The sequence below is a fragment of the Gilliamella sp. HK2 genome, assembly GCF_001690265.1.
GTDB lineage: Bacteria > Pseudomonadota > Gammaproteobacteria > Enterobacterales > Orbaceae > Gilliamella > Gilliamella apicola_C.
This window is the reverse complement of the sequence record NZ_LZGV01000114.1, coordinates 57672-112924: the sequence shown is the minus strand read 5'-3', so window position 1 is coordinate 112924 and position 55253 is coordinate 57672. Positions and strand designations below refer to the sequence as shown.

Here is a 55253-nt window from a genome sequence, read left to right as displayed (position 1 = left end):
AGGTAGGAAATAACCATTTCCGTACTCTTTAATAAGTTTATGGATTAATTTTTTTTCATTGGCAGCAAGCTTTACATCTTTAATAAAGCACCATCTTCTTTCATAAATTTTGAAAGCTTCGTCTTCTGGAATTGTCTTTCCTTGATAGTCCCACAAAATTTTATTTAATGCAGGATATCTATTTACTTGGATATTTTGCATTCATTATCTCGTTAAAATAAAAATCACATTTAAATAAATTGACGGCAACCATTTAATAGATATACAGGTTCTAATAATTCCCTGTGTTTAAAAGTATATAACTGAATATATATGAACACAACTTAATTATGTTAGAATTACAGAATTAAAATAACACTTGAAGATAAAGAAATGAGAGCATTTGCAAAAAATAGCAATAAATATTTAAGCCGTCGCGCTGCTTCAAAACATAAAGCACGTTTATCAGCAAAATAATAAGCCTTTATCGGGCTTTTTAAATTCAACCCCATATAAGATACTACAATTATAGTTATCTTCATAATACAGATAGCTGCCTCCACTTTTTTATGGAAGCGAGCTGTGGTAATTATTTCGGCATGATCTTCTATATAGTTGCTATTTGTTAAATATATTTTTGGTGCGTACCTTTGTGCGTACCAGTTCATCAGATTTCACATTAGTTAAACCAAAGATATATAACTATGGTTAGTACGTATCTATTAAGTACGCTCTTGGAATGCGCTAACTTGTTAACTGGCTTGTATGATGAAATTGGTATCCACTTATTAGGCGCCTTTTCGCTGGATACTTGCTTGGATACCTTTTTATAAGTACTAGTGATTATCTATTAGATTATGGTGCTACTAGCTCAATACGCATTGGTTTGGATTTGGCTGTAATGCCACTACCCATAGATTGATGATCTAATATCTGTTTTTCAGAATAACCATGATTAGCAAGCATCAATTTGGCAATACTCGCGTTAAATTCGCCTTTTAAGCCTTTATTAATTAATTCCACTTCTTGGCGTGCCTTGATAAGTTCTAACATGTCCTTAAATTCTTCGCTTGAACTTGCATAATTATATAAACTTGACCTTGAACAGTTAGCATATAAAGCCAGTCCAGCCACAGAGGGGATCACTTCGCCATTATTGATATAGCCTTGCTTATGCAAATACTCTTTCCCTAGCTCTAACATGTCCTTTAATTTTGATTTTCTTCCTGCCATATTGCTATCTAACTTACTAATAATAAGGCTATTATAACCTAATAAGGCAAATTATTAGATTGCTTTTTAACGTGTCCAAAATTAGCCCAGCCAATAGGAGGGGGTAGCAAATTTCTATAACTCTACACGCCTAAAACCGCTCACCCTACTTTTTATGCAAAACCGCGAATTGAAATAATTTTTTTGACTGCTATTACTAAATGGGTAACCATGAATAGCTCGAGCCAATGTAATAAACCTGCTGGCTTTTTAGCTGATTGCAAATTTAATACCTGCATGGTGGAAATCACCATAAAGCATTTAGGCTTTTAATTCCGCCCTGGATCAACCTAAAAATCACCATAAATTAACCAAATGATTAATAATGATTTTATTTTCATGGATAAATGGGTTTATATAAATATATTTATATTTCAATTGGTTAATTACAGGATCAGAATTGTTTTAATAATGTGTATAGTAGTGAACACTAGTGAATACTAGTGAACACCAAAAAATATATATAATAAGTATATAATGTATTGATATATATAAATTAATATTAGATTGGTGAATAGTGGTGAACACTTTATATTAAAAGTTTTAAATTATGGGGGGTAGATATAAAAACAGCCTAATGACTAATATAAGTAAAGGGTGACATTTGAAAAAGACTCCTCAATTTTGAGGAGAGGGTATTATTGAAGTAACTCAGATTTGAGTGACGGTTTTATCGTAACCCAAATATGGGGCACGGTATGAATAGCGCGATATGGTTAATGATTTACTAACTTTAAATTACGAGTACCAGATAATGAGACATTTCCTTGGCTGGCTTGTTCGACAAAGTCACCCCACCAATCAAGCATGATTCTACGTTGTTCTAAGTAAGTAGCTCGGTTATAAGCTCGCCTTACGCTATTGGTATCGACGTGTGCAAGTGCCGCCTCAATAATATTAGGGTCAAATCCCTGCTCGTTTAATACTGTACTAGCTAAGGCTCGTAATCCATGTGCGACTAGTTTGTTTTTATACCCCATTCGTTTTATTGCCATGTTAGCAGTACTACTATTCATCGGGGTTGTATAAGGCGGTTTCATGCTTGGGAAAATATGCTCTCTATGTCCACTAATAGGCTTCATAATTGATAATACTGTCATAGCCTGCTTATTGAGCGTAATAATGTGTTCTCGCCTCATTTTCATTTTTTCGGCAGGGATAACCCATAAACTATTATCAAAATCTATCTCCTGCCATTTTGCCCCTACGGCTTCATTTGGGCGTGTCATCGTTAATAGCTGCCACTCAATCAAACAGCGCGTTTGCAATTCGATTCTAGCCATAGCAAGGGCTTGCATAAATTGGGGGAGCTCTTGCGCATTTATTGTTGGCATTTGTCCTTTTACAGGGCTTTCGAAAGCGTCCTTTATCTTGGCTGCTGGGTTAGCATCAATCAAGCCAATATTAACCGCATAGAACATGATTTCATTTATTCGTTGGCAAAGTCTTTTAATGGTTTCTAGCTTTCCATTCGCTCTTAACGGTTCCATTGCTTGAATAAAATCTTTAGCTTTAAGTTTAAAAATAGATTTATCACCAATGTAAGAGAATAGGTGTAATTCTAAAGATTCCCATGTTCTTTTTAGCGTACTCTCAGCTAACCCTTTACCGCTTTTGACCTTAAACCAATCAGTAGCTACCTTTTTAAAGGTACTAGTAATTTCGTCATGCTTGCGTTGTTCTTGTTCTGCTTTATGCTCTTGAGGATCTACACCTTGCTTAATTAATTCACGAGCTTCGTCTCTTTGTTTTCTAGCTTGCTGTAGTGAAACCTCAGGGTAACTACCGAAACTAATTAATGCGCCTTTTTTGGTATACGGACGCGTATACTTAAAACGCCAGATTTTAGAATTATTCGATTTAACCAAGAGATACATACCACCACCATCAAATAACGAATAATCTTTATCTCTTGGCTTGGCGGCCTTTATTTGGGTGTCTGTTAATGGATGTATTTTTCTAGCCATAATTATTTTAGGTATACGATATATAGGTATATTGTGTTCGTATACCTAAGCATATACCTAAAAAATTTGGTTGTAAATGTACCTTAATGATACTTACTGGATAATAAAATCGCTTTTAAGGCTTGTTGTTATTGGGTTTAGTGTGCTTTAATGGGTTTTAAAGAATGTTGCTGTTTATTGATTTGGTGGAGCCAAGGGGGATCGAACCCCTGACCTCAACGCTGCCAGCGTTGCGCTCTCCCAACTGAGCTATGGCCCCAAAAGAAAGGGATAAAACTGTGGTTAATAATATGCAACTAAAGGGTAGGTGTCAATCAATTTGGTATCATTTGTTTTAAAAATAGTCTAATGAAACTCTGCCAATTAATGGCAGAGTTTAAACAATTAGCGTAATATTGAAGGTTGATCAGCTCCTTCTGCTTCAATTTTTGGTGGCATAAAGTGTTCTCTTTTTACGCCTAATTTAAGTGACATATAAGCCGCCACATAAATTGATGAGATGGTACCAAGCACAATACCCACCCCTAATGTTTCAGAAAATCCTTTTAACATTGAACCACCAAAGATATATAGAATAATCACCACAACAAGTGTTGTCCCTGATGTCATTAAAGTACGATGCAACGTTTGCGTTAATGAGATATTAATTACATCATAAGGTTCTGCACGGCGTATCTTTCTAAAATTTTCACGAATTCTATCAAAGACAACAATAGTATCGTTGAGTGAATAACCAATAATGGATAACATTGCAGCAATAATCGTTAAATCTAATTCTCGTTCAAATAGTGATAGATAACCTGCAGTAATGACGACATCATGCGCTAAAGCAACAACCGCTCCAGTACCAAATCGCCACTCAAAACGGAATGCAATATAGATTAAAATACAAACTAATGCGGCACAGATTGCCAAAATACCATCTTGAGCAAGTTCAGCGCCAACAGTTGGACCTACAAATTCAATACGTTTGATTTGAGCATCTGCATCAATATCTTTATGTATTAAATTGGAAATTTTTGTACCTAGCGCATTATCAATAGCCGATGAGGTATTGTCTTCTTGCTTAGCCGAAGGTAACCGAATGATGATATCTTTACTACTACCGTAATATTGTACTATCGGCTCATGATAGCCTGCATCGCGTAAACTATTACGAATATCATCAAGATTAACATTTTTTGTTACGGTAAGCTCGACTGTTGTTCCGCCAGTGAAGTCTTGTCCTAGATTGAATCCTTTAACAAAAATAACGACAAAAGACGCTACAACTAAGAGCATAGAAATAACAAAAGCAACGAAGCCAAATTTTAAAAAGTCGAGGACTCTGCGACCATGATTTAATTCTCTAACATCATGATTTTCTTTTTTATTAATAATCACAATAAACCTCTAAATTGATAACTTATTAACGCGACGACCGCCATAAATAAGATTGGCTAATGCGCGAGTACCAACAATCGATGTAAACATTGATGTAACGATACCGATACCTAACGTAATAGCAAAGCCTTTAATTGAACCAGTACCAACTGCATAAAGAATAACCGCAGTAATTAAAGTAGTAAGATTGGCATCAAAAATACTGCTCCAAGCTCCTGCATATCCTTCATTAATTGCATGTTGCACACTTCGACCATTACTCAGCTCTTCTTTTATTCTTTCGTTAATCAGTACATTAGCATCAACAGCCATACCTACGGTCAATACAATACCAGCAATACCTGGCATGCTTAGCGTTGCCCCAGGAAGTAAAGACATTGCACCAACAATTAAAATTAAGTTTGCAACTAATGCAAGGCTAGCAAACACACCAAATAGGCGATACATTACTAACATAAAAATAACTGAAACCGCCAAACCCCATACACAAGATTCTAAGCCTTGGGTGATATTTTCTTGCCCCATGGATGGCCCAACAGTTCGTTCCTCAATAATTTGGATCGGTGCAATTAATGCCCCTGCACGTAATAATAGTGATAAATTTTTAGCTTCATCAATACTACCTATACCCGTTACTTGGAAACGATCACTAAAAATACCTTGAATAGTCGCGACGTTAATAACTCGTTCTTGTTTTTCAAGAATCGGCTTGTCGTTTTCATCGCGTTTTCCTGTATCTTTGTATTCAACAAATAAGGTTGCCATCGACTTATGAAGATTTTTTTGAGTAAAATCAAACATTTTTTTACCGCCTGTGCCATCAAGCGTAATAGCAACTTCAGGTAATCCATATGGATTAACACGATATGAAGAATCAGTAATATGATTTCCTGTTAATACAATACGTTTATAAAGTAATACAGGACGTCCATTTTCCATATACTGAATTTCTGAACCATAAGGAACGCGCATATCACCATTGATAATGGCCGGTAAATTTGGTGTGCTTTCTTCGTTAACTTGTCTAAACTCAAGCGTCGCTGTTGCCCCTAAAATACGCTTAGCTAACGCGGTGTCTTGAATACCTGGTAATTCAACTACAATACGATCAGCACCTTGGCGTTGAACAATAGGTTCGGCAACGCCTAGTTGATTAACACGATTACGTAAAATAGTGGTATTTTGTTGCACAGCATCATTTTTAGTTTGTTGTAAACGTTGTTCACTGATATCGACAACAATACTGCTGTCTGTTTGAGAAGCTACTTTGTAATCTCGCAATCCATTAATTTTAGTAATACCTTTATTGCGATCATCCGTATTATCAAATTGTAATACAATTTGTTGATTACTATTTTTGCTGATTTTTTTATAATTTAATTTGCTATTTGTGAATTCAGTTTTTATGTTTTCAATAGATTGTTCAGTGAGTTTACTTAATGCGGTTGTCATATCGACTTCCATTAAAAAGTGAACGCCACCACGTAAATCAAGACCGAGTTTCATAGGCTCAGCACCTAATGCTGTCAGCCACGTTGGTGTTGCGGGTGCTAAGTTCAATGCAACGATATATTCTTCACCTAATGCTTCTGATATGAGCTCTTTTGCTTTAAGCTGTGTATCATTATCACCAACGCGAATTAAAATTGACTTATTTTCATAAATTAATGATTTAGTCTCGATGTGATTATCAGCTAAAAGTTTTCTGATTTTATCTTGCGTAGCAACATTAATTTCAGCAGTATTTGAGCCTGAAATCTGTATAGCAGGATCTTCACCATAAATATTTGGAAGTGCATAAAGAAGGCCGAGGCAAATTACAACGACCAACATAATGTACTTCCACAAAGGATAGCGGTTTAACACGACATATTCTCTTGTGGAATTAGATAATCAATACAATGAACAATAATAGATGATCCCTATTATAGCGATTTCATTGTCCCTTTTGGTAAAACTGATGTGATAAAGTCACGCTTGATCACAACTTCAGTAGTATCATTTAATTCTAGCGCTATGTAGCCATTTTCGTTGACTTTTGATACACGACCAATAAGTCCGCCATTGGTTAATACTTCATCGCCTTTGGAGATAGAAGCCATAAGATCGCGATGTGCCTTTGCGCGTTTTTGTTGTGGACGCATGATCATAAAATAGAAAAATAAACCAAACACAACTAACATAATTGGCATGAAAAAATCGCCACCGGGTTGGCTACCATCTGCGGCATAAGCATTAGAGATTAAAAAGTCCATACTGGTCCTCTTGATTAAAATAAATTTTTAAAGGTCAGAATTATAACATAATAAATAAATCTGTTATTAACTATTTCTTGTCAAAAAGCCTTAGGAAAACATATGCTTTAGGATAAAATGCTGGTTTTATTTATTTTAGTTAATATGACTCCACTATTGAATTAAAGGAAGCTGATACAGGCTCATTATGTGGTTAAATATTGAGCCATGCTAACTAAGTTAAATAACCATTTAGGGTAAATTCCGCAAAGCATCGTCAATAAGGCACATAATACGATGATTAATTCGCTTATTCTAATATTAGTCCATTTTAACTTAATCGAGGCTCCACTTAACATTTTTCCATCACAGTTAATTGGTTTTATATAAAGATTGATAATTAAGCGAGCATAAAAATAAAGTCCTAATGCACTACCAATCACTACAGCAGCAACTAACCACCATAATTCTGCTGTAACACCTAATAGCACCAGTAAAAATCGACCGACAAAACCTGCGGTTAATGGTGTACCAGCTAAAGATAAAAAACCAATCCCCATAGCTAGCGCAAGAATTGGTCTTCGCCAAAATAGACCTGAAAGATCGATCTCATTTTCATGATCTTGTAGTTCATCTGAATGGGAATCTAAGCTGATTGTGCCTAAAATACAGATATTAGCTAAAATATAGCCAATGAGATAAACGCCAATAGTTTCTAACGCAAGTACTTGATATTGCACAGCAATTAACGCTGTAAATAAATAGCCAAAATGTGCAATTGAGGAGTAAGCAAGTACTCGCTTTAAGCTACTTTGCATCAATGCCAATAGATTGCCCCATAAAATAGAACAAAAAGCCATAATAACTAAAATAATACGGATTGTTTCATTGTTCACAATCGGTGCCAATAAAAACAGCCTAGCAATGGCACAAAAAACTGCTACCTTTCCAACTGTTGATAATAATAAAGCAACAACCGTTGGTGCGCCTTGATAAACATCGGGTAGCCAAAGTTGGAATGGAACGAGAGATAATTTAAAACCAATACCAACTAACATCAAACAAACACCCATCAGTAATAATGTACTTGGGTAAGTCATCGTTGAGAGTTGATAACTTAGCCCACTGAATGTTAGCTCACCAGTAGTTGCATAATAAAATGCAATCCCTATCAATAAAAATACACTGGCAATAGCAGATAAAATCATGTATTTAACTGCTGCTTCTAATGAATGAGTCTGTGTATATTGATAGCCAATTAACCCTACAAATGGAATAGATAACAGTTCAATCCCAATAAAAAATGCAATGAGATGGCTTGCGTATAAGAGTGTTACTCCACCTAATGTCATGAAAAGTAGGATTAAATAAAATAGTCCGTGATGAATCTTTTCTTGCCGGAACCAACGATAAGCAAAACAGGCTACAGCAATAGATATCATTAAAATCAAACTGGTATAAAGCAACCCATAACCATCACAAGTAAAAAGTGCAGTGATATGGTGCGCTTTCCACTCATCTATTGAACTATTATCAGTGTTTGAATTAGCATCAATATTTGTCTTATCAATCTTACTGTTGTTGACGTTGTCATCAATGTTTTCATTTTGTTTGTCCACATCATCAGTAGACACAGTATCAATTGCTATCGTTTCTTCAGTTGATGGAGTTAGTTCTTTATTGGCGTCTGAAACTGATACCGATAATTGCATATTATCACTACTGATATCTGCAATAGCTTGTGCATTAAATGAAATTTTATAGCCAACTACCGCGGAACAAGCTAACGCACATGTTAATCCACAAATAGTTAAAATAGTACATCCTTTAGTGCTTATTTTAAAAACAAATAATGAAAATAACACAACAATGATGGCAATGCTTAGTACAAAAATAGGCGATAAAGCTATCATAGATTATTACTCTCCCACTCGTTCTGTGGTTATGTATTGTTGTGTTTGATTCATGATAGAATAAGACATATCTAAAATCAGTTGTGGATACAAACCAATAAAAATAAGGACAATTAAGATGCTTGATAATAACAAAATATCTTTTTTACTAAGTAGATGTTTTGTGGAAGCCTCTTTATCTGCGGCGCCATAGAATATTGGCTGCATACGCACGATAAATGAAATAGACAATAATAATAAGCCAATTACTAGCAAAATGGTATAAAAAGAAAATGTGTTATAACTACCAAGTAACATCATATAATTACCAACAAAATTAGCTGTACCTGGAATACCTAACACAGCTAATATAAAATATAAAGTTAACGAAGATAGATAAGGCACTCGTCCTTTTAACCCAGTGAACTGGTTTATATTCCGAGTGGAATAACATTCAACCAATAACCCACTAATTATAAACATACCAACGATTGCTAAATTGATGGCTATCATCTGGATAACTACACCTTGATAAGCAATAATAGAACCGCTATAGATTATTGCAGTAACAAATCCCATTAAAGCGATATGAATATAAGCAACAAGTTTTTTAATATCGGTTTGATTGAATGCAAGCAATGCTGCATAAACAACAGTAGCCAGTGCACAAGCTAACATCAATGGCATAATCATGATTGAAGCATTAGGAAATAGTGGTATAACAAAACGTAATAAACCAAATGCTGCTGTATTGAGTAATAATCCACTAATCATCATTGAGCCAGTTGTTGAAGATTCAATATGGGCTTCAACAAGCCAACCATGAAAGGGAACAAAAGGAATGCGTACTATCAAAGCAGCTAAAAAGCCTAACATCAGTAAAAATTCAGTATGGCTTGATATTGGTGTTTTTATTAATTCCTGAGAATCAAATGTCCAATGACCTGTTAAGTTCCAGTTAATTAGTGCCAATGAAACGATTGAAATTAGCATCAGCAAACTGCTTAATTGGGTATAAATCAAAAATTTGCTTGCCCCATTAAAGCGCAATTGCGAGCTCGAATCTCGGCGCCCCCATAAGGAGATCAAAAAATAGACCGGTATTGCCACAGCTTCCCACAGAAAGAACATTAAAAATAAGTCAGTGGCGACAAACAACATCATAATGGTTGATGTCATAAATAATAGGCATAGGTAAAATAAACCAAGATTGTTTAAATTTTCTTTACTAGAATAAACAATAGTCAATAATACAATAAATAGTGTTGCGGTAATAACAACCATTGATAAGCCATCTAAAACAAGGTGAAAACGGATGCCTAGTAATGGGATCCACTCCAGATTAATTTCCTTTCCCCAGTTTGCGCCTTGCTTTAGTGTTTCAGCGGCATCTATCCATAATACGATCGCTATCGATAATGTAATACAAATTGTGGTAAATGCGACAATTATGGGTAATTTTGACCAACGCTTTTGTACGTTGATGGAAACTACCCCTCTTTGTAAACATGCATGGCATAACCAACCAACAAATCCGCCTATTACAGGTAAAAAAACAAGCCATAACAACATGAATGATTACACCTTTATTAAATGAAAATCAGTAACATTAATATAATAATACTGCCTATAACCATCGAAACCATATACCATCTAATTTGCCCATTTTCTAGGTCAACGATAAATGCGTTTATTTTTTTTATGCCCAACATTATCCAATTATCCCATAAAGCAATAGGATCTTTTTTTAATAATTTAGCTAGATAGATATAAGGTTTAACAAATAAGCAATTTAATAAATAATCATAACGCCAATCACTATTACACAAACGTAAAAATAATTTAATCATTGGTGTATTAAGTACTTCTCGCACTTCGCTATTAGGGCGCACATATAAAATGTAGGCAATAAGAAAGCTCAAACCTGTCACTGCGGCTAATAGTAGTTGAAAAGGCAATTGCCCATTAGTATCTAACTTGCCTAATGGAATAATGCCATGAATCGGTAACGGAAAATGAATAAATAAAGCGGTAGTAAATACCAATAAGATAAAAATTGGGCTATAGCTTATCCATTTAATTTTTGTAAAATCATACCATTTTTGTTTATGATAAAATACCATTGAAATTAAACGCCAAATGCCTAAGCTAGAAAATAAAATACCTATCAGACCAATCGTTCCAGATATTAATCTACCCTGCGCCATTACTCCCCAAATGATATCTCCTTTGATATAAAATGATGCCGAAATCCAAGGAATAGCACTGAGTGAAAGCATAATTAACAAAAATACAATATACAGCGTTGGAAAAGATTTAATTAAACCGCCTAATTTGTTTATATCACGCTCACCTTGGCATTTTTTAATTACAATAGATGAGGCTAAAATTAACAATGTGCTTGTTACGGAGTAATTAATTAAGCAATTCAAAGACAAATTCCAACTTTGTGTTGAAAAAGCATAAAAAAGGTAACTAATTTGCGCTAAATTGATATACGTGATAATTCGTTTAATATCGTACTGCACTAATGCAATAGTACTAGCAAATAATATCGTTAATGATGAAATCATCGATATAATAGCTAAAACATCGCTCGACATCATAAACAAATTACTTAATCTTAAAACTAAATATACCCCAGCTAAAATAACTGTTGATGATTGTAACAAAGCTACCGCGGGCATTGGCGCTAATGTTGTTTCGGCAAACCATGAATGCATGGGAAACAGTGCAGATTTACTCATTGCTCCAAGGAATAACATTAAAGTTATCCAGAATATAATGTCTGAATCAACCGCTAAATTATCATGTGCTTGCACCAAAACATCATGAATATTTAATGTGTTTAAAGTCTGATAAAGTAAAAATATACCAATGATTAAAAATATATCCGTTAAATGCATAACGATAAATGCTTTCACTGCAGCATAGCCATTACGCGCTTGTTGATAGTAAATACCAATAAGTAAGTAAGTACTTATGCTCACACCTTCCCAACCAATTAGCATAACAAATAAATTATCAACTAATATAATAGTTAACATGCTAGCAATTAATAAGTTACTGTAAGCATAAAAAGTATAAATATCCTTTCTTAACGTCAAATAACAAGCTGCAAAAAAATAGATCAAGAAACCAAAAAATGAGATTAGCACTAAAAAAGTTAGTGATAAACCATCTAGTGTCAAAGATAAAGGTATAACGAAATCACCAACAGAAATCCAATTCCATAATAGCCTAGTATAGATTAGCGTCATGTCGGGCACTGTATTTGAATAAAAATCAATACATGAAAATACCGTAATTAATGCAATGATGAGCATAGTACTGATACCTATAATTATTACATTAATTGAGCGTATATGCCTCCCTAGGCAAATCAATCCAAAAAAAGAAAGCAAGGGAACAATGATAGTTAAATAAAGTAGATTCATCCTTTCATCTCACTCAGTGAGTCAATATTTAAGGTTTTTCGGCGGTAGAATAGTTTCATCATTAATGCTAGCCCAACACAAATCTCTGCTAGGGCTGTTATTACCGCGAGTATTGCAAGTACTTGTCCATCAGATTGTTGCCAATAACTACTTGCCGAAAACAACGCAACGATTGCACCATCATTCATAATCATCAGGCTAAGCAACAGAAAATAGAGATTGCGTCGAATCATTACCCCTAATAAGCCGATCACAAATAAAATAGAAGCAAAGATAAGACAATGCATAAGTGGGATCATATTATTTCTCCGACAACAGCCGATGCATAAAATGATAAGCAATCACAGCTGCACCTAATAATAAAAATATAGCTAATTCAGCCATTAAAATGTATGCATATACAGACATTTCATGCATTAATTCATGAGACTCTTTCAGCTCCGAATAGTTGGCCGTTACTACACCATAAATAAGCGCGACTAACAAAATAAAAGCTAAAATTAATGGCCCTAACCAAATTTTTGGGCTAATGCCTTGTTTTTTTGTTTCTATATTATCAACACGAATTGCCAAAATTGAAGCGACAACATAAAAAAGAGCCGTTGTTCCACCAATAAACAATAATATATATATAACAGCAGAAAAATAGGTATTAAGTAGAATAAATATCGACGCTGAAGCAAACAGCGAAATAATAAGGTACAAAATTGCCTTATCAACTCGCAAGCTACTAATCACTTTTATACTAGCAATAACAGCAATAATCGACGCGATATAAAAAACAGCGATCATCTAATTATCCAATACATATTCATAATACTGTTAGTATATACCCAAATGATATTAATATACAGTTTGCAACACTGTGTTCACTGAAAAATAAACCAGCTAAATACTATTTAGACGAACATTTCAAAATTAAAGAAGTATTTTTACTTATTAATATTTTGAAGTAAATATAATTAAAACAATTAAAAACAATAAAAACCATAAAATTTTATTATTTAAATTCAAAGCAACATTGTTATAAAGTATATATCTTAAGCAAGTTAACCAACAATTATACCGATGTCATTAAACTGCCATTTTTTTCATGCATTTTAAAGGATCTTAGGCATAATAAAATCAAAAACGAGAAAATCATGAATAACCAATACTCCTCAATGCGAAGTAATGTCAATATGCTGGGTACTTTACTAGGCAATGCGATTAAACGTGCCACAGGCAATGAAACATTCGATTTAGTCGAAAAAATAAGACAATTATCAAAATCAGCTCAACAAGGAAACGTTCAAGCACATAATGAGCTACTCAAATTAATTGAAAATCTGAATGATGATGATCTATTGCATGTTGCACGCGCATTTAACCAATTTTTGAACTTAGTTAACACTGCTGCTGAGTATTATGGTATTTCACCGCATGGGGAAGCTTCTAGTAGCCCTAAAAAAATGACTGAATTATTTAGTACTCTAAAAAAACTTAATTTTTCAAATGAAACCATTACCAAAGCAATTAATGATTTATCAATTGAATTAGTATTAACCGCTCATCCAACTGAAATCAATCGTAGAACCATGATAAACACCTATACCGCAATTAATAGCTGTTTATCTCAGCTTGATCATGATGATTTAGCTGATTATGAGATAGAACGGATTATGCGACGCTTGAAACAGTTAGTTTGCCAAGCTTGGTATACCGATGAAATCCGAAAAAAACGCCCAAGCCCAATCGATGAAGCTAAATGGGGATTTTCTGTCATTGAAGATAGTTTATGGCAAGGCGTGCCTTTATTCTTACGTGAACTTAATGACCAGTTGGTTGATACTTTTGATGAACAACTCTCCGTTGAACATGTTCCCATAAAATTTACTTCATGGATGGGCGGTGATCGTGACGGAAATCCAAATGTGACAGCAAAAGTGACAGAAAAAGTAATGTTACAAGCTAGATTAAAGTCAATTGAATTATTTTTATCTGATATTCAAATACTTGTCCGTGAACTTTCAATGACAGAATGTAGCCAATCTGTTATCGATCTATTAGATGAAAAGAACAAAACCGTTTCCGAGCCCTATCGAGCCGTAATGAAACAGTTACGCACTCGTTTAATAAAAACTCACAATTATATTGAAGCTTTACTGAATAATGAACAAGTACTACCACCTAGAGATATTTTAATTAAAAACGAACAGTTATGGGCGCCACTTTATACCTGTTATGAATCATTAATTGATAATGGCATGTCAACAATTGCCCATGGTCCATTACTTGATACTTTACGGCGGATAAAAAGCTTTGGTTTACAGTTAGTTAGATTAGATATTCGCCAAGATAGTTCCGTACATATTCAGGCACTTGATGCGTTGACCCAAGAACTGAATTTAGGTAGCTATGCAAAATGGTCAGAGGAAGAAAAACAAGTATTTTTATTAACTGAGTTGCAATCTAACCGACCATTACTACCTTATAACTGGCAACCAGATGAAACAGTTCAAGAAGTATTAGATACTTGTCGAGTTATCAAAAAAGCAGGCGAAGAATCAATTGCTTCTTACGTAATATCAATGGCTAAGGCGCCTTCAGATATTTTAGCTGTTTACTTATTATTGAAAATCGTTGATTGTCAAAAGTATATCCCTGTTGCGCCATTATTTGAAACATTAGAAGACTTAAATAACGCTAAATCGGTTATGCAAAAGCTGCTGGATATACCTTGGTATCGTGACAAAATCCAAGGTAAGCAAATGGTGATGATAGGTTATTCTGATTCGGCTAAAGATGCAGGTACACTTGCCGCATCTTGGGCACAGTATCGATCGCAAGAAGAATTAGTTAGCTTATTTGAAAAATATAATATTAATTTAGTATTATTCCATGGTCGAGGTGGCTCAATTGGTCGTGGTGGTGCGCCTGCTCATGCAGCTCTACTTTCTCAACCACCTGGATCGTTAAAAAGTGGGCTTAGAGTTACCGAACAAGGTGAAATGATTCGTTTTAAACTTGGTTTACCAGAAGTTGCTCTCAGTAGCCTAATGCTTTATACCTCAGCGATTTTACAAGCCAATTTATTGCCCCCACCAGCACCAAAACAAGCATGGCGCCATATTATGGATGAAATGTCGGAACTTTCCTGCAATTGCTATCGCAGTTATGTACGCGAACGAGCTGATTTTGTTGATTATTTTAGAGCGGTAACGCCAGAGGTTGAATTAGGCAGATTACCACTAGGCTCCAGACCACAAAAACGTCGAACGGGAGGGGGGATTGAAAGCTTACGTGCTATTCCATGGATTTTTGCCTGGACACAAAACCGATTAATGCTACCATCTTGGCTTGGAGCCGGTAACGCACTGAGATCTGTCATCGAGGAGGGAAAAAAAGAGCTTCTTAAAGAAATGTATCACAAGTGGCCTTTTTTTAATGCTCGATTAGGCATGCTTGAAATGGTTTACGCCAAATCGGCGCCTGATATCCACGAATATTATGAGCAACGTTTGGTCGATCCTGCTTTATGGCCACTAGGCGAAGAATTAAGAAATTTGTTAACCCAAGATATCAATACTGTGCTAACGATCACCGATGATGTTAGTTTAATGGCTGATTTGCCTTGGATCGCACAATCTGTAGCCTTGCGTAATACCTATATTGAGCCATTAAACTTATTACAAGTAGAGTTATTAAGCCGTTCACGGAAACACTGCGGCGATGACAATATTATAGTAGAGCAAGGACTCATGATCACCATTTCTGGCATTGCAGCTGGTATGCGAAATTCTGGATAAAGCAAAAATACAGCACTTTTATTTTTTAGGTAATAAGTGTTCTAAATAGGTTTTAGCGTCTTGGTCTCCTTGTTCGCTAGCTTTAGTAAACCAATAAATGGCACGATCGTTATCTTGATCTGTGCCTTTACCTTCTAGATATTTAATGCCTAAATTATATTGTGCATCAACACTGCCTTGCTCTGCCGCTTTTAGATACCACTCAACGGCTTTCTTATCGTCTTTAGAAACACCACCACCTACATCATACATTACACCAATATTATATTGAGCATCAGCATTGCCAGCTTCGGCAGCTTTAGTAAACCAATATGCTGCTTGCGTATTATCAGGTTTAGCTCCGGTACCTGTGGCGTACATAATAGCTAAATTATACATAGCAAGTACGTGCCCCCGTTCTGCTGCTTGTGTATAAAAATAACTAGCAGCCATATAATCTTGGGTTAAACCATCTCCTTTTTCTGACATTAGTCCTAAATAATATTGCGCTTCTGGCATATTTTCTTTAGCTGCTTTACTAAACCAATCAGCCGCAATCATACGATCTTCTTTTATGCCATCACCAAAAAAATACATAATTCCAAGATTTAAATAAGCGTCATAAATCCCGCTATCACCTGCTTGTGTAAAATAATCAATTGCGGTCAATGTGTTTTTTTCAACACCTTCACCTTGTTGATACATTAAAGCTAAATTGTATTTAGCCAATGCATAATTTTGATCTGCCGCTAATTTGAAATATTTAACGGCTTCGTTGAAATCGCGATTGGTACCCAAGCCACTTTGATACATTAATGCTAGATTATTTTGTGCTTTAGCCAGCCCCTGTTCTGCTGCTTTTTTATACCAGAAAAAAGCACGAACATCACTAACTTCAACGCCCAAGCCTTGTTTATAAACACTTCCTAACGAATATTGTGCTTCTGCATTACCTTTTTCTGCAGATAAACGCAAAGCGGGAAGCAATAAATCTGATTCTTTAAGCTTTAATTGAGTATCATCTGGCTGTGCCTTATAACTGGTGGCCTGTACACAATAAGAAATGGATAATAACAATACAAATAATAGCTTGATTTTTTTCATTTTTTCTAATTTTTATGAGATTACCTATAATTATACATAAATGCATCTAAAAGGAATAGTTTTTGTTTAAGACTTATTTGGGTTATTTTATTTATACTATTTTTAAAATAAAACATTATTAATCAATAAAGTTGAATCATCATGCCACATAAGGTCGATAACAAAAAATTTGATTAAGATTGAACAACGATATCAATATTATTGCCATCTTTAAAAAGAAAATTATTTAGCGCATTATTTTTATCTTCAATATACTGTTTATTCATTTATAGGAATAAATTCTTTAATGCGCATTTTGTCTTTTGCAATTCTATTCTTCTGTATCACACCTAATGAGTTTTTTAACTTTACCATAATAAAAAATGCGATAACGATAATACTATAAACCAAGTTCATTCCAGATTTCGTCAATTCGAGCAATAACTTTAGGATCTTTTTTAATGATTTTGCCCCACTCTCGATTTGTTTCACCAGACCATTTATTCGTGGCATCCAATCCCATTTTAGAGCCTAATCCAGAAACTGGTGAAGCAAAGTCTAAGTAATCGATCGGTGTATTATCGATAAAAGTCGTATCACGCTGTGGATCCATGCGAGTAGAAATCGCCCACATCACATCTTTCCAGTCTCGGGCATTAATGTCATCATCACAGACAATAACAAATTTAGTGTACATAAATTGTCGCAGATAAGACCACATTCCCATCATGATTCTTTTAGCATGGCCAGGATATTGTTTTTTAATTGTCACAATCGCAATACGATATGAACATCCTTCAGGCGGTAGATAAAAATCAACAATTTCAGGAAACTGTTTTTGTAAAATTGGAATAAAGACTTCATTTAACGCCAGTCCCATTATCGCCGGCTCATCTGGTGGCCTGCCTGTATAAGTTGAATGATAAATGGCGTCTTTACGGTGAGTTAAATGCGTCACCGTAAAGACAGCAAATTGTTCTACCTCATTATAATAACCCGTGTGATCGCCATAGGGTCCTTCTGATGCTAGCTCATTAGGATCAATATAACCTTCAAGAATTATCTCGGCACTGGCAGGAACGTCTAAATCACTTGATAACGATTTGACGACCTCTGTTCGACTACCGCGCAATAATCCTGAAAAAGCATATTCGGGTAACGTGTCTGGCACTGGTGTCACTGCACCTAAAATAGTTGCGGGATCAGCACCAATAGCGACACTAACAGGAAATCTCTCGTTAGGATGCGCTTGTTGCCACTCAGCAAAATCAAGTGCTCCGCCACGATGTGAAAGCCAGCGCATAATTAGTTTATTTTTACCTAATAATTGCAAACGGTAAATTCCCACATTTTGCCGTTCTTTATAAGGACCTTTGGTAATAGTTAATCCCCAAGACAGCAATGGTGCCACATCATCAGGCCAACAATGCATAATAGGTAAACGGGTCAAATCCACATCATCATCTTTAAAAACCATCTCTTGGCATGGCGCCGATGAACGACGTTTAACAGGCATATTTAGTACTTGTTTATATTTAGGCAAGACATTAAAAAATTGCCGTATCCCTTTTGGTGGATCGGGCTCACGCAAAAATGCCAATAGCTCACCAATTTCACGCAAAGCTGAAGTATCTTTGCGCCCCATTCCCATCGCAACACGTTTAGCTGTGCCAAACAAATTACATAAAACAGGCATATCATAACCAATTGGGTTTTCGAATAATAAAGCTGGGCCTTCACTACGTAAAACGCGATCAGCAATTTCGGTCATTTCAAGATAAGGGTTAACAGGGAACGAAATCCGCTTTAACTCACCGTGTTGCTCAAGATAATCTAAAAAATCCCGAAAATTTGAAAAATTCATTTATTATGACTCTCTATTACTAACTAACCTTGAGTTAACTAAACCCAGAATATTTTTAATCCTTAATACTCACTTATTTATCAGTCTAACTACATAACCTAACTATATAGCCTAACTACGGCAAAACCTTCCTATATATAGGCGTTTGTTTATCTTGATTACATTCAATAATTTTAGATGATAAAGCGTCAAATTGTTTTTCATCGATATCAATAAATTGATTCTGATCAACTTGGTAAAGGAGATATTGTTCAAATTTATCATCAAATAAAAAAGAAGCGATCCAATCATTGCGATCATCGTGATTTTCATTAGCAAATATCTTAATAATAATATATTCGTGTTTTTCTGATTGATCATGTAATTTATAATCAATGATTTTTTTAGCGATTTTATCATCATCATCATTAAAAATAACATGATCATTTTGATTAGGTTGACATTTTTTTATGTCTATATCTGCATGGCTAGTTGATACAAAAAAGTATAAAAAGGATAACACAATAGCATATAGATTCGATTTCATTTCCTACCTCTTAACTCGATTCAATCAAACGATGAATGTTACCGATAGCTTCACTGTTATTGGGAGATAAAGTAAGATTGGCAGCATCATCAATCTTAAGCCATTGATAAGCTAAATGTTCGGTAAGTATTGGCGTTATCTCGTCAATAAGAGGAAGATAAAACCAATGTTCTTTATTTACCGTAACATCTGGCGCATATCGATGCCTGAATTGTGGAAAAATTTCAAATTCAACGATATGCTCTACATCAATTAATTCAAGATTTTGACCAAGAATATCAATACCTGTTTCTTCTAAAACTTCACGAATTGCTGTTTCTTGTGGCGATTCATGAGCCTCCATACTACCTGTTACTGATTGCCAAAAATGGGGATCATCTTGGCGTTGTAACATAAGGCAACGTTTTGTTGTCTGGCAGAAAATGACTACCAGAACAGATTCAGGATTTTTAAATTTTTGCATCAAATATAACTATTTTTTACTTACTTCAATACCCAGTTCAGTCAAAGCTGCTGCATTTGCCGGGCTTGGCGCATCGGTAAGTAAACAAGTTGCCGCAGTTGTTTTAGGAAATGCTATCACATCGCGAATATTATCCGTTCCGGCTAATAACATACTTAACCTATCTAAACCGAAGGCTAATCCTGCATGTGGTGGCGTACCGTATCTCAATGCATCAAGTAAAAAGCCAAATTTCTCACGTTGATCATGTTCGTTAATACCTAAAATTGAAAAAACGGCTTGTTGCATTTCACTACGGTGAATACGGACAGATCCCCCTCCAACTTCATAACCATTAATGACCATATCATAGGCATTAGCAACCGCATTCTCAGGATTTTTAATAAGATCTTCTGGTGAATAATCTTTTGGTGACGTAAATGGATGATGCATCGCACTTAACCCTTCATCGGTTTCTTCAAACATCGGGAAATCAACCACCCAAAGTACAGCCCATTTACTTTCATCGGTTAACGCTAAATCTTTACCGACTTTCAAACGTAATGCCCCTAGTGCATCGCTCACCACTTTATAGCTATCAGCACCAAATAATAAAATATCACCATCTTTAGCATTGGCACGATTAAGTAATGCTTCCATTTGCGATTCATTAAAGAATTTTGCCACAGGGCTTTGTACACCATCTAACCCCTTACTACGTTCATTAATCTTAATCCATGCCATACCTTTAGCACCATAAACCGAAATGAATTGTGTATATTCATCAAGTTGTTTACGTGTTAATTGCGCACCATTTGGTACACAAAGTAAAGCTACACGCCCTTTAGGATCATTAGCTGGTGTTGAAAACACTTTAAAATCGACATCTTTAACCAAATCAGCCACATCAATAATTTCAAGGGGATTACGTAAATCGGGTTTATCACTACCATAACGACGCATTGCTTCAGCAAAAGTCATAATAGGGAACTTTCCTAAATCCACATTTTTTACATGCAACCAAAGTTCACGGATCATCTGTTCCATAACATCACGCACTTGTTCGGCTGTCATAAACGATGTTTCAACGTCAATTTGGGTAAATTCAGGTTGACGATCGGCACGTAAGTCTTCATCACGAAAACATTTTACAATTTGATAATATCGATCAAATCCTGACATCATTAATAATTGCTTAAATAGTTGTGGTGATTGCGGTAGTGCGTAAAACTCACCTTTATGAATTCTGCTTGGCACCAAATAATCACGAGCGCCTTCAGGTGTTGCTTTAGTCAACATCGGTGTTTCGATATCTAAAAAGCCATGTTCATTCATAAATGAGCGAACAAAAGCGGTAATTTTTGCCCGAGTTTTAAAAATCGTTGCCATTTCAGGGCGACGCAAATCAATATAACGATATTTTAAACGTTGCTCTTCGCTGTTGTTTTGATTGAAATCAAGCGGTAAAACATCACTACGGTTAAATATAGTCAACTCGGTGGCTAAAATTTCAACCTCACCTGTCGCCATATCTTTATTAATTTGCCCTTTTGGTCTTGCTCTTACCTTGCCTTTAATTTGGATACAAAATTCATTACGTAACTCGCTTGCTAATTGATAGGCTTGTTGATAATCAGGATCAAAAAAAACTTGCACAATTCCTTCACGATCACGCATATCAATAAAAATCATTCCACCTAAATCACGGCGTTTATTGACCCATCCACATAATGTGACGTCTTGATTAATATAATTTGCGTTTAGTTGTCCGCAATAAATTGTTCTCATTAAATATATCCTGTGTGCAATTGTCAAAAATAGCAATTATTATAGAGCAATTTATCAGGGGATAAAGCCTATGTTTTAAAATAATCACTATTTAATTTATTTATACTCGGTTGATGATAATAATTTTACTTTATAAGTAATTTTACAAATTATTTTAAATTCAATAGGATAACAAAATTAAATTCCTTTTTTCTTGATGAAATCGGAAAATGATTCATTTAAAACTTGTCATATCAAATATTTATTACTAAGCTTTAGTATGATTTAGATATTATTAACTTGATATGAAAGCTTTAATTTCAATTGACTACACTAATGACTTCATTGCTGACGATGGTGCGTTAACTACTGGTTCTGTGGGTCAACAAATTGAGCCCGAAATATTAAATATAACTGAATCATTTATTAAAAATAATCAGTTTGTCGTTTTTGCTATTGATGCCCATGAACCTTCAGATACATATCATCCTGAAAATTCACTCTTCCCACCTCATAATATTGTCGGAACAGTTGGACAACAATTATTCGGCCATTTACAGCAAATCTATCAAAAACAGCGAAATTCAACCAATATTTATTGGATCAATAAACGCCACTACTCAGCATTTTGTGGCACAGATCTCGATCTTCGCTTACGCGAAAGACATATAACTGAAATTCATTTAATTGGTGTTTGTACTGATATTTGCATTTTACACACGGCTGTTGATGCTTATAACTTAGGTTATAAAATAGTTATTCATAAAAACGCCGTCGCAAGCTTTGATCCTATCGGCCATCAATGGGCTTTAAAGCACTTTCAAAATACCTTAGGGGCGACCCTAGTATAAAATAGATAAAAATAAAAAAGGAGCAGGAATGGAAATTTTAAAAGACTACAAAGTGCATTTACTCGCAATGATAGTCGTTTTATTCTGTGAGTTTATTGGCAAACAATCTATTTGGATTATCACATTATATCCCATGTTATATGCCATGATTATTGGCGGCATAATCAGCCTACCAAAATTTAAAATATTAAATCTAAAAAATATGAATCATGCTAGCGCCATCATGATGGTAACGTTAATGCTACTTATCGCCAAATTGGGGCTTTCTGTGGGGCCAAAAATAGAAATGATTCTAGAAGATGCAAAATCGGCATTAATCTTTCAAGAGTTAGGTCATTTTGCTGGCACCATTTTACTTGGTTTACCACTAGCAATGATGCTAGGTATGAAACGCGAAGCAGTTGGAGCAACCTACTCTGTTGCCCGTGAACCCAATATCGCAATTGTTGCCGATAAATACGGATTGGACTCTGCCGAAGGTCGAGGTGTTATGGCAATGTATATTTGTGGCACACTTTATGGTGCTATATGGATGAGTATACTAGCCAGTGTGATGGCAAAATTAGATATTCTCCACCCTTACGCCTTAGCCATGGGCGCAGGCGTTGGAAGTGGTAGTATGATGGCTGCGTCACTGGCACCAATAAGTGATCTTTATCCAGAAATAAGTGAAGATATTAAAGCCTATGCCACGACAGCGAACTTAATGTCTAGCATTGTTGGTATTTATATTTATACATTATTTTCATTACCTTTTGCCTCTTTCTTGTATAACACTTTTAGCCGTTTACGTCGTAATCGTCATAAAGAAGGAGCACTATAATGAAGTTTTTAGAAACAGTTTTTTTATTGATCTTAGTTGCCATTATTATGGCAGCCGGTAATACTGTTGGCTATAAAATTGACTTTATGCAGTCAATAGAAGCATTATCAATTTTAGTTGCCATATCAATTGTTGGATATCTTATTAGCAAGATTCCTTTATGCAACAAACTGCCTGTCATATTATGGGTATCGGTCGTTGCAGCAACCGCTTCATCACCTATTTTCCCTTTTCATGAGCAGATTGTTTCAATTACTGACAAGGTTTCTTTATTGGCTGTTTGTACTCCGGTACTTGCTTATGCAGGGCTTGCTATTGGCAAAGATTTAGCATTATTTAAAAATATCTCGTGGCGAATCATTCCGGTTTCTTTAGCGGTGTTTTCAGGTACCTTTATTTTTGCAGCAATCATTGCGCAAATCACCTTACATTGGGAAGGTGTTATCTAATTTGGATTAGGATTTAATTTATGACAAAAGAAGAACTTAAAAAGAAGGTTTGTATTGCTATTGCAAATCGTAAGGCCGATATCAAGGCGGTCGCCGAATCAATTTGGGCAGAGCCTGAACTTGGTTACAAAGAACACAAGACGGCCAAAAAAGTTGAAGAAAGCTTTGAAAAACTGGGCGTACCATTTAAAAATAAATTAGCAATAACGGGGGTAAAAGGCCGCTTAAAAGGGGGCAAAGGCAGTAAGTATAGCATTGCTGTTATAGGGGAGCTTGATGCCATTATTTGCGCTGATCATCCTGCTGCTGACGAAACATCTGGCGCGGCACACTGCTGTGGTCATAATGCTCAAATTGCCAATATGATGGCTGTGACCATGGGGCTAATAGATTCTGGCGCCATGCAATTTTTAGCGGGGGATGTGGTACCTTTTGCGGTTCCAGCTGAAGAATATGTTGAAATCACATATCGTAATCGCCTTATTGAGGAAGGTAAAATCAAATATATTGGCGGTAAACCAGAGCTAATCTCGCGCGGTGAATTTGATGATATCGATATGGCACTACAAATACACTTAACTAGCGTACCCAATGACCGCCAAGATGGTTTTATTGAAATATCAACAACCAGTAATGGTTTTATCGGCAAACTGATTAAATATAAAGGCGAAGCGTCGCACGCAGCAGCAGCGCCACATGCTGGAGTAAATGCCTTAAATGCCGCTATGATGGGAATGATGGGCGTACATGCCATACGCGAAACATTTCAAGAAAAAGACTATATTCGATTTCACCCCATCATTACTCAAGGTGGCGACTTAGTCAATGTAGTACCAAGTGATGTAAGAATGGAAAGCTATGTACGGGCAGGCAATGTTCCAGCTATGATCGACGCTAATGAACGAATTAATCGCGCCTTAAAAGCTGGTGCAATGGCTGTTGGTGCAACCTGTGAAATTAAAGATTTGCCTGGTTATCTACCATTAAATAATAATCCAACACTTAACGAGCTTTTAAAACATAATGCTGAAGCATTAATTGGTGAAGAAAATGTTTCTATTGCCCCTCATATGACAGGAAGCACGGATACAGGCGATCTATCCCACATTATGCCAGTTAGCCACCCGTGGATTGGTTCAGTTAGAGGTGTTCTACATGGTAAAGATTACACCGTATTTGATGAAGAGATGGCTTATATTCGTCCTGCACAGATGATGGCTTGTACCATTATCGATTTACTTTATGATGATGCTAAACCAGCACAAAAACTAATATCAGAGTATAAACCATTAATGACTAAGGACGAATATTTAAAATTCTTATCTAGCTTTGATAAATAATCTTAATTACTCTTGGCACTTTGTTGTGCCAAGTTTCTGCTATAATTATAATATAGTTTTCAACACTAACAACACAAATACCATATGCAACAGCTTACCAATCAAGAGTTATTTCGTTATGACCGGCAAATAACCCTACGAGGCTTTGATATTGATAAGCAACAAATCTTAAAAAATAGCTCAGCACTTATTATTGGTTTAGGCGGTTTAGGTTGTGCTGCTTCACTTTATTTAACGGCTGCTGGTGTTGGTAAATTAACCTTAGCTGATTTTGATACCGTATCAAAATCTAACTTAAATCGACAAATTTTATATACTGACAAATCGATTAATCAATACAAAGTAGAAGTAGCTCAACAAACATTACACAAGCTCAATACAAATATTATTATTGATACAGTAAATCAAAAGCTCGATGATAACCATTTAATTTCACTAATAAAACAACATGATATTGTCATTGACTGTACAGATAATTTAATTACCCGCCAGCAAATTAATCGTTGCTGTTTTCAAATAAAAAAACCGCTAGTTTCTGGCGCTGCGATCCGTATGGAGGGATTATTAAGCGTATTTACTTATCAGCCTAATGAACCTTGTTATCACTGTTTGAGCCGTTTATTTGGTAAAGATCAGTTAACTTGTATTGAAACTGGCGTCATGGCACCGCTAGTTGGCATGTTCGGCTCAATGCAAGCCTTAGAAGCGATAAAAGTACTAACCCAATATGGAAAACCATTAATTGGACGTGTATTAATGATTGATACCATGACTATGGAATTTAACCAAATTAAACTCACCAAACAACCAAATTGTCGTATTTGTGGCAATGATAAAACCAACTAGGTTTCCCCAATGAAAATTAAACGAATAATTTTAGCCCCCATGGAAGGCGTACTTGATTATCAAGTAAGGCAACTTTTAACCAATATCAACCAATTTGATTATTGTGTGACGGAATTTATCAGAGTGACACATCACAAATTATCTAATCGGACTTTTTACCGCCTATGCCCCGAACTTTACAATAATGGTAAAACTAAATCAGGCACGCCAGTTCGCATCCAAATTCTTGGGCAATCACCAGAATGGATGGCTGAAAATGCCGTTAAAGCCATTGAGTTAGGCTCTTATGGAATAGATATCAATTTTGGTTGCCCCGCCAAAACGGTGGTTGGCAGTCACGGAGGTGCTTATTTATTACAATATCCCGAACAGATATTTAATATTGTCAGCCAAGTCAGGCAAGCAATAGGGGCAACAAATCAATTATCAGTCAAAATTCGCTTAGGGTGGGATAATAAATCACATTGCAACGAAATCGCTAGCGCCATTGAACTTGCCGGTGCCAATGAAATTGCTATTCATGGCAGAACCAAAGAAGATGGTTATAAAGCCGAAAAAATAGATTGGCAAACAATAGGCCAAATCAAGCAACAGCTAAATATTCCTGTTATTGCCAATGGTGAAATTTTCTCTATTGAGGATGCAAAAAATTGCATAAATCAAAGCCAAACTAACGATATTATGCTAGGCCGTGGTATTTTAACGATTCCGAACTTAGCCAATATGATTAGAACTGAACAATCAGCATTCAGTTGGCAACAAGTGATGGAAATATTAATCCTTTATGCGACATCCTCCATTGATGACTTTAAACCACTTTATCATTCTGCACGCATCAAACAGTGGCTTACTTACTTAAAACAGCACTATGCTCAAGCAGCAGACGTCCTACAAAATATTAGAACACTCAAATCACAGCAAGAAATCTGTGATTTCTTAACGTAGAACCGCCCAAATAACTTCCTTAGATAATAACAAAATAGCAATTGATGTTCATTTATTATAACGATGTAGGGGGATAGGGGAGTATAAAAATCGGTCAGAAAAGTCATTGATTTTATTGAAGTTTTTAATAAGCCATTTCATCAGAAAACTTCAATAAATCAATGCTTTTTTGTGATTACAATTGATTGGGGGCAGTGGTTTCGGACGTATTAGCTTTGTTGAACAAAATAAACTTCGAATTTAAACCACAACAAACGTACTCTCAATAAAGCGCCCCAACTACGCTAGGGCGCTATTCTTTAATAAATTATCCTCTGTTTGCACCATCTCCCTCTCCACGACCTAAGGGGTAAGGGCTAAGAAATAAAAGCTAAGGTGTGGTGCAATAAATGTAATTGCGGTGCGACCCATCATCGAGGAAGACAGTACCGCCATCGACACGAAAGATGACACCGTTATCTGTAGCGTCGCTTGTCCAGGTTGAACTTCTGAAGCTCATCTCGTAGTTCATTTCATCGAAATAAAGTTCTACGTCGTCCCACTCCGTGAAAAATCCTGCGCCTATATAACTCGTGTGATACCGTGTATTTGACGACGGCGTGGCACCATCTATGCCATCATAACATGGAAACCGATCATCTGAACCACACTTCGCGTTAGTTAACTCCTTGAGCTTTGGCGCACGATAACCCAAACGACCACACCAAGATATTTGGTTAGACCAATAATCCCATTTATCACCCCGATGGACAAACCACTGCCTCAACACAAATCCATACTTCACCTCATTCCCACTACTATCTCTACCCACCAACTCAAATGTCTGTGGCAAAGATGGTATGGTTAAAGGGCTAGGATTATCTGACTGCATTTGAGCATCACTTGCCCTAGGTCCCGTTAAAGTTACTCGCGTTACATAACTGGATCTATCTTCATCATCAATCCACGAATCTTCTTCGCCGCCTTGTTTTGGCAGTCTCCAACTCACCGTAGCTGTTATCCCTCCACGCGAGACTGAAGACCATGTCAACTGACTCGCATCAACCCCAGCTATGAGTAAATCAAAATACAAACCATCCCCCCCCGTTGTTGGAAAATTAAGGCCATAAGATGACGAACTTGTTGACTGAACTAAAAATCCCTTATCAGGAACCATGCCAGAGGGTTCGAAGGAGGAAGAATGAGTACTCGGCCTGACAAAACAAATACGAGGACCACTATACGGAGTAATATAATACGTCACTGTTTGACTACTAAAATTTCTTGTATTAGGTAACCCGTACTTTGTTTGTAAATCCCCTCCTGTACTACTTAATGTCATCTTATAAGGCGCCTTACAAATATCTAATGCATCACTACGACTTACAGTATTATTATCCGCATCAGTAAAACTCACCGATACACTCCCCATCGCAGTAACACCATTAGTACCCTGACCATCCCCATCGTCATCTCCCCAATTACCTTGAGTAATTAAGTCATTTAAACTGACTGTATTTACCGATAATGGCACCACCATGTGTATATCATTAAAAGTAGCTCCATTAACTAGCTGTATCGGATTTTTCGAACTTGATGTGTTAGTTGATGGCTTGAGGGTTGTACCATCCGGCAACTCAATAGCTAATAGATTATCCGTCGAAGTCACCTTAGTTCGCCCATCATCAAACGTTAAATACGGTGCCTTACCCTCAATTTCCCTTGATGTATGCGCCGTTAATGCCTGAGAACCCTGCGTATATGACAATAAAAGCAGTGGCGCAAAGAACAGCGAGAACTTAGTTAATTTAAATAATTTATGTGATTTAGGTAACCTAAATAAATTAGATAGGTTAAAGAAGAAAAATGAAAAAGGTAAAAAACGCAACCTCCACAAAAAAAACACCGATATATCCGACAACTTTACTAAGCGTGATGATTTCGATAACTTCGGTGATAAAAATAAGAAATGAGTCTGATTTTGACTATAGTGAAAATAAAAAAGATTTTGGGCGTAGATTTGGCAGACCATAGCCCAGTCATGATAACGCATTCCGATTATCCTATCAATTAATTTTATGTTTTTATTTAATTTTTAAAAATCACTCAATTAATGAGTATTCCTTTGCTTTAAAGCACTTGAATCATAACCTATTGATTAATAGTACGCTACTTTTTTGTTGAAGAAATACAGCAATTATCGAAAATATCATCATTATGTAAATCAATAGCATTATATTTTATTAACCATATGAACATTAGCGTAATGAAGAACAAGCAACAACACGCCAAAAACCCATAATGTATCTACAAATTTATTTTGATAGAAATAAATTGAAATACCAAAATCTAGTAACTGAAATGCGTCCCAAAAAGCTTCGTAATTGTATTGCAAAAATGCGAAATACATCGAAAAAAAACAACTCAATAAAAATAAACTACACCATCAATAATGGGGAGAGTAAAAAAGACACTTTATTCATCTTATTTGCTTATTAATTTTTACTTAAACGTTCCTGTTACCTAAAATTTTTAACAAAATTTTAATTATTGGTTGTTGTTAATCAATTCGTTTAATAAAGTGTTTAATCTTAAATCCCATAGCAATTAATGACGCAAAATAGACAACGATGCCAACAATTACCAATAAAAATAATCGCCCTATACGAACCCACATTGAACCCGTTGACCAATCAGGTAATAGCTGTGAGCCAAACCATAACACTCTGGACATTAATATTACGGCAATAATGACTTTAATTAAAAAGAGATACCAACCAGGTTGGGGTTGATAAAGTTGTTTTTTACGCAGTTGCCAATACAATAATCCAGCATTAAAGCAAGCGGCTAAACCAATGGATAGTGAAAGGCCTGCATGTTGCAATGGGCCAATAAAGGCTAGATTCATTAATTGTGTTAACATTAGCGTAACGATTGCAATTTTGACTGGCGTTTTAATATCTTGACGTGAATAAAAAGCTGACGCTAACACTTTAATCAAAATTAAGCCAAGCAAACCTATTGAATAAGCCACTAAGGCTCGTTGTGTCATTAAGGTATCATTTAGGGTAAATTGCCCATACTCAAATAATGTTGATATAAGGGGACGAGAAATAACGCCTAATGCCACGGTACTTGGCAGAGCCAGTAAAAAACAAAGTCGCAATCCCCCAATCTAATACCTCAGAATATTGCTTATGATCACCTTTAGAAAAACTTTTCGCTAACGAGTAATAAAATCGTACCTAATGCTACGCCAAGCACGCCAGCAGGAAATTCCATTAAGCGGTCTGCATAATACATCCATGAGACCGATCCTGAAACTAGATGTATTTTGTTACTTTTGTTACTTTTTTTACCAAGATAGTACCTAATTTTATCAGCTTTCCACCGCTTGGAATTACAATTGTGGCGACATTAGGCATAGGTATTGCTGAGAGCAGTGGTTATATCCATGTGCTACTCAAAAAATTACTGGCTATTACCCCGAAAAATATAACAAATGTTAGCACATTCGAAACTACACAATCCCAATAATCTTCATTTTACGCTAAAAACATTCAGAAAACACATTGATTTTATTGAAGTTTTTATTTTGCTTTTTTTATAAAAATCATCCACTTTTTATCTACAACGGTGGTTAATGTCGTACCTTATTCGACGTCATAATGTGCCATCGACAAAGCAAGGTTAGCACGTCAAACAAGAATGTTTGGCTAAGGCTATTTTATCGGGAATAATTTTGTCAGGAATAAATCGGTACCGATGCGTAAAACCGAGTGAACGAGATGGACAGTGCAGACCGCATTCGGCAACCATTTCACGGGCTGGGTGATTCAGCATACCCCCCCCAGCGCAAGCGTTATCATCAATCACTTATTATATCCTCAAGGCTCAAAATTACCGCCACCCTCAAAACAAATCATTTTTTAAAATCAGCCAGAAAAACCATTGATTTTATTTGATCTCTATTATTTTTGTTTTAAAAAATAATGCTTAGTCACTTTATTAATAATCAAACAAATTAGCATAATAAGCAATACTAATAGGAGTAGGCTACGACCTGCATGTATCAATACATCAGCGTTAATATAATATCTTATCGGCATTTTGTACATGAAAGTAAAATAAAGAATGTCGCAAATAAAAATCATCATGGCAGACACAGAAACACTTTTAATGAGTTTTTCTGATTGAATTTTATTAAAGGGTTGCTTAAAACAGCTTTTAGACAAAAACAGCCCAAGCAATATACCACCAATATACAAAGACTCTTGAAAGCCACTAAGCATTAATATAGCTGTTTAGCTTTCATGAGACTTTTTAGCCAAAAAATTATGACATGTAATAGCTTAGAAGATATTGGCAATCTTCTTAATAGTTTGGTATTTAAATATATAGAATTTGGAAATAGATATTTTCATCAAATAAAACACTATTGGCTTTTTATCTATGATGATTACTTTGATATGTATGTTGGTCTCAATTGGTCTTGTGCTAAAAAACAGTTCAGTGAAAAGGAAATATATATAAAAAGAAAAGCCTTAGCAAAAAGATTTTACTCTTTTTTAATTTATTCTTTTTTAATAATAAAGAAATAATGGAATATTTAGCTAAACATATGTAGCTAGATCTAAATTAATCAATTATTTATATTGTGGTGAACACCGTGTACACTTTTTTATAAAATTTTATTTTTATGGGGTGAGGTATAAAAATCTAAACCACAATGAACGGGCACCGATCGCCTGAGTAAACTTTTGCACGGGCAAAATTCTAAAACCAATTTTTTATCGTTACAATTTGGCTCGGTAAAATTATTTAATGTAGGGGGCATTTTTCATTTTAGGTATACGCTTAGGAATGGATACAATATACCCATGTGTTGTATGCGATAATAAATAATCATGATCATAAAATAACTTACAATAAATAATGCCTGAATTAATTGAGATAAAAGCCTAATTCTTTAGTGTAAAAACAAGATACTTTTTCCTTTTCAATTAAAACAATTATTGCATTAGGCCTATGTATCTTTTGCCTTAATTTTTCTAGATGGTGCTGTTCTAGTTGTGGAATTGCACTTTTTATTCTATTCCATTTTGATACACTAATTGTAAGATGGCTTTGTTCCCAAGCATATTCACTACTACTACAGTAAGGAACGATTTTATCATCTTGCTGATAAGCTAAATAAAGATCAATATTATCTCTTGATAAACGGGTAGATACTTCAATTTCATTATCCCATTCAGCATTGAATTGCGCTCGGCTATAACAATTTTTAAAATTCAATATCATACTTTTAGCTTGTGAACTTTGCCCAAGTTGTTGTCCTAATTCTTTATAAAAAACCGCTTGTAAACCTTTTGGTGGCTCAAGATCGCTATGATAAACTGATTCAATGAGTAATCTGGCATCTTCGGGCATTTTTATGGCGCCTTTTTGACGTAAGATTCGTTGCGTGAACCATAAATAAGCATGATTAGCGTAAACATACTTAGTATTGCCAAATTCTGGGTAATCTAGCCATTCTTCGGTTGGATTGTCATTCCAAGTTGGCGCAAATATCGTTAATATTGGTTTATCTCGATCATCGCAAGGTTGATTTTGGTTTGTGGATAGTTTGATATTTCCTTGTTTATCTCGTACATGTCGTTGTAAACGACCTGCACGTTGTATCAATAAATCAATTGGGGCAATATCACTAATCATTTCGTCAAAATCGAGATCTAATGATTGCTCAATGACTTGAGTTGCAATGATGATCTTTCCTGAGCGAATTGCATGATTTGAGGTTTTTCCTGCCCATGCTAACGTTTTTTGTTCGATATCCAAGCGATCACAATATGCAAAGCGACTATGAAATAGCAAAATTTGCTTACTATCAAGATTCAAATTTTGTTGTAGTTGTTGATATAAACTAATTGCGTCAGCCACACTGTTTTTTATCCAGCAAATAATTTTCTCTTGCAGGATGGCAATCTTAATTTTTTCTATACCAGAATCAATATTATCAATCCAGTCAATATCAACTTGCCGCTTTACTTCATCTCTTGTCTCTATTGCTTGTTCGACTAAGCCTTGTTGATTGAGTTTTGTCAATAAAGGAAAAGGTAAATCTGAATTTAGCGTTAAAGGCGATTGATTTGAATTTAATCCTTTATAAAAAGCATTAAGTAATTTTTCACGTAGAAAAAAGGGTAAAGTTGCGGTAAGGATAATCGCACTCCCGCCTTGTGAAGCATGATACTGTAACAGTGATTCTAATAATTTCGCCATATAACTATCATAAGCATGAACTTCATCTAAAATCAGTAACTTATGTCGTAGTCCTAATAGCCGCAACGATTGATGTTTAAACGGCATAACTGCCATTAAAGCTTGATCTAGCGTTCCAACTCCAACTTCAGCAAGCAATGATTTTTTTCGTGTGTCAACAAACCACTCATTACACTCGCTACTCGCGGAATTTTCATTTGTGAGGTATTTGGGTTGACTAAGATTATCCAAATTAATGACTGTTTGGGTAAAATTGGGATTCATATAACTTGCACCATGAGCTAGAACAAGCGATGGATGGCTGTTAGATCGATATAATTGCCCATATACCTGTGCTGTGCGTTGATATATTGCATTTGCGGTAGCTTGAGTTGGTAAGCCAATATAAATCCCTTGTGCTTTCCCTGCTGTCATTAATCGATGTGCCAAAATCATTGAAGCTTCTGTTTTACCCGCTCCAGTAACATCTTCCATAATAAATAACTCTGGGCCATTATCTGATAGTTGGCAAGATAATGCTTGCTGTTGTAAGGGGGTTGGTTTTTCAATAAATGGAAATAAATTTTCAATACCATTGAAAGGCATAATAGGGGATTGTTGAGGTAAAGCCGCTACGGCTTTTTCAGCCCTAACTAGAGCGTAGTTTAACCAATATTCTGACAATTCCATCACATTTGAAGAAAAATGAAAAAATTGTTGGTTGGAACCTAACCAATCACTAATAACGGTTATTGCCGCTAATAGCCAACTTAGTTTGTTAAGATTTTTACGGAATGTTTTGTCAAAAAAGCGGGTGTGGTAACTGGCTAAATTATTATCTACAATAAACAGTTGATTAATTGCTTTAATATAATCTAATGAAGCTTGTTTATCTTGTGCGTTAAATGATAAGTTGCCATCGGGCTTTAATATTGGTGGTTTACCATGATGGCCTGTCATGATTAATAACCAGATATTATATACCTGTTCAATATTATAATTGTATGATTCTAGCTGTATTTCTGATTTTTCAATTAAATAGTTCTGCCATAACCAGTGACCAAGCGAATCATGTCGGGTAGTGTAACTTTTTGCTGGATCGGCGGCGACGAGCTTGGGATTATTATGCTTGAATAATTGCTGGAACCCATTAGCAAATTTACCAATATCATGCCAAGCTAAAAAATAGGCAAACCAAAGGGCTGCGTTTTCCATCTCATCTGATGAGAAGCCAAGTTGCTCAAATAATTCAGCAGAATAAAAATAATTCTTTTTAACAATATGGTATCCACAAGCAGCGACATCTAAATTGTGATAAGCCAGTAGGTGATAATCATCGCTATCATCGCTATTGTCCCTTTGTCGACATTTTCCCCAATATTGATAAAACGATTCAGTCATTGATTTTATCCCTTCATTACGTTTGGCAATAGATATGTTTAATAACGTTTGTCTTTTTTTATGATGTTTATTCTTTAATAATTGATTTAATATAACTTGTTTTATGTAAAAATAAAGGTATCTTTTTACCTAACATTATCATTTTATATCAACTTTATTAATTAGGTTTTGCTCATTTAGTTGAAGTTTGGCAAAATAGACAGCCTGAGTTGAGGGGGAGTGTTATCACCTTAAATGGTTTAGATATGTTAAAAATAAAAAAAGTAGCATAAATACGCTATTGTTAAATAAATTACTAATGGAATTGGGATGATTATTCGAATTAAACAACCTATAAAAACATTATTCATCTTGAGTTGCCTAACTAGTCTAGTTATTTGTTCTGCGCCTGCTTTTGCCGATGAAGAACAACGAGAGCCTCAAACTGAGTTAAACAAGGATGTTAATGTCCCAGTTCAATTATCTGGGGATAAACCAATTGATATTGTTGGTCCTAGCCAAATAACTGAAAAAATTTATCATAAAACGATTTTTTCACTTTCAGGTCAACCTAAATATTCAGCTAATTTTCAACATCTTGATTATGTCAATCCAAATGCACCCAAAGGTGGTGCGATTAAGCTAGCTGAAGTTGGCTCTTTTGATAATTTTAATCGTTTTGCTAGCCGAGGAGCTCCTGAGCGGAGTTCGGGATCGTTATATGACACACTTTTTACCAATACTGCCGATGATATTACCAGTTTTTATCCACTTATTGCTACTTCAATAACTTATTCTGATAGTTATCGCTGGGCTGAAGTTTCAATTAACCCAAATGCTCGTTTTCAAGATGATCAGCCAATTACTGCACAGGATGTTGCGTTTACTTTTCACAAATTTATGACCGAAGGTGTGCCTCAATATCGTGTTTATAATAAAGGCATTACCGTTAAAGTGATAGATAATTATCGTTTGCGTGTTGATATCCCTAATTCTGATCGTGAAAAATTATTTTCATTTGTCGGTAGCATGCGAGTTATGCCAAAACATTTTTGGCAGAATCATGATCTTGCTGAACCTTTAAACACCCCACCAATTGGTAGTGGTCCTTACTATATTAGCGAATATAAATTAGGGCAATATGTTGTTTATCGACGTAATCCCAATTATTGGGCACGTAATTTGCCGATTAATAAAGGGTTAGATAATTTTGACGAAAAACGAATTGACTATTATATGGATGATAATATCTCGTTAGAGGCCTTTAAAGCAGGTGAATATGATTTACGAGCTGAAGATCAACCTAAAAACTGGTTTACTCAATATCAAGGAAAATATTTTGATGCTAACCACATTGTTAAACAAGAAAAACCCGTTCAAACGGCAACTGATACTAAGTGGTTAGCGTTTAATTTGCAAAAAGATCTGTTTCACGATGTTAAAGTGCGTGAAGCAATCACACTGGCATTTGATTTTGAATGGTTAAATCATGCATTTTATTATGACAGTTACAAAAGGCCTTATAGTTTTTTTGAAAACACAATCTATGCAGCAATCGGCAAGCCTAGCGAACAAGAGCTAAAATGGTTAAATGCTTATAAAGATATTATTCCAAAGCGTGCTTTTGGTAATGCTTATTATGTACCTAAAAGTGATGGATTGGGTTTTAATCGTGATAATTTATTAATAGCTGCTGAATTACTAAAACAAGCTGGATGGGTAATTAAAAAAGGTAAACTGATTAACACTAAAACACAGCAACCTTTTGAATTTGAACTGATTAGTTATCTTGGTAGTGATATTAAGTATGCAATTCCCTTCCAACAAAATTTAGCGCGCTTAGGGATCACCATGAAAATTACCTTATTAGATTCAGCACAACAATTACGCCGTGTTCGTGAGCGTGATTATGATATGGTTGCTCGTGATTATTATGCCGTCAATTACCCAAACTCTAATTTGCAGATACTTTGGGGGAGCGAGTATCTTAATTCATCGTGGAACGCATCGGGTTTGCATAACAAGGCGATTGATGGCATTATTGCTGAAATTACCAAAAATGTAGATAATCAAGAAGCACTAATCCCTCTAGGGCGAGCTCTTGACCGAATTCTAACGCAAGAGTACCCCATGATTCCAATGTGGTATAACAGTAAAACGTATTATGCATACTGGAACAAATTTGGGCAACCAGCCATACAACCGACTTATGCAATAGGCGTTGATAGCTGGTGGTATGATGCTAACAAAGCAGCTAGCCTGCCTAAAAATCGGAAACATTAATATGCTCAATTATCTTATTCGTCGACTTCTATTGATTATCCCAACATTATTTGTGATTTTAACTATCAATTTTTTTATTGTGCAAGTAGCCCCTGGTGGGCCTGTCGATCAGGCGCTTGCTATGATTGAAAATGGATCGCAAGCAGGACAAGGATTATTACCTGGAAGCATTAGTTCATCGACATCAATTGAACAGTATAAGAATGAATCTAGCTATCGAGGATCACGCGGGCTCGATCCACAAGTTGTCGCAATGATTGAAAAACAGTATGGTTTTGATAAACCAATATTTGAACGTTATGTTGACACGATCAAAAAGTATATTTCATTCGATTTTGGCAATAGTTTTTTTAAAAGTGAATCGGTATTAGGGTTAATTGTTAAAAGCTTACCTGTTTCGATTTCGTTGGGGCTGTGGAGCACACTAATTGTTTACCTAATTTCAATCCCTTTAGGCATTCGTAAAGCGGTGAAAGAGGGTTCTATATTTGACTTTTGGACAAGCACACTAATTATTATTGGTTATGCTATACCTCCTTTCTTATTAGCTGTATTGCTAATTGTGGTGTTTGCGGGCGGTAGTTATTGGGATATTTTCCCTCTACGAGGGCTTATTTCAAATCATTTTGAACAACTTGATTTTTGGGGCAAAGTGAAAGACTACGCATGGCATATTTGCTTGCCCACCATTGCAATGGTCATTGGTGGTTTTGCTTCGCTCACCATGCTGACTAAAAACTCATTTTTAGATGAAATTCGTAAACAATATGTCATTACTGCACGAGCTAAAGGTTTAAGTGAACGAAAAATTATATATAAACATGTTTTTCGTAATGCAACGTTACTGATTGTATCAGGCTTTCCTGCTGCTTTTGTTGGTATTTTATTTACTGGGTCGTTACTCATTGAAATTATCTTTTCGCTCAATGGGCTTGGTTTATTGGGTTATGAAGCTATTATTCAACGTGACTATCCAGTCATTTTTGGTTCTTTGTATATTTTTACGTTAATAGGGCTCATCACTCAACTCTTATCGGATTTATCTTATATGATGATTGATCCACGCATTGACTTTGAGGCACACAAATAATGACCAAAAATTATTCTATTAATCAGCAACGTTGGCAACGGTTTAAACATAATCGTCGTGGTTATTATTCACTCTGGTTATTTTCAATTTTATTTGTGGTTAGTTTATTTGCTGATTTTATTACTAACGATAGACCTATTTTTATTAAATATCAGGATAATTACTATTCACCAATTTTTCATTTTTATCCAGAAACACAATTTGGTGGTCAATTAGAAACACAAGCCAATTATCTTGATCCTGTTGTACAAAAGAAAATAGAAGCTAATGGTTGGATTTTATGGGCACCATTTCGCTACAGTTATAGTACATTAATTTATGATACGGCAAATACCTTTCCAACGCCGCCCTCATCATCACATTGGTTAGGCACTACTGATGCGGGTTTTGATGTGTTTGCCAATATCTTGTATGGTTTTCGTCTCTCAATGTTTTTTGCCATTTTTTTGACAGTATTTACTTCTGTCATTGGTGTTATTATTGGTGCGATTCAAGGTTATTATGGTGGTATCGTTGATCTGATAGGTCAGCGATTTATTGAAATTTGGTGTGGTTTACCTGGATTATTTGTGATTATTCTATTAGCTAGTATTTTACCGCTTAATTTTTGGTGGTTGCTTGGTATTACCGTTTTATTTGGTTGGATGGGATTAGCGGGAATTGTACGTACTGAATTTTTGCGTACCCGCAATTTTGATTATATTCGTGCAGCTAAAGCTATGGGGGTTAGTGACATTAAAATTATGTTCCGTCACATATTACCTAATGCGATGGTGGCAACATTAACCTTTTTACCATTTATTCTTTGTGGATCAATTACCACCTTAACGTCGCTAGATTTTTTGGGTTTTGGTTTGCCTATTGATTCGCCGTCTCTTGGTCGTTTATTGCTACAAGGTAAAAATAATTTGCAAGCACCTTGGCTTGGTATTAGTTCATTTTTAATCATTGCAACTTTGCTTTCGCTGCTTATTTTTATTGGTGAGGCAGTCAGGGATGCATTTGATCCAAACAAAGGAGTGTATCGATGAGTTCTCCTTTATTATCCGTTCAGGATTTAAGTATCGCTTTTAAACGTAACATTCAAGCTGAATCCCAAGTAGTAAGCAATGTTAGTTTTGATATCCATGAACAAGAAACATTAGCCTTAGTTGGTGAATCTGGTTCGGGAAAAAGTGTAACAGCGTTGTCTATTTTACGTTTACTGTGTAAAGATCAAGTGACTTATCCCACAGGGGATATTTTGTTTGAAGAAAAATCGTTATTACATGCGACAGACAAAACACTGCAAAATGTGCGTGGTAATCAAATTAGCATGATCTTCCAAGAACCGATGGTGTCACTTAATCCACTACACACGGTTGAAAAACAGCTTTATGAAGTGCTGTCATTACATCGAGGCATGCGCCGAAATGTCGCACGTAATGAAATTTTGCAATATCTTGATCGGGTGGGCATTAAAGATCCAAAAAGTAAATTATCCTCTTACCCTCATCAACTGTCGGGCGGAGAACGGCAACGAGTTATGATTGCCATGGCCATTTTAACTCATCCCAAATTGTTAATTGCCGATGAGCCAACTACGGCCCTAGATGTATCGGTACAAGCACAAATTATTCGCTTGCTTAAAGAGCTAAAAAATGAATTAAATATGAGTCTATTATTTATTTCACACAATCTTGGCATTGTCAAAAAACTGGCGGATAAAGTTGCTGTTATGCAGCAAGGGAAAATCGTTGAGTATAATAATAGGCAACGCATTTTTTTACGTCCTGAACATGAATATACTCGTACCTTATTAAATTCAGCACCGAGTGGCGATCCTGCGCCATTGCCTAATACGCCAGGAATACTGCTTAATGTTAACCATTTGGATGTTGAGGTAATCGCTAGAAAGGGATTTTTTCAAAAAACTAAAAAGAAAATTGTCAATAATGTTGGTTTTGCTGTACATCAAGGCGAGACGGTCGGTATTGTGGGTGAATCGGGCTCCGGTAAAAGCACAACGGCACTAGCTATTTTGCGGTTGATTAAATCACAAGGTAATATTGTATTTGATAGCCATCCGATACAAAATCTAACTGGCAAAAAATTATTGCCATTCCGAAGTCGTATCCAAGTGGTATTCCAAGATCCGTTTTCGTCACTTAATCCTCGTTTTAATATTGAACAGATTATTAGTGAAGGATTAATGACGCACAAAAAACAAAGTAAGAAACAACGTGAGCAGGCCGTTATTGATATTATGCAAGAAGTGGGTCTAGATCCCGATATGCGTTATCGCTATCCAACAGAGTTTTCTGGTGGGCAGCGCCAACGAATAGCTATTGCTAGAGCTTTAATTTTAAAGCCAGAATTGTTAATTTTAGATGAGCCAACTTCATCTTTAGATCATACAATTCAAAAACAAATTATTAATTTACTGAAATCATTGCAAGAAAAACATCAGCTCAGTTACCTGTTTATTAGCCACGACTTAGCGTTGGTTTACTCAATGTGTCATCAAGTTGTTGTTATGAAAGAGGGTAGAATTATAGAGCAAGGCTCACGAGAAAAGATTTTCTATTCTCCTGAAGAAGAATACACCAAAGAATTACTTTCTTTTTTAGATAAACCACCTCGTAGAGCGAGTAACACGTTGATAGATGAAAACAAAGAAGAAAAATTTACTCATCAAGATGACAGCCAATCAAATAAAAAACAAGGTAAAAAAGTGAATTGGGATGATGCATTATTAATGGGCAAAAGGTAAAAGCATACAATAAATTATTCAGCAGGAACACGATGCAAAAACAAATGCGATTTTTTTTATTAACACTCTGTTTATCACTCACATCAATAGACGCCATGGCGCTAACTTGTAGTGATAATCCTACTCAAAATACAGTGAATGCCAATAACTATATTTTTCAGATCCTTGATTATATTGATTCCCCTATACAAGGCATTAAACACGAGGTGAGAACATTAACCACTAAATTAACTACTGAAACTAACAGTACGAACGCTAAACATGCATTAGAATATGATACTAACGGAGAAATAATAAAAAGCCATTATGATCTTTATTTAGATAAAAACGTTCGAATCTATTCTGAACACCTACAAAAAAATAAATCGGGTTGGGAAAATATTATTGAAGATGTCGAAGATAAAACTAATAGCATTACCCAATTTAATACTGATGAACAAGGTAAAATTATTGTATCACAACAGACTAAAAAAGCGGTTGATTTCATTTTTTTTGAAACCGATAACTATGTTTACGATAGTAATAATTGCCTTATCAATAAAAATGTCCAATGGCAACTCAAAGAAGTTGATGAGAATGGCAAATATACAGGGAAAGAGCAAAAAGGAGCTTCAACCTACACATTTGAATATCAAACACACCAATTAGCTAAAGTGCGCTATCAATTTAGTAATAATATGCAAAACGAGAGTGATTTTTTGTATCAGTATGATAACAACCTTCATCGTTTAACAACTATAGAAACATCTTATTTATCTGCTGGTAAAGAATTAGCACATTATGTCACTCAATTTTTAACATTTAATGAAAAAAACGATTGGCTTACAGCCAACAAATTTAAAAATAACAAACAAACTAATATTATTCGCGAAATTACTTATTATTAGTTTCCAAAAATAAAAAAAGCGTTAATTGATTAATAACGCTTTTTATTTTGTCGCAATTTTCAAATGCTTGCTATATCCGAATAAATAAGACATAAATGGCATGAACTGTCCATGCCAATGCTAAACTAAAAGTAAGTAGTTTTTCGCGTTTTGGGTGAATATTATACTTATGCAAAATGGTTAAAATTTGTTGTAATCCACACCAGATAGGTAGTGAAATCATCAAAAATAAAAAGATCTTGCCAAATTCCGTATTGGCTATTTTAAGAATATAAGAACGTGTTGCTGCATCACCAAAAGGGATGATAAATATCATAATTATTAGCACAATGGGAGAAAAAACAGCCGCCCATGTACCCCCTAGCGCAAATAGCCCTTTTACAACTTTTCCATTGGTGCTTCTAGCTTGGATTTCTTGATTTTTCATTGATTAAATACCACTTATCTTAAGATAAATAACAGCAAATAGGCTGACACAAAAATTGTTGCTATCCACAACCCTATAATAATTAAATAAGCTTGTGATTTTTTAGCAGTACGATATAAAAATAGCGTTTTAGGAATGGAATTAAACCAACAGATTGAATGAAAAATAGCAACCAACAATGCAATGCTATTGAGCACAATAGCAAAAGGACTACGTAAAAAGAAGATAAAGCGATAAAATTCGTCTTGCCCCATGGCATTGGTGTACATACAAATAACACCAAACATTAAAACTAAACTGACCCAAATCATTGAAAAGGGAACTAATTTATTAAGGATTGACAGAATTGAAGACTGTTCTTTAGGTGAATCAAGGCGCTCAGATGGACTGTTGCTGTTATCTAGATCATTATTTTTTTTAATCATAACATTTCTCAATGTGTGTAACATTATTATGTAATTGATGTTTCGAGTGGTTAGTATTTTATGCAATATTATAAACACTAAGCCATTGAAGCAGTCAAATTAAAGTCATGCATGATATCGGTTTTTCATGTAATAGCCTAGGCAGAAAGTGCGTTGGTTTAATCGATATATTATTTTCATGGTCAATTTCCAACCAAGTTCAAACAAGTAAGTTTTTTAAAAAAAAAGCTAAGATCACATTTTTTTTGGTTAATTTTCGTTAGACTAATAACTCCCGCTTAACTCACTAGCGATAAAATAAAAATCCCCACGAATGTGGGGAATGGATCGCAATTATTGCTAACTGTTGGTTTATCCCTATTAATATAAGGAACGATTATTCAGATAGCTAATTGTAACATATAACTAAAGGTGTTTTATATTTATAATATGCCATACTTGAATGTGAATTATTGCTAACTGTCTTTGTAAAAATTATTGTTGTTGTAGAATTTGTGTGTTAATTTAATAGTAACTACATATTATTACTTAACTGTAGAAAACAACTTCATTAAATTTTGGATTTAAAACAAAAAAGATAAGCGGTATAATGTATTGCTTATTATCAATAAAAGGAGTGAGTTTTGTTCTGTTTATCTCTTCTAGACGAAGAATGGATCCCCGTGAGACATTTTAATGGTCAAATAAGTAAAATTAAGCCTAGCCAAATTGCTGACGAAACCATCTCCGATTTGGCCTATTTTAGACCTGACTTCCAAGGTGCTGCATACCAATTTCTTATTGGTTTGCTACAAACCACTTTTTCTCCCGAAGATAATGATGAATGGTTAGAATATTGGCATGAAGGTATTACTCAATCACAATTGGATGAAGCATTTAAACCTGCTAAACAGGCCATGCAATTTGGTGAACATAAACCGGCATTTATGCAAGATTTTACGCCATTAGATGGTAATAAAGTACCAATATCGGGCTTATTGGTTGAAGCACCGGGTGAAAACGCATTAAAGAAGAATACTGACCATTTTATCAAACGTGATTTTGTCAAAGCGATCTGCCCGCATTGCGCTGTTATGGCACTGTTTACTTTGCAAACTAATGCGCCATCGGGAGGACAAGGGCATCGCGTTAGTTTGCGAGGTGGTGGGCCGATTACCACTTTAATGATGCCCGCACTCGATACATCGACGCCATTATGGAAAAAGTTATGGCTAAATGTGATGCCTCTTGATGATGACGAAAAACCTCAACATTATGATGAAACTGTCTTCCCGTGGTTAAACAAAACAGTAACTAGCGAACCACCCAAAAATTTAAGTGTATTCCCTGAGCAAGCTAATTGCTGTCAAGCATATTGGGGGATGCCTCGCCGCATTGAGCTTGATTTTGAAAATACCACGCAAGGCGATTGTGACCTTTGTGGTGAAAAATCGTCCGAGCTTATTAGTCAGTATCAAACAAAAAATTACGGCGTCCAATATAAAAATTGGCGACATCCGTTATCACCTTATCGAACCGACAGTAAAACGGGGGAACCGATTGCGATTAAAGGCCAACCGGGAGGATTAATTTATCGTGATTGGTTAGGCATGGTTAGTAGCAATGACGAAACTCAGTCAGCCCGATTAGTTGCTGTTCATTATTCGCGTGGATTGAAAGCTTCAGAAAAATATCATCTTTGGTGTTTTGGCTATGATTTTGACAATATGAAGGCTCGTTGTTGGTATGAACATACTTTCCCTGTTTATGCAATATTTGATGATTTGGATAGCGATATTAAAGAACTAATAACACTTGCGCTAGATTTCAGCAAAGATACCTTGCCAATACTCCGTAAAGCGATGAGTAGTATTAACAAGCAATCAAGCACCGTTGATATCGCTTATTGGAAGGAAACTGAAACACCTTTTTATCAATATATTAAACAATTGTTTAAAGAGAAAGACAACCCAAATGGTCGCTTTCCTTTGTTATTCGATTGGACCAATACCTTATTGAAATATATCACACAAGTTTATGATAAAGCTGCTTTTGCTGACCCAGATCAACTCATGATTAGTTCTGAAAAAATCACCGCAAGAGAAAACTTAATTAAAGCTTTTAATAAACTGAGAAATATCAAAAAGATTAAAAATAACAAATCGTCTTGATTGCATGTGGGGGAAAACAACATGTCAGGCACTATCCAAAAAAAGCTGATGATCTTAAATGATAACCATAAAAAGATTATCGATGAGTGGTTTTCTATGTTGCAGCTAAGGCAATGTACATTTAATGGTATTAGCTACAATGGACGTAAATTGCGTGCTGAATTACGTCGGAATGCACTATCTGAATTTATAATCTTACAAGAAGGCTATATGATTTTAGCCAAGGCACTTATTCATAACGATAGCAAATTGCCGCAAACGGATGTTCAGTATCAAGCACTACAGATCTTTGTCAATGCTGCTGCTTTTGCTCAAGCTAATAATGACAAAGCTCCATTTGCCGCACAATTAAGTGAAAAAGTAAAAGGTGGTGAACATAACTTTTTATCTCCGTTACGATTTGAACAGCTTTGCGAAAGTCAAACGCCTGAAGAATTTTGTCGTCGCTTGATTCGTGCGGTAAAAATACGTGGCGAAAAAGGTGTTAACCTTATTTCACTTGCCGACGGCATCTTTTTATGGATGCAAGAGTGGTATGAGCGAGAGTATAAGCATAATTCATCAGCCAAAACTAATCCGTTTGAACGCCTTTCTGTTCGTTGGGCAATGGACTATTCTTCAACAAAAAATAATTCTAAGGAATAATCATCATGACTACATTTATTCAATTACACTTATTAACTGCTTATGCGCCTTCAAATTTAAACCGTGATGATTTAGGGCGACCAAAAACAGCCAAAATGGGCAACACCGATCGTTTACGTATTTCATCACAAAGTTTAAAGCGAGCTTGGCGAACCTCGGACTTTTTTTATCAATCACTAAGCGATCATATTGGTGTTCGTTCACGTCGTTTTGCGCGAGATTGGGTATATACGCCAATGATTGAGAGTGGTATTTCTGAAAAAATAGCCAAAGACAGTACCATCAAAATAGCAAGTCAGTTTGGTAAAGTAAAAAATGAAAAATCACCTAAAGATCCATTAACTAATCTAGATATTGAACAATTGGTACATATTAGCAGTAACGAGCAACAAGCAATCGAGCAATTAGTGGAATTATTGATTAGTGAAAAACGTGAGCCTAACGATGATGAAGTGAAATTACTGCGTAAAGAGAATAGCAGTGTTGATGTAGCATTATTTGGACGAATGTTAGCAGAGAGCCCAGCATTTAATATTGAAGCCGCGTGCCAAGTTTCTCATGCATTAGGTGTAAGTACGGTTACGATAGAAGATGATTTCTTTACTGCTGTTGATGATTTAAATAATAACGATGTTGATGCTGGTTCTGCTCATCTGGGTGAGCGAGGATTTGCTTCAGCACTATTTTACACCTATGTTTGTATCAGCCGTGATTTACTACTAGAGAATTTAAATGGTGATGAGGCATTAGTAGAAAAAACCTTAAAAGCTTTAACCGAATCGGCAACAAAAGTGGCTCCAACTGGTATGCAAAATAGTTTTGCCTCAAGAGCATATACCTCTTATCTATTAATAGAAAAAGGCTCCCAACAACCACGCTCTTTAGCTGTGGCCTATTTTAACCCAATTCGTGGCCAAGATATGGTGAATGACGCGATTACTCGTTTAGAAGAGCAACGTGATAAATTTGATAAAGTTTATGGGCAATGTGCCGATAGCCGCTATATTCTCAATAGTGAAACAGGAGAAGGAACATTGAGCGCTGCATTAGATTTTGTTGCGCAAAAATAGGAGAGCGGACAAGATGATAAACCATCTTATTTTTCAGATTTATGCCCCTTTTACCTCATGGGGCGAACCGGCTGTTGGTGAAGTTCGCCACAGCAATATCATCCCTTCACGTTCGGCTTTATTAGGAATAGTGGCTGCCGCACTTGGTATAAGGCGTGACGATAAACAAATTGATAACTTTAATTTGCATTATCATTTTGCTATTCGTCCTTTTATTGCTAATAATAGTTGGTTTAGAGATTTTCAAACGGTACAAGCACCTAAAGCGAACAAAAAGCAAGTATGGCATACCCGTTTTGACGAAATACGAAAAAGCCCTCTTGAGCTAGAAACCTTATTATCACAGCGTGAATATTATAATGACGTTTATTATCAAATTGTCATGTCTGAAACCGACGATGCGCCCTATCGTTTAGAGCAAATACAACAAGCATTACTTAAGCCCGTTTTTCCATTATATGCAGGCAGAAAAAACTCACCATTATCACTGCCATTATCGCCTATCTTGTGCCAAGGCACATTGAGCGATGCTTTTATTTTTGCTGATAAACATTACCAAGATTGCCATCGTCAAGATCCTGTTATCAATAAATTATTACAAGGCACTGCGGATGAATATTATTGGGAACAGAACAATCAAGAAGATCGATTTGATGTCATTAAAATTCAGTGCCGACAAGATCAACCAATAAATCGTCATCGATGGCAATTTATTAACCGTCAGCAGTTTTCAGGCAATTTAAAAGGGAGTGAATAGATGTATTTTTCTCGAGTTACTTTAAAACTGAATCGGCTTCATGATGTTTTACATCAGAAAATGCAAAATTCGGGACCTTATGCAATTCATCAATGGTTATGGCAACTCTTCCCTAATCAAGATAAACGCGCCTTTTTATTCCATGAGGAACAAATAGGTAAAGGTTATCAATACTATTTATTATCGGAAACCGAGCCACTCTCAAATCATGATCTATTTTCAATAGAAACTAAACCATATCAACCCAAATTAATTGTTGGAATGAGATTGATTTTTTCCTTACGAGCTAATCCTGTGGTATTTAAAAATGGTAAACGTAGTGATGTAATGATGAATGCTAAATATCTAGCAAAACAACAAGGTTTAAGTTCAAAAGAGATAAAAATCCGACAAAATGATGCAGCAATCAACTGGTTAATAAAACAGAGTGAAACCAGAGGATTTTCATTATTAACAACAGATGATCAACAAGTACATTGCACGGTCACCAGTTATAACCAACAGCAATTTAGTAAAAGAAATGATCTTAAACCGATTACTTATAGCACCGTTGATTATCAAGGGGTGTTAACGGTGACGGATACAGAATTGTTTTTGAACACAATTTATCGAGGTATTGGTAAAAGTAAAGGATTTGGTTGTGGCTTATTCTTGATAAAACATTATCAATAGGATGGGGGGTGCTATGGTTTATGTTCCTCTTAATCCTATTCCTTTAAAAAATAGAACCTCAATGATTTTTTTACAATATGGACAAATTGATGTTTTAGATGGGGCATTTGTATTAATCGATCAAACAGGTATTAGAACACATATTCCAGTAGGCTCTATAGCATGCATAATGCTTGAGCCTGGAACTCGCGTTTCACATGCCGCAGTCAAGTTAGCAGCAACGGTCGGAACCTTGCTAGTTTGGGTTGGTGAAGCTGGCGTAAGAATGTATTCATCAGGTCAACCCGGTGGAGCAAGATCTGACAAACTGCTTTATCAAGCTAAATTGGCTTTAGATGATAATTTACGTTTAAAAGTGGTTAAAAAGATGTTTGAATTGCGATTTGGTGAACTTGCACCTAGTCGTCGTTCGATTGAACAATTACGAGGAATTGAAGGCGCACGAGTGCGAGAAACCTATTCTTTATTGGCTAAACGTTATAACGTAAAATGGCATGGGCGAAAGTATGATCCCAAAGATTGGCAAAAAGGCGATACCATTAATCAATGTATAAGTGCAGCCACCTCTTGCTTATATGGCATTACGGAAGCCGCTGTCTTGGCTGCAGGCTATGCTCCGGCAATTGGTTTTGTGCATAGTGGCAAGCCACTATCATTTGTTTATGATATTGCTGATATTATTAAATTTGATACTGTCGTTCCCAAAGCTTTCGAAATCGCCGCAAAGAATAAGAGCGATCCTGATCGCGAAGTTAGAATTGCGTGTCGCGAAATTTTTAGAAGCCAGAAAACATTAGCAACATTAATCCCTCTTATTGAAGAAGTTTTGTCAGCCGGTGGCATTGAACCACCACCGCCTCCAGACAATGTTCAACCCCCCGCTATTCCCGAACCTCAATCTCTTGCCGATAGCGGTTTTAGGAGTCGCTAATAATGAGTATGTGTGTTGTTGTAACTGAAAATGTTCCAGCTCGATTACGAGGCCGTTTAGCCATTTGGTTACTTGAAATTAGGGCAGGGGTTTATATTGGTGATATATCAAGACCGATAAGAGAAATGATATGGCAACAAATTGTTAAACTCGCAGAAGACGGTAATGTTGTCCTTGCCTGGGCAACTAATACTGAATCAGGATTTGATTTTCAAACCTATGGTACCAATAGAAGAGTTCCGGTAGATCTTGATGGGCTACGCTTAGTATCATTTTTACCTATTAAAAATCAATAAGTTAATGTTCTTTAAAAATTAGAAAAATTTGGTAGAATTTAATAGCAGATATAAGTTTAAATAAAACAAATATCTATATTTAGAGTGTTCCCTGTAGGTACAGGGATAAACCGATTGATTGCGCATCCGTTAGTTATTTCGTGTACGTGTTCCCTGTAGGTACAGGGATAAACCGTTGACATTAATGCATTTTTTACTAGATCTAGAGTGTTCCCTGTAGGTACAGGGATAAACCGAATGTTTGATTTTTTTAAATGATGTCTTATGGGTGTTCCCTGTAGGTACAGGGATAAACCGTCGTTAATTTAATAGATAAAATTACATTATCTGTGTTCCCTGTAGGTACAGGGATAAACCGGCAAAACTCGTTTTAGTAATCCCCACTTGTTAGTGTTCCCTGTAGGTACAGGGATAAACCGCTCGGCGAGGAGAAACGGGTAGAGGTGGTCCAGTGTTCCCTGTAGGTACAGGGATAAACCGCGATGTTTTATTATCTGCAATAACAATAAAACGTGTTCCCTGTAGGTACAGGGATAAACCGCTGTCACAGACGAAACTGTGACATTAAATGATGTGTTCCCTGTAGGTACAGGGATAAACCGGGGGTTGCGTCCATAATGTTTTTTTGTTCTAAGTGTTCCCTGTAGGTACAGGGATAAACCGCCTCCAAACTGAAAGGCTTTACTCTTATGTGGGTGTTCCCTGTAGGTACAGGGATAAACCGCGTTTACTCCATTTCTCATCGACCCAAACATTGTGTTCCCTGTAGGTACAGGGATAAACCGAAATAATCGATTTTGATTAATTAATAACCTTAGTGTTCCCTGTAGGTACAGGGATAAACCGCCCTCAGATTTGGTGCCAGAATCAGAAATCGAGTGTTCCCTGTAGGTACAGGGATAAACCGGTCTTTACGAACACAATATTAGGCCTGCCGTAGTGTTCCCTGTAGGTACAGGGATAAACCAATAGAAATTTTATTGATATTTTTATCAAATTTGATATAATTATTAAAAATAACAAAACAGATTGATTAAATGTTTACGATAAAAACGCATGATGATGCTAAATCTGAAATTCTAGATTTACCCGCAGAATTAAGAGGTCGAACAATTAAATTGATTGAAAAACTAGAACAATTTGGACAAATGCAAATGCCACATAGTAAATCGTTGGGTGGTGGGTTGTTTGAATTGAGAGCGTTAGAGCGTAATAATATAGCTAGAACTATTTATGTTTATCAAAAAGAGCAAACGATTTTTATTTTACATGCGTTTGTTAAAAAAACACAAAAAACACCAGTTGGCGCAATGCAAATAGCGAGAATCCGACTGAAGGAGATGATTGAAAATGAATAAAAAACACAGCACAACATTTAATGAAATCAAAGATATCGCGCTAGCAGATCCTGTAGCGCGTGCGGCATATGATGATGCAGAGGACGAGTGGAAATTACGTGAATTATTGTTGACAGCGAGAGAAACAGCAAAACTATCTCAAACTGAGCTAGCAAAACGTTTAGATATTGCACCGTCTAACATAAACAGAATTGAACGGGCTCCGTTGAACACAAACATAAAAACGATTTTAAAATATTTAAACGCGTGTAATGCAAAAATAGATATGAATTTATCTACATTATAAATTTAAAGTAGTGCATCAGCACTACTTTTTGGCAAATCTGGGAAAATAACGTTAATATCTGTTGTATCAATGCGTACAACATCAATCGTAAACAATTCTAAATTTTCTAATAACTGTTTTTCAGGCTCTGTAGCTTTATTATATTTAACAGCTCGTTGTAACAATATTATGTGAGCGTTAGCGTCATTAATTAATTGCTGTTTTTTTGATTTATTTATTGCTGTAACCTCTGTTGCTGTTAATACTCGTTTTACAGCCACGGGATATCCAGAAACATCAGGTTATATAACTAAACCGGCATATTGTTGTTGTAGTAATTCAGAATGATATTCTTGAGTGATTTCTATAGAATCTATCGGCGGTTCACTAATATTAGAATCATAAAAACCGTTGGTGTTTGCGTTATAAAATGTGTGTTCCCTGTAGGTACAGGGATAAACCGTTGAGAAATTAACTCAGAAAGCCTCTGAAGCTGTGTTGCTTGTACCCACAGAGGTAAAGCTGTATTTGTTATATGTTTCATTTATTTTATAGAAATTTAATTAAAATAAAAACTTTAATAAAATCAATGGGTTTTCTGAATGATTTTTATTGCTACATTAAATATCTATTGGTTGGTTGTTATTGTATTAATTATAAGTTTAATATTCTCTTTATTATAAATAGTTTACAATTAACGGAAAGTTTAACAATATAGTTGTTATTATAATATTTACTGTAAAACTAAAAGAAATTATTAATAATGCTGTCTAAAATAATTAGCAAAAATGGCGTACAATATAATGGCATATAAATGCAGATTTATTATAAATAATTTAGGAATTTAGTATGACAGGCAAATTTATTGCCATTGAAGGGCTTGAAGGCGCAGGTAAAACGACGGCGATTAATATCGTTGCTCGCATTTTGAATCAACATCATATTGATGATATACAATTCACTCGTGAGCCAGGCGGTACGCCGATTGCTGAAGCTTTACGTAATATTATTAAAAATGGTTTAGATAATGAGCCTTTAACTGATAAAGCTGAATTACTTATGCTATATGCCGCACGTATTCAGTTGATTGACAATGTGATTAAACCAGCACTGCATGCGGGTAAATGGGTTATTGGCGATCGTCATGATTTATCCACGCAAGCTTATCAAGGTGGAGGGCGTCAGTTAGATAAAGTTTTTATGATGACACTAAAGGAACAAGTATTAGGTGATTTTAAACCTGATCTGACTTTGTATTTGGATATTGATCCTGAAAGTGGTTTGCGGCGAGCAAGATCTCGAGGAGATCTCGATCGTATTGAACAACAGTCGCTACCTTTTTTTAAGCGAGTTCATCAACGCTATTTAGAACTAGCCAAACAAGATGAAACGATTAGGATGGTCGATGCTACAAAATCAATTGACAATGTAGCTGAGCAAATTGAACAAATTTTAATAGATTGGTTAACAAAACAGGTTAATATTTAATGATGTTAAGTGATTATCCTTGGCTTTTGCTACCTTATCAGCAATTGGCTTCTGGTATTATGCATAAGCGTGCTCATCATGCGCTATTAATTAGTTATGTCCAAGGTAGCGGTGAAAATGAATTTATTGAAAATCTTGTCAACCGTTTGTTATGCCAAAATTCACAGCAATTGGAGCCGTGCTTTAAATGCCACAGTTGCCAATTGTTTTTGTCTCATCATCACCCTGATTATTATGCGATAACTAATGAACAAGGTAAGCAATCAATAGGTATTGATCAAATACGTAATATATCTAGCAAGATTTACGAAAAATCCCAGCAAGGCGGTAACAAAGTTATTTGGATAAAACATGCCGCTTTAATGACTGAAGCAGCGGCTAATGCACTACTAAAAACGTTAGAAGAACCGCCAGACAGTACATATTTTATTTTAAGTGATGAGCATAATAGCCAATTATTACCTACGATTCATAGCCGTTGTTTTTCTTATTTTTTATCAACTCCAAAGTTGGAACAATCTATTGAGTGGTTAAAAAACAAACATGATCAACAATACAGTGATAATGAGCTTGCTTCGGCGTTATTATTGAGCGAAAATGCGCCACTAAGAGCTATCGCACTATTAGCACCAGAAAAGTGGCAACAAAGAAACGTGTTTTGTAGCCAATTATTAGAGGTTATTCCTCAAAATAATTATTGGCAATTAGCAAAGACCTTTGATAATGAAGATTTTATTGAACGAATTATTTGGTTTTGCGCTTTATTAAGCGATGCGCTTAAAGCAAAGCAAAAAGCGGGGCGCTTTATTGTTAATCGTGATCAAGTCCCGTTAGTTCGATTACTTGCGACTCAAAATAATGAAAAGCTTTCTGCTCTTTATCATTTATGGTTACAAGCAAGAAATCAGTTATTGACTATTACAGGATTGAATAAGGAGCTGATTATTTATAATGTACTTGCTCAATCCGAATTAATTAGCGAGGCAAAAAGCTAAGCTGTTTATAAAAATTTTATTAATGCTTCAAAAAAGCACACATTTAAGCTAAAAGGATCGTAGTGAGTTATTTATCTATTGAATTTTGTTTACTTTTTATCGCTTTTTTTGCCTTGTATTGGGGTTGTCGCTTATCACCCAAAACACAAAATACTCTGCTTTTAGTTGTAAGTTACCTGATTGTTGGTAGTTACAGCTGGCGATTTTCACTCATCCTTTTTATTTATACCTGTGTAATCTATTTTTTTTCTGTGATGATCGCAGCATCAGAACGTCATGCCAAGCGATGGTTAATTTTAGGGTTATGCGTATCTGTAATTAATCTAGCATTATTTAAATATTTTGATTTTTTCCGTTACGAGTTACAAGGTCTGTTTAATTTATTAGATTTACCGATTTTGCTTCCCGCTATCACGGTATTAATCCCTATTGGGATCTCATTTTACACCTTTCATTCAATAAGTTATTTAGTTTCAGTAAAAAATCAGGAGTTACCTGTTGCTAATTTTTGGGATTTTGCCTTATTTCTGTCCTTTTTTCCAAGTATTATTGCAGGCCCTATTAACCGAGCAAAAGACTTTCTACCTCAAATTAATGTTAATCAACCGCGTGAAATTTTAGAGCCATTTCGCGCATTTACGCTACTTATTTTAGCTGTGATAAAGGTTTACTGTTTAGGTGGTTTAGTTAATGAGCATTGGGTTACACCTATATTTGCTAACCCACTAGAATTTAGTGTGGTTGATTTATTAGTTGGCCTTTATGCGTATGCAATACAAATTTATTTAAACTTTTCTGGATATACTGATTTAGTTACTGGCATTGCTTTATTATTAGGTTTTCGCTTACCAATCAACTTTAATCTTCCTTATTTGTCATTAAATTTGAGAGAGTTTTGGGTACGTTGGCATATTAGTTTATCACGTTGGATTCGTGACTATATTTATATTCCTTTAGGCGGAAGTCGTCGAGGATTTATACGCACTCAAATTAATGTCATGTTAGCCATGTTATTATCGGGTTTGTGGCATGGTGCTGGCATTAATTTTATTATTTGGGGGGCATGTCATGGTATTGGTATTGTGGTACTTAATATTGGCGACCGTTATTTGGGGCAAGGTTGGATAACCGCGCGTTCGCCACTGATGGCACGGTTATTAACATGGCACTATATTTGTTTTACATGGCTGTTTTTTAATAGTGAAAGTTTATCTGATGCTGTAGATTATTTGACAGCATTAACGCATAACTTCTTGATAGAACCGCATCATGCTGGGGCATTTTTGGTTATTTGTGTCATCTACCTTGCCTACCCAATGTGTAAAAATTTTACTGAGTGGTTTATTTTGCAGTTGACTAAAATGCCGAATTACTATTTACCTTTAGTTTTTATTTTGATTTTATGGCTGACGATTTATATTGCACCATCAGGAATGCCAAACTTTATTTACGCTAATTTTTAATGATGCTTAATTATGAAAATATATACACAATCGTTTTCAAAAAATAATAAAAAATCCAAACCGAATTTGAAACGGCAACGTAATAAATCACAGCATAAAAATACGCTTAAAAAAGATTGTAAAAAAAATAAGAAAACAAATTCATCTCTTGTTGTTACTAGCAATCTTTTGTCTACTCGCTATGTATTTTTGATAATGTTTGTTACCGCTATTGCGTTAATAGCTATTTACTACAAATCAATATTGATTTATTGCGAGCAAGTGTATCATACCGATTTGTTGAATAATAATACGCTTGCAAACCAAGAAAGTTTGATACAAGAGCTTGAAACAAGCAAGGATGACGAACAGGATTTTCAAAAATATATATCAATAAAAATACTTCCTCCGTTTTCTCAGTTGCTTGATGTTGCGGTGAAAGATGCTAAAAATAAGACAATTGATGCTTTAAAGAATGCAAAACTTGAAAGTGGACAAAGAGTCAATACTGACAACGTGTCCGAAACAGACTTAGCACAGCAAGATGAAAATCAAAAAGCACAAAAAGACACAGTACTAGTTGAGCCACAACCCATTATATTAACAAGCAATGATAAGGTGTTTTTTGCTGGTGATTCTTTAATGCAAGGTGTTGCACCATATGTTAAAAAAATGCTATTCAAGCAGTATAAAATAGAAAGCCTTGATTTGAGCAAACAGAGCACTGGGCTTGCTTATCCGAGTGCTTTTGATTGGCCAAAAACAATTAGTGATAATCTAATTGCAGATCCTTCAATTAAATTGCTTGTTGTTTTTCTTGGCGCAAATGATCC

Annotated in this window: 48 protein-coding genes, 1 tRNA gene, 2 pseudogenes and 1 CRISPR repeat array (1 of these 52 only partly in view); of the genes and pseudogenes, 26 read left to right on the top strand and 25 right to left on the bottom strand. The window is 35.4% G+C overall.

Annotation, left to right across the window (positions count from 1 at the left end):
* The 13 genes from A9G45_RS13455 to A9G45_RS13395 form a co-directional block, all read right to left on the bottom strand.
* The coding region (locus A9G45_RS13455) for a hypothetical protein (protein WP_065566198.1) at positions 1–201 on the bottom strand (201 nt) is incomplete at its 3' end.
* A gap of 137 nt (positions 202–338) precedes the next feature.
* A complete protein-coding gene (locus A9G45_RS13450) occupies positions 339–647 on the bottom strand; it encodes a hypothetical protein (RefSeq protein WP_065566197.1) in 309 nt (102 codons plus the stop codon).
* Between the two features lie 187 nt (positions 648–834).
* Entirely contained in the window at positions 835–1212 is a 378-nt protein-coding gene (locus tag A9G45_RS13445) for a terminase small subunit (RefSeq protein WP_065566196.1), read from the bottom strand.
* A 755-nt stretch (positions 1213–1967) separates the two neighbouring features.
* Entirely contained in the window at positions 1968–3218 is a 1251-nt protein-coding gene (locus tag A9G45_RS13440; protein WP_065566195.1) for an integrase domain-containing protein, read from the bottom strand.
* A 183-nt stretch (positions 3219–3401) separates the two neighbouring features.
* Positions 3402–3477: transfer RNA gene (locus tag A9G45_RS13435), tRNA-Ala, on the bottom strand.
* A gap of 125 nt (positions 3478–3602) precedes the next feature.
* Positions 3603–4595, bottom strand: coding sequence for a protein translocase subunit SecF (secF, locus tag A9G45_RS13430; RefSeq protein WP_065566199.1), 993 nt, complete (start codon positions 4593–4595; stop codon positions 3603–3605).
* 15 nt (positions 4596–4610) lie between these two features.
* A complete protein-coding gene (secD, locus tag A9G45_RS13425; RefSeq protein ID WP_081297936.1) occupies positions 4611–6467 on the bottom strand; it encodes a protein translocase subunit SecD in 1857 nt (618 codons plus the stop codon).
* A 59-nt stretch (positions 6468–6526) separates the two neighbouring features.
* Positions 6527–6856 carry a preprotein translocase subunit YajC gene (gene yajC, locus A9G45_RS13420; protein ID WP_065566193.1) on the bottom strand — a complete coding sequence of 110 codons (330 nt, stop codon included), beginning with the start codon at positions 6854–6856 and terminating at the stop codon, positions 6527–6529.
* A gap of 185 nt (positions 6857–7041) precedes the next feature.
* On the bottom strand, positions 7042–8748 hold the full coding sequence (locus tag A9G45_RS13415) for an NADH-quinone oxidoreductase subunit N (protein ID WP_065566192.1): 1707 nt from the start codon (positions 8746–8748) through the stop codon (positions 7042–7044).
* 6 nt (positions 8749–8754) lie between these two features.
* The gene (locus A9G45_RS13410) at positions 8755–10299 is read right to left on the bottom strand and encodes a complex I subunit 4 family protein (protein ID WP_065566191.1); all 1545 of its coding nucleotides are present in this window, start codon (positions 10297–10299) and stop codon (positions 8755–8757) included.
* A gap of 17 nt (positions 10300–10316) precedes the next feature.
* The gene (locus A9G45_RS13405) at positions 10317–12053 is read right to left on the bottom strand and encodes an NADH-quinone oxidoreductase subunit 5 family protein (RefSeq protein WP_065566190.1); all 1737 of its coding nucleotides are present in this window, start codon (positions 12051–12053) and stop codon (positions 10317–10319) included.
* 107 nt (positions 12054–12160) lie between these two features.
* Complete coding sequence (gene nuoK / locus A9G45_RS13400) at positions 12161–12463, bottom strand: NADH-quinone oxidoreductase subunit NuoK (protein ID WP_065566189.1); 303 nt, start codon at positions 12461–12463, stop codon at positions 12161–12163.
* Between the two features lies 1 nt (position 12464).
* The gene (locus A9G45_RS13395; protein WP_065566188.1) at positions 12465–12956 is read right to left on the bottom strand and encodes an NADH-quinone oxidoreductase subunit J; all 492 of its coding nucleotides are present in this window, start codon (positions 12954–12956) and stop codon (positions 12465–12467) included.
* A 350-nt stretch (positions 12957–13306) separates the two neighbouring features.
* Here A9G45_RS13395 and ppc point away from each other — a divergent pair, with 350 nt between their 5' ends.
* Positions 13307–15952, top strand: coding sequence for a phosphoenolpyruvate carboxylase (gene ppc / locus A9G45_RS13390; RefSeq protein WP_065566187.1), 2646 nt, complete (start codon positions 13307–13309; stop codon positions 15950–15952).
* Positions 15953–15970: 18 nt separating this feature from the next.
* Here ppc and A9G45_RS13385 read toward each other — a convergent pair whose 3' ends face one another.
* The 5 genes from A9G45_RS13385 to aspS all read right to left on the bottom strand — a co-directional run bounded on the left by A9G45_RS13385 (position 15971) and on the right by aspS (position 21634).
* Entirely contained in the window at positions 15971–17035 is a 1065-nt protein-coding gene (locus A9G45_RS13385; protein ID WP_065566186.1) for an SEL1-like repeat protein, read from the bottom strand.
* 379 nt (positions 17036–17414) lie between these two features.
* Positions 17415–18878: a 4-hydroxy-3-polyprenylbenzoate decarboxylase gene (ubiD, locus tag A9G45_RS13380; RefSeq protein ID WP_065566185.1), complete on the bottom strand. Its 1464-nt coding sequence runs from the start codon at positions 18876–18878 to the stop codon at positions 17415–17417.
* 115 nt (positions 18879–18993) lie between these two features.
* Complete coding sequence (locus tag A9G45_RS13375) at positions 18994–19404, bottom strand: hypothetical protein (RefSeq protein ID WP_065566184.1); 411 nt, start codon at positions 19402–19404, stop codon at positions 18994–18996.
* Positions 19405–19414: 10 nt separating this feature from the next.
* On the bottom strand, positions 19415–19867 hold the full coding sequence (gene nudB, locus A9G45_RS13370) for a dihydroneopterin triphosphate diphosphatase (RefSeq protein WP_065566183.1): 453 nt from the start codon (positions 19865–19867) through the stop codon (positions 19415–19417).
* Positions 19868–19876: 9 nt separating this feature from the next.
* Positions 19877–21634 (bottom strand): aspartate--tRNA ligase, encoded by a 1758-nt coding sequence (gene aspS, locus A9G45_RS13365; RefSeq protein WP_065566182.1) that lies wholly within the window; start codon positions 21632–21634, stop codon positions 19877–19879.
* Positions 21635–21918: 284 nt separating this feature from the next.
* Here aspS and A9G45_RS13360 point away from each other — a divergent pair, with 284 nt between their 5' ends.
* The 6 genes from A9G45_RS13360 (at position 21919) to dusC (ending at position 26867) form a co-directional block, all read left to right on the top strand.
* Positions 21919–22464 (top strand): cysteine hydrolase family protein, encoded by a 546-nt coding sequence (locus A9G45_RS13360; RefSeq protein WP_065566181.1) that lies wholly within the window; start codon positions 21919–21921, stop codon positions 22462–22464.
* 28 nt (positions 22465–22492) lie between these two features.
* Positions 22493–23287, top strand: coding sequence for a DUF3100 domain-containing protein (locus A9G45_RS13355; RefSeq protein ID WP_065566180.1), 795 nt, complete (start codon positions 22493–22495; stop codon positions 23285–23287).
* Complete coding sequence (locus tag A9G45_RS13350) at positions 23287–23736, top strand: hypothetical protein (protein ID WP_065566179.1); 450 nt, start codon at positions 23287–23289, stop codon at positions 23734–23736. Before A9G45_RS13355 ends, A9G45_RS13350 begins: the two co-directional genes overlap by 1 nt.
* A 20-nt stretch (positions 23737–23756) precedes the next feature.
* Entirely contained in the window at positions 23757–25076 is a 1320-nt protein-coding gene (locus A9G45_RS13345; RefSeq protein WP_065566178.1) for an amidohydrolase, read from the top strand.
* 84 nt (positions 25077–25160) lie between these two features.
* On the top strand, positions 25161–25922 hold the full coding sequence (locus A9G45_RS13340; protein WP_065566177.1) for a molybdopterin-synthase adenylyltransferase MoeB: 762 nt from the start codon (positions 25161–25163) through the stop codon (positions 25920–25922).
* 9 nt (positions 25923–25931) lie between these two features.
* Entirely contained in the window at positions 25932–26867 is a 936-nt protein-coding gene (dusC, locus tag A9G45_RS13335; protein ID WP_065566176.1) for a tRNA dihydrouridine(16) synthase DusC, read from the top strand.
* A 370-nt stretch (positions 26868–27237) separates the two neighbouring features.
* Here dusC and A9G45_RS13330 read toward each other — a convergent pair whose 3' ends face one another.
* Together A9G45_RS13330 and murJ are read right to left on the bottom strand one after the other, a co-directional pair.
* Positions 27238–28899, bottom strand: coding sequence for a hypothetical protein (locus tag A9G45_RS13330; RefSeq protein ID WP_065566175.1), 1662 nt, complete (start codon positions 28897–28899; stop codon positions 27238–27240).
* 507 nt (positions 28900–29406) lie between these two features.
* Positions 29407–30173: pseudogene (murJ, locus tag A9G45_RS13325) on the bottom strand (murein biosynthesis integral membrane protein MurJ); the annotation flags it as partial.
* A 9-nt stretch (positions 30174–30182) separates the two neighbouring features.
* Here murJ and A9G45_RS15090 point away from each other — a divergent pair.
* Positions 30183–30344, top strand: a pseudogene (locus A9G45_RS15090) (AbgT family transporter); the annotation flags it as partial.
* Positions 30345–30536: 192 nt separating this feature from the next.
* On the opposite strand, the gene A9G45_RS14220 reads toward A9G45_RS15090, so the two are convergent.
* Positions 30537–30722 (bottom strand): hypothetical protein, encoded by a 186-nt coding sequence (locus A9G45_RS14220; RefSeq protein WP_141673704.1) that lies wholly within the window; start codon positions 30720–30722, stop codon positions 30537–30539.
* Positions 30723–31790: 1068 nt separating this feature from the next.
* The gene (locus tag A9G45_RS13310) at positions 31791–34508 is read right to left on the bottom strand and encodes a CRISPR-associated helicase/endonuclease Cas3 (protein ID WP_065566900.1); all 2718 of its coding nucleotides are present in this window, start codon (positions 34506–34508) and stop codon (positions 31791–31793) included.
* A gap of 309 nt (positions 34509–34817) precedes the next feature.
* Here A9G45_RS13310 and A9G45_RS13305 point away from each other — a divergent pair, with 309 nt between their 5' ends.
* Genes A9G45_RS13305 through A9G45_RS13285 form a run of 5 tightly spaced genes read left to right on the top strand, consistent with a single transcriptional unit; the run spans position 34818 to position 41499 of the window.
* The gene (locus A9G45_RS13305; RefSeq protein ID WP_081297934.1) at positions 34818–36770 is read left to right on the top strand and encodes an extracellular solute-binding protein; all 1953 of its coding nucleotides are present in this window, start codon (positions 34818–34820) and stop codon (positions 36768–36770) included.
* Position 36771: 1 nt separating this feature from the next.
* Positions 36772–37860 (top strand): microcin C ABC transporter permease YejB, encoded by a 1089-nt coding sequence (locus A9G45_RS13300; RefSeq protein ID WP_065566899.1) that lies wholly within the window; start codon positions 36772–36774, stop codon positions 37858–37860.
* Positions 37860–38891, top strand: coding sequence for an ABC transporter permease (locus tag A9G45_RS13295; RefSeq protein WP_065566898.1), 1032 nt, complete (start codon positions 37860–37862; stop codon positions 38889–38891). The genes A9G45_RS13300 and A9G45_RS13295 overlap by 1 nt, the downstream gene beginning before the upstream one ends.
* Positions 38888–40612, top strand: a complete 1725-nt coding sequence (yejF, locus tag A9G45_RS13290) for a microcin C ABC transporter ATP-binding protein YejF (protein ID WP_065566897.1) — start codon at positions 38888–38890, stop codon at positions 40610–40612. The genes A9G45_RS13295 and yejF overlap by 4 nt, the downstream gene beginning before the upstream one ends.
* Before the next feature lie 32 nt (positions 40613–40644).
* Positions 40645–41499: a hypothetical protein gene (locus A9G45_RS13285; RefSeq protein WP_065566896.1), complete on the top strand. Its 855-nt coding sequence runs from the start codon at positions 40645–40647 to the stop codon at positions 41497–41499.
* Between the two features lie 70 nt (positions 41500–41569).
* Here A9G45_RS13285 and frdD read toward each other — a convergent pair whose 3' ends face one another.
* Positions 41570–41926 (bottom strand): fumarate reductase subunit FrdD, encoded by a 357-nt coding sequence (gene frdD / locus A9G45_RS13280; protein ID WP_065566895.1) that lies wholly within the window; start codon positions 41924–41926, stop codon positions 41570–41572.
* A 14-nt stretch (positions 41927–41940) separates the two neighbouring features.
* Positions 41941–42351 carry a hypothetical protein gene (locus A9G45_RS13275; protein ID WP_065566894.1) on the bottom strand — a complete coding sequence of 137 codons (411 nt, stop codon included), beginning with the start codon at positions 42349–42351 and terminating at the stop codon, positions 41941–41943.
* 623 nt (positions 42352–42974) lie between these two features.
* Between A9G45_RS13275 and casA the strand changes: the two genes are divergently transcribed.
* From casA to A9G45_RS13230, 9 genes are all read left to right on the top strand, one after another.
* Positions 42975–44501: a type I-E CRISPR-associated protein Cse1/CasA gene (gene casA, locus A9G45_RS13270; protein ID WP_065566893.1), complete on the top strand. Its 1527-nt coding sequence runs from the start codon at positions 42975–42977 to the stop codon at positions 44499–44501.
* A gap of 21 nt (positions 44502–44522) precedes the next feature.
* Positions 44523–45146 (top strand): type I-E CRISPR-associated protein Cse2/CasB, encoded by a 624-nt coding sequence (gene casB / locus A9G45_RS13265; RefSeq protein WP_065566892.1) that lies wholly within the window; start codon positions 44523–44525, stop codon positions 45144–45146.
* Between the two features lie 5 nt (positions 45147–45151).
* The gene (cas7e, locus tag A9G45_RS13260) at positions 45152–46216 is read left to right on the top strand and encodes a type I-E CRISPR-associated protein Cas7/Cse4/CasC (RefSeq protein WP_065566891.1); all 1065 of its coding nucleotides are present in this window, start codon (positions 45152–45154) and stop codon (positions 46214–46216) included.
* Positions 46217–46229: 13 nt separating this feature from the next.
* Positions 46230–46973 (top strand): type I-E CRISPR-associated protein Cas5/CasD, encoded by a 744-nt coding sequence (gene cas5e, locus A9G45_RS13255; protein ID WP_065566890.1) that lies wholly within the window; start codon positions 46230–46232, stop codon positions 46971–46973.
* A complete protein-coding gene (gene cas6e / locus A9G45_RS13250) occupies positions 46974–47645 on the top strand; it encodes a type I-E CRISPR-associated protein Cas6/Cse3/CasE (protein ID WP_065566889.1) in 672 nt (223 codons plus the stop codon).
* Between the two features lie 13 nt (positions 47646–47658).
* Complete coding sequence (gene cas1e, locus A9G45_RS13245) at positions 47659–48576, top strand: type I-E CRISPR-associated endonuclease Cas1e (protein WP_065566910.1); 918 nt, start codon at positions 47659–47661, stop codon at positions 48574–48576.
* Between the two features lie 2 nt (positions 48577–48578).
* Positions 48579–48872, top strand: a complete 294-nt coding sequence (gene cas2e, locus A9G45_RS13240; RefSeq protein WP_065566888.1) for a type I-E CRISPR-associated endoribonuclease Cas2e — start codon at positions 48579–48581, stop codon at positions 48870–48872.
* A gap of 84 nt (positions 48873–48956) precedes the next feature.
* A CRISPR array of direct repeats spans positions 48957–49840; the repeat unit is 29 nt; unit sequence GTGTTCCCTGTAGGTACAGGGATAAACCG.
* A gap of 69 nt (positions 49841–49909) precedes the next feature.
* A complete protein-coding gene (locus tag A9G45_RS13235) occupies positions 49910–50230 on the top strand; it encodes a type II toxin-antitoxin system RelE/ParE family toxin (RefSeq protein ID WP_065566887.1) in 321 nt (106 codons plus the stop codon).
* On the top strand, positions 50223–50516 hold the full coding sequence (locus tag A9G45_RS13230; protein WP_081297932.1) for a helix-turn-helix domain-containing protein: 294 nt from the start codon (positions 50223–50225) through the stop codon (positions 50514–50516). The genes A9G45_RS13235 and A9G45_RS13230 overlap by 8 nt, the downstream gene beginning before the upstream one ends.
* Before the next feature lie 2 nt (positions 50517–50518).
* Here the strand turns inward: A9G45_RS13230 and A9G45_RS13225 are convergent, their stop codons facing one another.
* The gene (locus A9G45_RS13225; RefSeq protein WP_065566886.1) at positions 50519–50776 is read right to left on the bottom strand and encodes a tail fiber assembly protein; all 258 of its coding nucleotides are present in this window, start codon (positions 50774–50776) and stop codon (positions 50519–50521) included.
* Between the two features lie 568 nt (positions 50777–51344).
* On the opposite strand from A9G45_RS13225, the gene tmk reads away from it, so the two are divergent.
* The 4 genes from tmk to A9G45_RS13205 form a co-directional block, all read left to right on the top strand.
* Entirely contained in the window at positions 51345–51983 is a 639-nt protein-coding gene (tmk, locus tag A9G45_RS13220; protein ID WP_065566885.1) for a dTMP kinase, read from the top strand.
* On the top strand, positions 51983–52978 hold the full coding sequence (gene holB / locus A9G45_RS13215; RefSeq protein WP_081297931.1) for a DNA polymerase III subunit delta': 996 nt from the start codon (positions 51983–51985) through the stop codon (positions 52976–52978). The genes tmk and holB overlap by 1 nt, the downstream gene beginning before the upstream one ends.
* Before the next feature lie 62 nt (positions 52979–53040).
* Positions 53041–54441, top strand: coding sequence for an MBOAT family O-acyltransferase (locus A9G45_RS13210; protein WP_065566884.1), 1401 nt, complete (start codon positions 53041–53043; stop codon positions 54439–54441).
* A gap of 12 nt (positions 54442–54453) precedes the next feature.
* Positions 54454–55253: the 5' portion of an SGNH/GDSL hydrolase family protein gene (locus A9G45_RS13205; protein WP_065566883.1), read on the top strand. The gene runs 418 nt beyond the window's last position; 800 of the gene's 1218 nt are visible here — the first part of the coding sequence; the start codon lies at positions 54454–54456; its stop codon lies off the right edge, out of view.

What these genes read in the sequence shown, in the direction of transcription:
- aspS (WP_065566182.1), bottom strand. Translation starts at nt 21,634, where the DNA reads ATGAGAACAATTTATTGCGGACAACTAAACGCAAATTATATTAATCAA.
- A9G45_RS13285 (WP_065566896.1), top strand. Translation starts at nt 40,645, where the DNA reads ATGCAAAAACAAATGCGATTTTTTTTATTAACACTCTGTTTATCACTC.
- cas7e (WP_065566891.1), top strand. Translation starts at nt 45,152, where the DNA reads ATGACTACATTTATTCAATTACACTTATTAACTGCTTATGCGCCTTCA.
- yejF (WP_065566897.1), top strand. Translation starts at nt 38,888, where the DNA reads ATGAGTTCTCCTTTATTATCCGTTCAGGATTTAAGTATCGCTTTTAAA.
- A9G45_RS13375 (WP_065566184.1), bottom strand. Translation starts at nt 19,404, where the DNA reads ATGAAATCGAATCTATATGCTATTGTGTTATCCTTTTTATACTTTTTT.
- A9G45_RS13330 (WP_065566175.1), bottom strand. Translation starts at nt 28,899, where the DNA reads ATGCGTTATCATGACTGGGCTATGGTCTGCCAAATCTACGCCCAAAAT.
- A9G45_RS13385 (WP_065566186.1), bottom strand. Translation starts at nt 17,035, where the DNA reads ATGAAAAAAATCAAGCTATTATTTGTATTGTTATTATCCATTTCTTAT.
- cas6e (WP_065566889.1), top strand. Translation starts at nt 46,974, where the DNA reads ATGTATTTTTCTCGAGTTACTTTAAAACTGAATCGGCTTCATGATGTT.
- cas1e (WP_065566910.1), top strand. Translation starts at nt 47,659, where the DNA reads ATGGTTTATGTTCCTCTTAATCCTATTCCTTTAAAAAATAGAACCTCA.
- dusC (WP_065566176.1), top strand. Translation starts at nt 25,932, where the DNA reads ATGAAAATTAAACGAATAATTTTAGCCCCCATGGAAGGCGTACTTGAT.
- A9G45_RS13235 (WP_065566887.1), top strand. Translation starts at nt 49,910, where the DNA reads ATGTTTACGATAAAAACGCATGATGATGCTAAATCTGAAATTCTAGAT.
- A9G45_RS13415 (WP_065566192.1), bottom strand. Translation starts at nt 8,748, where the DNA reads ATGATAGCTTTATCGCCTATTTTTGTACTAAGCATTGCCATCATTGTT.
- cas5e (WP_065566890.1), top strand. Translation starts at nt 46,230, where the DNA reads ATGATAAACCATCTTATTTTTCAGATTTATGCCCCTTTTACCTCATGG.
- A9G45_RS13230 (WP_081297932.1), top strand. Translation starts at nt 50,223, where the DNA reads ATGAATAAAAAACACAGCACAACATTTAATGAAATCAAAGATATCGCG.
- ubiD (WP_065566185.1), bottom strand. Translation starts at nt 18,878, where the DNA reads ATGAATTTTTCAAATTTTCGGGATTTTTTAGATTATCTTGAGCAACAC.
- tmk (WP_065566885.1), top strand. Translation starts at nt 51,345, where the DNA reads ATGACAGGCAAATTTATTGCCATTGAAGGGCTTGAAGGCGCAGGTAAA.
- A9G45_RS13300 (WP_065566899.1), top strand. Translation starts at nt 36,772, where the DNA reads ATGCTCAATTATCTTATTCGTCGACTTCTATTGATTATCCCAACATTA.
- nudB (WP_065566183.1), bottom strand. Translation starts at nt 19,867, where the DNA reads ATGCAAAAATTTAAAAATCCTGAATCTGTTCTGGTAGTCATTTTCTGC.
- ppc (WP_065566187.1), top strand. Translation starts at nt 13,307, where the DNA reads ATGAATAACCAATACTCCTCAATGCGAAGTAATGTCAATATGCTGGGT.
- A9G45_RS13275 (WP_065566894.1), bottom strand. Translation starts at nt 42,351, where the DNA reads ATGATTAAAAAAAATAATGATCTAGATAACAGCAACAGTCCATCTGAG.
- A9G45_RS13360 (WP_065566181.1), top strand. Translation starts at nt 21,919, where the DNA reads ATGAAAGCTTTAATTTCAATTGACTACACTAATGACTTCATTGCTGAC.
- holB (WP_081297931.1), top strand. Translation starts at nt 51,983, where the DNA reads ATGATGTTAAGTGATTATCCTTGGCTTTTGCTACCTTATCAGCAATTG.
- A9G45_RS13350 (WP_065566179.1), top strand. Translation starts at nt 23,287, where the DNA reads ATGAAGTTTTTAGAAACAGTTTTTTTATTGATCTTAGTTGCCATTATT.
- A9G45_RS13450 (WP_065566197.1), bottom strand. Translation starts at nt 647, where the DNA reads ATGAACTGGTACGCACAAAGGTACGCACCAAAAATATATTTAACAAAT.
- A9G45_RS13305 (WP_081297934.1), top strand. Translation starts at nt 34,818, where the DNA reads ATGATTATTCGAATTAAACAACCTATAAAAACATTATTCATCTTGAGT.
- A9G45_RS13410 (WP_065566191.1), bottom strand. Translation starts at nt 10,299, where the DNA reads ATGTTGTTATGGCTTGTTTTTTTACCTGTAATAGGCGGATTTGTTGGT.
- A9G45_RS13405 (WP_065566190.1), bottom strand. Translation starts at nt 12,053, where the DNA reads ATGCTCATCATTGCATTAATTACGGTATTTTCATGTATTGATTTTTAT.
- A9G45_RS13440 (WP_065566195.1), bottom strand. Translation starts at nt 3,218, where the DNA reads ATGGCTAGAAAAATACATCCATTAACAGACACCCAAATAAAGGCCGCC.
- A9G45_RS13295 (WP_065566898.1), top strand. Translation starts at nt 37,860, where the DNA reads ATGACCAAAAATTATTCTATTAATCAGCAACGTTGGCAACGGTTTAAA.
- nuoK (WP_065566189.1), bottom strand. Translation starts at nt 12,463, where the DNA reads ATGATCCCACTTATGCATTGTCTTATCTTTGCTTCTATTTTATTTGTG.
- A9G45_RS13310 (WP_065566900.1), bottom strand. Translation starts at nt 34,508, where the DNA reads ATGACTGAATCGTTTTATCAATATTGGGGAAAATGTCGACAAAGGGAC.
- A9G45_RS13445 (WP_065566196.1), bottom strand. Translation starts at nt 1,212, where the DNA reads ATGGCAGGAAGAAAATCAAAATTAAAGGACATGTTAGAGCTAGGGAAA.
- casB (WP_065566892.1), top strand. Translation starts at nt 44,523, where the DNA reads ATGTCAGGCACTATCCAAAAAAAGCTGATGATCTTAAATGATAACCAT.
- A9G45_RS13345 (WP_065566178.1), top strand. Translation starts at nt 23,757, where the DNA reads ATGACAAAAGAAGAACTTAAAAAGAAGGTTTGTATTGCTATTGCAAAT.
- frdD (WP_065566895.1), bottom strand. Translation starts at nt 41,926, where the DNA reads ATGAAAAATCAAGAAATCCAAGCTAGAAGCACCAATGGAAAAGTTGTA.
- A9G45_RS13395 (WP_065566188.1), bottom strand. Translation starts at nt 12,956, where the DNA reads ATGATCGCTGTTTTTTATATCGCGTCGATTATTGCTGTTATTGCTAGT.
- yajC (WP_065566193.1), bottom strand. Translation starts at nt 6,856, where the DNA reads ATGGACTTTTTAATCTCTAATGCTTATGCCGCAGATGGTAGCCAACCC.
- A9G45_RS13340 (WP_065566177.1), top strand. Translation starts at nt 25,161, where the DNA reads ATGCAACAGCTTACCAATCAAGAGTTATTTCGTTATGACCGGCAAATA.
- A9G45_RS13355 (WP_065566180.1), top strand. Translation starts at nt 22,493, where the DNA reads ATGGAAATTTTAAAAGACTACAAAGTGCATTTACTCGCAATGATAGTC.
- cas2e (WP_065566888.1), top strand. Translation starts at nt 48,579, where the DNA reads ATGAGTATGTGTGTTGTTGTAACTGAAAATGTTCCAGCTCGATTACGA.